Genomic DNA, 49,014 nt, shown 5'->3' with positions numbered 1-49,014 from the left:
GGCGTGACCGTCCTGTTCGTTACCCACGACATCGATGAGTCCGTCTACCTCGGCCAGCGCGTCATCATCCTCTCCTCCTCGCCCACCGTCATCCAGGAAGACATCACCATCGACCTGCCCGACGAACGCGACCAGCTCAACACCCGCGCCCTCCCAAGGTTCACCGAGCTGCGCCACCACGTCTACGAACAAATCCAGCTCGCCAAAGCCGGACACCGCCCCGCCGCGGCCCGGCAGGCCTGAGCGTCTTCGGCCGTACCGGGAAGCTCCAGCAGGGTCCCAGTGGCAGTTGCCCTTCCTGTAGGGGAGGGCAACCGCCGTTTGCGCAGGGGAGGGGCGGTGTCCGGAACCGTTATCGAAACGAAGCCGGGAACCGCTCCGCCCTCCACTTGGGCTGCGCTTACTTTGGTTGGACCGAGGGGAGGCTGGCTATGAGGCGGATGATTCTGTCAGTGGTCACCGGGCTGGCCGCGTTGATGCTGGCGGCCTGCGGTGCTCCCGAGGGAGTAGGTGCTTTCGAGGAAGAGGCGGCACCACGCGACGCCCTGCCGGCATACCTGAAGGCGGCTGAGCTGGACACCGCGAGCTCCCGTTTCCTGGCCGAGTCCGATGGAGTCGCGTTCTATGCGGCGAAACCCGCGGCCGACGGGGCGGCGTCCGCGGCATGCATTGTGATCGACGGGCAGCGCGACGGCTCGTCCTGGGTCGTGGGCTGCGCGGAGAAGGCGCCGGTGGCGACCGGCATCGATGGTGTGCAGGCCATGCTCGTGACGGACGGCTTCGATTCGTCCGAGCTGCAGCAGGACGGCTGGCGGGAGCTGCATCCGAACCTGCTGGTCAAACGTCTGTAGCGTTAGCCCCAGCGGCCGCGGCCGCGATCCAGGAGACCGTCTTCCTCAACATCGTGACACGGCGGACCCCGGCCGGGCCGCCGCTCCTCAGTCGGCGGACTTGAAAGCGATGCGCCTGAGCAGGGCGCGGAGCTGGCCGCGTTCTTCGTGACTGAGCTCGCCGAGCGAGTGCTCTTCGGAAGTGCGCACCAAGGCGAAGGCCTGCTTGTAGAGCCGTCGTCCCTCCGGGGTGGCGGCGATGACCTTGGATCGGCGGTCGCGGGCGTCGGCTTCCCGGGTGACGGCTCCGCGGCGTTCGAGTTCGTCCACGAGGGCCACGATCTGGCTGGGATCCAGGCTGAGGAAGTCGGCCAGTTCGCGCTGCGAGGGGTTGAGGTCGCTGCAAGCCAGCGACAGCACCGAGTAGGAGCGTACCTTGAGGTCCAGCTCTTTGAGGGCGATGTTCGCCCGGCCGGAGCCCACGGAGCGGGCGCGCGCGGTCAGGAACTCGATTTCGTCGGCCAGTTCGGCGGCCATGAGCCGCTCCGGACCCGCGGCCGCCTCTTCCGCTTCCGCCGCCTCGGTTGTGCGGGCGGAGCGGGGCTCTGCCGTCTTCTGTACCGCCATGGTTCCTCGCATCTTGTCCGGGCAGGTCCTGCCGAAAATCTGTTGACTTTATCAATGGTATACGTTGTCATTGATTTTGGAACAGTCGCACGCTGGTTCCGGCGATCGGCCGGCACCTGAGCAAAGGAGCTTTCGTAATGTCACTGGCAGGAAAAGCAGCCATCGTTACCGGCAGCGGCCGCGGGCTTGGCCTGGCCTATGCCCAGGAACTGGCGAAGCAGGGCGCCGCCGTCGTGATTAACGACGTTGACCAGCAGGTCGCGGACGAAGCCGTTGCCAGCATCACCGCCACGGGTGGCCGGGCGGTAGCCGTGGTGGCCCCGGTGGGCCCGACGGAGACTGCGAAGCAGCTGGTGGCTGCCGCCGTCGACAATTTCGGCCGGCTGGACATCCTGGTCACCAATGCGGGCGTGCTGCGCGACAAGTCGCTGCTGAAGATGACGGACGAGGACTTCGACCTGGTCATCAACGTGCACCTGCGCGGCACCTTCACCTGCGTCCGCGAGGCCTACGCCTACTTCAAGGAGAACGGCATCGCCGGCCGCATCATCACCATCGGCTCGCCCACCGGCCAGCGCGGCAACTTCGGCCAGACGAACTATGCCGCCGCCAAGGCCGGGATCGTGGGCATGGTCCGCACCTGGGCGCTGGAGATGAAGAAGGCCGGCGTCACCGCCAACGCCGTCATTCCGGTCGCCGCCACCGCGATGACCAAGACCGTGCCCTTCTTCCAGAAGGCGGTCGAGGCGGATGAGCGCGGAGAGGCCATGCCGGACTTCTTCCGCAAGGAGCTTGGTTTCGGAACGGCCGACGACGTTGCCGGGCTGGTCGCGTACCTCGCCTCCGATGCGGCCGCCAAGGTCACCGGCCAGGCGATCGGCGTCGGCGGCGACCGCTTGCAGCTGTGGTCCCACCCGGAGGCCGTGGCGACCGAGTACCGCGACGGCGGCTGGACCTACGAGGCGCTGGGCGAGCAGTTCGACGAGCTGTTCGGCCGGCAGCTGCAGAGCGTCGGCGAGGAGTTCCCGCCGCTGCCGGCGGAACTGCAGCCGGAGACGGCGGGGAGCAAGTAGTGGCGGTCAAGGCGTACGAGCTCGGCGTCGACGCGGCGGCGCTGGATGCGATCGACATGCACGTGCATGTGGAGATCGACGGCCACGGGCACTGTTCGCTGCCCCCGGCGCTGATGGACGCGTCCAGTGCCTACTTCAAGGCGGAGGAGCGGACGCCGTCCCTGGACAGCATCGCCGAGACCTACCGGGCGCTGAACATGGCCGCCGTCGTGTTCACCGTGGATGCGCGGACCAAGCTTTCGCACAAGCCGAACAGCATCGAGGACATCGTCGAAGGGGCCGCGCGGAACAATGACGTGCTGATCCCGTTCGGCTCCGTGGACCCGCTGACCGGGTCGGAAGCGATTGTGCGGGCCAAGCGGCTGGCGGAGGACTATGGGGTCCGTGGCTTCAAGTTCCACCCGAGCCTCCAGGGCTTCGACCCGAGCCAGGGGGAGTTCTACCCTCTCTGGGAGGCGCTGCAGGAGATCGGCCTGCCGGCGATCTTCCACACCGGCCAGAACGGCATGGGCGCCGGCCTGCCCGGCGGTTACGGGATCAAGCTGGCCTACTCCAACCCGCTGCTGCTGGACGCTGTCGCGGCGGACTTCCCGGGGCTGCAGGTCATCATGGCGCACCCCTCGGTGCCGTGGCAGGACGAGGCCAACTCGATCGCCACGCACAAGTCCAACGTGTGGATCGACCTCTCGGGCTGGTCGCCGAAGTACTTCCCGGAGTCGCTGGTAAGGGCCTCCAACTCCATGCTGCAGGACAAGGTCCTCTTCGGAACGGATTTCCCCCTAATCACGCCGCAGAAGTGGCTGGGTGCCTTTGCCGACCTGCCGCTGAAGGACGAGGTCCGGCCGAAGATCCTCAAGCACAACGCGATGCGCCTGCTGGGACTGGGCACGGGCGGGCAGCCGTGAGCGCCGCCGCCGGCGTGCAGGAGCAGACCGCGCTCTATCCCTCGGACCAGTACGGTTTCTCGTCCCTGCTCAGCGGGGCCGAGCTGTCGGTGCTGAGCCGGCTGCGGGCGGTGCTGGACCAGCAGGTCAAGCCGTTGCTGGCGGACTACTGGGAGCAGGGCGAGTTTCCCTACCAGATCACCAAGCCGCTGTTCGACCTCAGGCTGATGGACCCGGAGGAGCTGACCGCGGGCGGCGCGGTGCCCGGCGGCCTGTACACCGGCTTCCGGAACTTCGAGCTGGCCCGGACCGATGCCTCCGTGGCGACGTTCTACAACGCCCAGTCCGGCCTCTTCCGCACTGCGGTCAACCTCGGCGGCAGCGACGAGCAGGCGGCGCGGCTGGATCCGCTGATCCGCTCCTTCGAGTACAAGGGCGTGTTCGCGCTGACCGAGCCGGAGCATGGCTCCGACATTGCCGGCGGGCTGGCGACCAGCGCGCGGCGCGACGGCGGGGACTGGGTCATCAACGGGCACAAGCGCTGGATCGGCGGAGCTGTCTCGGCCGATGTGCTGGCCGTGTTCGCCCGCGACGAGGCGGACGGGCAGGTCAAGGCGTTCCTGGTGCCCACCGACGTGCCGGGCGTGGAGCTGTCCAAGATCCAGCGCAAGACCGCGCTGCGCATGATGCAGAACTCGGACATCACGCTGACGGACGTCCGCGTGCCGGAATCCGAGCGCCTGCAGCGGATCAATTCCTTCGCCGACGTCGCCGGCCTGCTGCGCAACATGCGGTCGGACGTCGCCTGGATCGCCGCCGGGCTGCAGGCCGGAGCCTACGAGGCCGCCGTGCGGTACGTGACGGGGCGCGAGCAGTTCGGCAAGCCGCTGGCCGGTTTCCAGCTGGTGCAGGAGAAGCTTGCCACGATGCTGGGTAACGTCACGTCCTCGCTCGGCATGGTGGTTCGGCTGACCCAGCAGCAGGAGGCCGGCATCTTCAAGGACGAGAACTCCGCGCTGGCCAAGATGTTCACCTGCGCCCGGATGCGGGAAACCGTCGCCCTGGCGCGCGAGCTGGTAGGAGGCAACGGGATCACGCTGGACACCGACGTCGCGCGTTTCCACGCGGATGCCGAAGCCGTCTACTCCTACGAAGGCACACACGAAATCAACGCCCTGATTGTGGGCCGGGCTATCACCGGCACCGGGGCTTTCCGCTAGACCGGCCAACGCCGGACCCACCCGCAAGCACCACGAGGAGCATCCCATGAGCACCGCCAGCACTACCACCGTCACGTTCGAGGAACTGCCCGGCCTGGTCGGCAAAGACCTCGGCTACACCAGCTACATCGAGATCACGCAGGAGCAGATCAACACCTTTGCCGAGGCGACCAACGACCACCAGTGGATCCACGTCGACCCGGAGCGCGCCAAGGACGGTCCGTTCGGCGCCCCGATTGCCCATGGCTTCCTCAGCTTGTCGCTGATCATTCCGTTCTGGAGCGAGCTGTTCGACGTCGAGGGCGTCAAGACCAAGGTCAACTACGGCCTGGACCGCGTCCGGTTCACCAATCCGGTCAAGGTCGGCGCGAAGGTCCGCATGCACTCCACGATCACCGAGGTCACCGAGGTCAAGGGCGGCGTCCAGATCAAGACCAGCAACACCATCGAGATCGAAGGCGAGGAGCGTCCGGCCGTCGTCGCCGAATTCCTCGCCCGGTTCTACGCCTGACCCCCGGCCGACCACTACGGCCCACCACTTCTAGGAGCAGAGTATGAAGAAGCACTTCGGCAAGATGCTTGCGGTCGCCGCAGTCGCTGCGCTGGCGCTGACGGGCTGCGGCAGCGGTTCGCCGTCCGGCGGCGCGGCTCCGGCCGGCTCCGAAGCCGCCAACGGGGACCTGACCAAGGTTGTTGTCGGCGTCCTGCCGATCGCGCCGTCGGCCGCCGTGCAGTACGGGATCGACAAGGGCATCTTCGAGAAGCACGGCCTGGACATCGAGTTCCAGACCAGCTCCGCGGGCGCGGCCATGCTTCCGGCGGTCTCGACGGGCAGCATCAACATTGGAATCGGCAACCCCCTCTCCACCCTCGTCGCCGTGGACAAGGGCCTGGACATGAAAATCGTCTCGGGCTACTCGAATTCAAAGGCCGAGGGTGACGACATCACCGGTGTCGTCGTCCAGAAGGACTCCGGGATCAATTCGTGGAAGGACCTGGCGGGCAAGACCGTGTCCGTCAACGCGGTGAACACGCAGGGCGACCTGACCATCATGGAGGCCGTCGAGAAGGATGGCGGGGACCCCAAGGCCGTGAAGTTCAGCGAGGTCGCCTTCCCGGATGCGCCGGCGCAGCTGGAGCGGGGCAATATCGACGCCGCGTGGATGGCAGAGCCGTTCGTGGCCAACGCGCTGGCCGACGAGAACAACAAGCTGCTGGGCTACAACTACCAGGAGGTCATCCCCGGGCTGCCGACGATGGTGGCCTTTACCTCCGGCAAGTACGCCCAGGAAAACCCGGAGGCCGTCGCGGACTTCAAGGCCGCACTCGCCGAGACCTTGGACGCGGCCGAGGCCGACCAGAAGGGGCTGAAGAGTACCGTGGCCACCTTCCTCAAGCTCGACGAGGCAAAGGCCCAGGCGATCAACATGGAAGAGTTCTCCGGTGAACTGCGGACCGAGCAGATGACCAAGCTCGGCGAGCTGATGCAGAAGTACGACTTTGTTTCGAAGGCACCGGACGTCAACGCCGTCCTGGTCAAGTAGCGGCCCCCAACCACCTCAAGGAAGAGGCATCACTATGAAGAAGCGGTTTGCCACACTGCTGGCCGGCGGCGCGATCGCAGCGCTCGCCCTGACCGGCTGCGGTTCAGGTTCGCCCTCCGGCTCCTCCGAGCCGGGCGGCAGCGGGGCGGCGGCCAGCGGCGGCCTGCAGAAGGTCACCGTCGGCGTCCTGCCCATCGCCCCCTCCGGCGCCATGCAGTACGGCATCGACGAGGGGATCTTCGAGAAGCACGGGCTGGACGTCGAGCTCCAGACCGGCCAGGGCGGCGCGGCCATGCTGCCCGCCGTCTCCACCGGCACCATGAACTTCGCCGTCGGCAATCCGCTCTCGGTCATGACGGCCGTGGACAAGGGCCTGGACATGAAGATCGTGACCGGCTACAGCAACTCGAAGGCCGAAGGCGAGGACATCAATGCCGTCGTCGTCAAGGCGGATTCCGGCATCGAATCCTTCGCGGACCTTGCGGGCAAGACCACCGCAGTCAACACCCTGAAGACCCAGGGCGACCTGACCATCATGGAGAGCGCGGCGATCGACGGCGGCGACCCGAAGGCGCTGAAGTTCAGCGAGATGCCGTTCCCGGACATGGAAGCGCAGCTCGAGCGCGGCAATGTGGACGCCATCTGGATTCCGGAGCCGTTCCAGGCGAAGGCGCTGGCCAACAAGGACTACAAGCTGCTGGGCTACCCGAACCAGAAGGCGCTGCCGGGCCTGCCGACCATGGTGACCTTCACCAGCGGAAGCTTCGCCAGCGAGAATCCCGGGATCGTGTCAGACTTCAAGGCCGCCGTGACCGAGACGCTCGCGGCCGCGGAGGCGGACCCGGAAGGCGTGCGCGCCGTGCTGCCGGACTTCATGGGAATGGACGAGTCCGTGGCGAAGGGCCTGAAGATGGAAACCTTCGACGCCGACCTGCCCACCGAGGTGCTCGGCGACATGGGCAAGCTGACGGTGAAGTACGGATACGTCGAGAAGGACCCGGACGTGGGCGCGATGACGGTGCAGTAAGCGCCGGGCGGACGGACGATAAGGCGCAGGGCGGTTCCCGGGCTACGGGAGCCGCCCTGCGCCGTCGTGCAGCGGTGGCCGGGCAGCTGTCCGGCCACCGCTAGCCGCCGGCAGGTCCGGCGCCGGGCTCAGTGACCGAATTCGTCCGCGTCGTAGATGTCCGCCACGCCGGTGTCCAGGGCGGACAGCTCCCGGACCTCGGCGTCGTCGAGCGTGAAGTCGAAGACGGCGAGGTTCTCGGCGAGGCGCTCCGGCCGGGCGGACTTGGGGATGGCAACGAAGCCCTGCTGCGTGTGCCAGCGCAGCACGATCTGCGCCGGCGTCCGGTTGTACTTGCCGGCGAGTGCGGTAATGGCCGGCTCCCGCAGCAGCGAGCCGCCGCGGCCCAGCGGGCTCCAGGCCTCGGTGGCGATGCCGTGCCGGCGGTGCAGTTCGACCAGGTCGCCGCGCGTGTGCCGCGGATCCAGCTGGATCTGGTTGACGTCGGGCACCAGCCCGGCGTCGAACAGCCGCTGCAAGTGGGCGGGCTTGAAGTTGGAGGTGCCGATCGCCCTGACCAGCCCCTCCTCCAGCAGTGCGGCCATGCCCTTGAAGGCCTCCACGTAGCGGTCCTGTTCCGGGTTCGGCCAGTGGATCAGCAGCAGGTCCACATACTCGACCCCCAACCGCCCGGCGCTGGCTTCGAAGGCCCGCCGGGCGCCGTCGTAACTGTGCCATTCCTTGTTGAACTTCGTGGTGATGAAGACGTCTTCGCGGGCCAGCCCGCTGCGGCGCACGCCTTCCCCGACGCCGGCCTCGTTCCCGTAGTTCTCGGCCGTGTCGATGAGCCGATAGCCCAAGCCAAGGGCGCGTTCGACGGCGTCGGCGGTCTCCGCGTCGTCCAACGGCCAGGTGCCCAGGCCCAGCAGCGGGATGCTGGCGCCGTTTCGCAGGTCCAGCAGGGGTGCCGTCTGTCCAGTCACTGTTCTCCCAAAGGTTGTCGTGGTGGTCACCAGCCTAGGCCTTGGCGGGGCGGCCGGCACCCAGCTGCCGGAGCCATGGAGGCAAAGCGAAGGCCCGGCGCCGCTGCCCCTTTCGGGAAGCGGCGCCGGGCCCATGGGGTCCGCGCGGGGCGGAGGCGGAATCAGGCGTTGGCCGGCTCCAGGGCGCCAGCCAGCGCGGAAACGACGCCGGCCAGTTCGGTGGCGGTCTCGGCGTGGTCCTTCGGGTGGGTCCCGGCGAAGACCTCGAACCGGCCGCCGACGGTGATGGACACGTCTTCAAGGACCTTCGCGCCGGCCACACCGAGGGCCTTGCGGGTGTTGTCGTTGGCCCACTGGGCGCCGAAGCCGGAGGGGGAGGCGCTGACCACTGCGGCCGGCATGTCCTTCAGGGCGCCGGCGCCGAACGGGCGGGACAGCCAGTCGATGGCGTTGGTCAGCACGGCCGGGGTGGTGCCGTTGTACTCGGGGGTCACGAACAGCACGGCATCGGCCTCGCCGGCCGCTTCGCGCAGGGCTGCCGCGGCAGCCGGTACCTGGCCTTCTACATCGAGGTCCTCGTTGTAGAAGGGGACGGAGGCCAGGCCCTCGTACAGAATCACTTCTGCTCCTTCGGGAGCAACGGCAGCGGCCGCCTCGGCCAGCTTGCGGTTGACGGAGGCGCCGCGGAGGCTGCCGACGAGGGTGAGGACCTTGGTGCTCATGAATCTCCTAAGCCAAGTGGTTGTTACACGGATGGCAACCGGAAGCCCGGAGGATTCATTCCACGTCCGCGGCGTGGGGTTCCTCACCTCGGCCCGTGGCCTCCAACGTTTTGATGAGCGCCGCCAGTTGCGGCCGCAGCTCCGGCAGGGCCGCGCCTGCGGCATGGGCGGCACGGCCGACGGCCAGCTGGGCGGCTGCGGCGGCGCGGCGTCCCTTGTCCGTCAGCACGTATCCGGCGCCCCGTCCGCCGGACTGGGGACGCTCGACATAGCCGCGGGATTCCAGCCCGGAGAGGACCGCCTTAATGTCTTCGCCCGGCGCGCCTGCGAGGAGGGTGAGCTCGGCGGCGCTCAGCGGGCCCGCCGCGAGTTTTTCCAGCAGGGTCAGCGATTGCCGGTTCAGGCCCAGCGGGGCCAGGGCCTTGTCCGCGGTGACTTCCAGGGCGGCGGCGGCAGCGGTGAGGAGGTAGAGCATGGAGCCGGCGCCGTATTCGGCGGGCGGGTTGTGCAGATCCACGGATTCCTTAAAGACGAAAGGATCCGGCTACTGCTTAACCAGAATGAACAAGCATACCCCGTCGGAAGGGGCGGGCGCCTAGGAGTCCGCGGGCCGCTGCCCGGGCTGCTGCTGGCCGCGCTGGGTCTGCGCACGCGACTCGAGCCAGGCCTGGACGTCGCGCAGCCGGATCCGCCGGTGGGTGCCGCGGTACTCGACGGGAATGGTTCCGGCGTCGGTCAGCTTCCGCATGTACGTCAGGGAGATCCCGGCAATTTCGGCCGCCTGGGAGGTGTTGAGCAGCCCCTCGGCGGAGCTGACCATGACGGCGTCCCCGTCGGCCAGGCGGCGCAGGACATCGACGACGGCGTCCCGCGCCTTGGCGGGCAGCTTCACCGTGGTGCCATTGACGAAGACGGTAACGTCATCGCTTTCGCCCAGCGCGCGGGCGAGCCGCCGGGATTCGGGCTCCGGCAGGGCGTCCGTGGTGCGTGGTTTCAGCTGCGCCATAGCACCTACCCTAATCCACCGGGACCCTGGGATCGGGGCCCAGGCCGCGGAGTAAAAGGACGGCTGGACCATGAGGAGGCGGACGGGGCGGCGGTGGCCGACAAGGCCGGCCAGCGGCGCCGATCCGGAGGTGACGTTGGCCGCAGAGTACCGCCCTCGTGTTAGCAGGTCGCGCGCGGGTTAAGTAGGCTCTGTATATGCCCACGATCAGAAACCGCCGCGCAGCAGCGCTGCCGGCGAAGCTCTCCCGTTCCTGGCTCCTGGCTTCGGCTGCCGACGAAGCCAACTTCGCCCCCGCCCTTGCCTCCGAGGCCGACTCCGTCATCTTCGACATGGAAGATGCAGTCCCGGCGGCGGGCAAGGCCGAGGCCCGGGAACGCGTGGTCGAAGCGCTGTCGAACGGCATGACGGCCTGGGTCCGGGTCAATGGCATGGAAACCGACTACTGGGCCGATGACCTGGCCGCGCTGTCCAAGGCGCCGGGCCTGCGCGGCGTGATGCTCGCGATGACGGAGCGTCCCGAGCAGGTCACCCATACGGCCATGCGCCTGCACGCGGGCACGCCGGTGGTCGCCCTGATCGAATCCGCCGTCGGCATCGAGAACGCGACGGCGATCGCCAGCGCCCCCGGAACCTTCCGCCTCGCATTCGGCGTCGGCGACTTCCGCCGCGACACCGGCGCCAGCGACGAGCCGATGGCGCTCGCCTATGCGCGCTCGCGGCTCGTGATCGCCTCCCGCGTGGGTCAGCTCCCCGGCCCGATCGACGGACCGAGCGTCGGAATGCTGGGCGAGGACCTGCTGGAGGCCTGCAAGGTCACGGCATCGATGGGCATGACAGGGAAGCTGTGCCTGCTGCTTGAGGCGGCGGACACCATCAACAAGGGCCTGTCGCCGAGCGAGTCCGAAATCCGCTGGGCGCACGAGCTGCTGAGTGCGCACGCCGCCGGGGCCGTGGTGGGCGACGGCTCCTACCTGCCCCGCCTGGCACGCGCCGAGAAGATCTCCTCGCTCGCGGATTCCTACGGACTCTGGAACGCCTGAGCCGGTTCCGCCCCGCGTGGGCGGGGCCCGGCGTCAGTTCAACGGCCGCGAAAACAGCTGGTGCAGGCTGAGCGGGGCCTCGCCCGTGAGCAGTTCGACGTCGTTGGTGGTCTTAGCGAGCTCGCCGCGCGCGATCGCGGTGTAGGTGCTGACCCAGGCGTCCAGCTGCCAGGCCGGGGCGCCGTAGCGGGCACGCGAGGCGTACGCCTCCTCCACGGTCTCATTGTGGAAGCTCAGCTGCCGGCCCGTGGCCTCGGTCAGGATGGCCGCGGCCTCCGCCAGCGTGAGGGCCTCGGGACCGGTGAGGTTGTAGGTGAACCCGGCGTGCGGGATGGGCTGCTGCAGAATGGCGGCGGCCACGCGTGCCACGTCGGACCGGGCCACGAACGCCGCGCGCCCGTCCTCGGCGGGCCCGCGGATCACGCCGTTCCGGTCCGCGAAGTCCGGCAGGATGTCCGCGTAGAAATTGTTGCGCAGCAGGGTGAACTTGGCTCCGGTCTCCCGCAGCTTCTCCTCGGTGGCGAAATGGTCCCGGGCCAGGGTGAAGGTCGCATCCGGATCCGCGCCGGCGAACGAGGTGTAGACGATGTGCTCGACGCCGGCCTCCATGGCTGCGTCGATGAACGTGAAGTGCTGCTGCAGCCTGTCTTCGGATTCCGCCGCTGACACCATGAAGACCGTCCGGATGCCTTCCAGCGCCCGGCGGCAGGCGCCGGGATCGCTAAAGTCCGCCACCGCCGTCGTAGTTCCCGGAAGTCCGGGCGCGCGGGAGGCATCGCGCAGGACCAGGCGAAGCGGGATCCCCTCGGCTGCGAGCAGTCGCGCCGTTTCGCCGCCGAGCCGGCCGGAGGAACCGGTCACGGCGACGGCGGGAGGGGTGGAATTCTTGTCCGGCATCATGGCTCCAAGCATAGGGCCGCCAGGCCGCGCGTGCTCAGCGCGGGCGGCTGCAGGGCGGCCGCCCGCCGGCCCGGCTGCGCCGGGCAGCCGGGAAATTCATCTTGAGTTTCCCGGCCCTTCTCCGTCCGCGGTTAGCGTTGGTCGGGTGCCAGAGGTATTCGTCGCATTGGGGGACAGCTTCACCGAAGGCGTGGGCGACCGGAACAGCAAGTTTCCGAACGGGGTGCGCGGCTGGGCCGATCGCCTGGCCAAACAGCTGGCCAAGAAGGACCCGGAGCTGCGCTACGCCAACCTGGCCGTGCGAAGCAAGCGGCTGCACCAGATCGTGGCGGACCAGCTGGAGCCGGCCCTGGCCATGAATCCCACGCTGATCACGTTCTACGCCGGCGGCAACGACATCCTGGAGATCCGCAAGGACATGGACGAGCTGCTGGAGCAGTACGAGGCCGCCGTGGCCCGGCTGGCGGCCACCGGCGCCCGGCTGGTGCTCTTCACCGGGTTCGACGTGATGCTGCCCTCCGTGCTGGAGCCGATGCGCCGGCGGAACTGGCAGTACAACGAGGCGGTGCGGACTTTGGCGCGCAAGTACGGGGCGCTGCTGGTGGACCACTGGACTTTCGACGCCTACCAAGACAAGCGGATGTGGGATTCGGACCGGCTGCACATGTCGCCGGCCGGCCACAAGTACATGGCCGCGCAGGTCCTGGAGCTGCTCGGCGTCGAACACACCCTGAAGATCCGGCCGCTCGGGCCGATGGAGCGGTACGGCTGGCGGGAAATGCTGCGCCGCGAGCGGGCCTGGATGCATGAATGGGTCGTGCCGATGTTTGGCCGCAAGCTGCGCGGCGTCACGCTGGGGGACAACCTGCCGCCGCGCTGGCCGGAGCCGGTCAGGGTTTCCGACGGCCTGAAGAAGCTGGCCAAGCGGGCCGGAAGGGCCCAGGTCGGATAGGCCGCAGGGGCCTAGACTTGGGGATCATGAAGACTATGCGCAAGTTCCGCACGCCCATCGTCTGGCTGATCATCGTCGCGATGGTGGCCAGCGTCGGCATGGGATTCATCATGCAGTTCGCCGGGATCTAGGAGCGCCCGCATGACCAGTCCCGGAGGGGCGGCCGGCCCAGTGGTGCCGGCCGCGGCCTTCGCCGAACCGACACGGCGGGTAGGTCCCGGCTGGATCACGGGGGTCATCCTCGTCAATGTCGGCATCAACGCGGCCTTCTTCGGCCCGCTGCAGGTGCTCCTCGCGCAACAGGCCCAGGCCTTCGACGCGGCCAACAAGGAGGCGGTCCTCGCGCTGGCCACCGGTTTTGGAGCCGCCGTTTCGCTGGTCGCCAACCCCATTGCCGGCGCCTTCAGCGACCGTACGACGTCGGCGCTGGGGCGCCGGGTGCCCTGGGTTCTGGGCGGCGCCGTGCTGGCTTTTGCCGCCCTGCTCTTGCTGGCCGGCGCGCCGAGCATCGCCGTCATGGTGGCCGCCTGGTGCCTGGTGCAGGCGGGCTGCAACGGCGCCTACGCCGCGGTGACGGCGGGCATTCCGGACCGGGTCCCGGCGCTGCAGCGCGGCCAGGTCGGCGGGCTGGCTGCGATGGGGCAGACCGTCGGCATCGTCTTCGGTGCGGTGCTGGCCAACCTGGCCGGCGGCTTCGTCCTCGGCTACATCTACTGCGCGGTGTTCCTGCTCCTGAGCGTGGTCCTGTTCCTGGTGAAGGGGCGGGACGTGCCGCTGGATCCGGCGCTGCGTCCGCCGTTTGCCTGGGGCCGGTTCCTGAAGAGCTTCTACATTTCCCCGCGGCGCCACCCTGACTTCGGCTGGGCCTGGCTGACCCGGTTCCTGGTCAACCTGGGCAACAACCTGTTCACGCTCTACCTGTTCTTCTTCCTGCAGGACGCGGTGGGACATCCCGACCCGGCGGCCGGCGTGCTGCTGCTGACCGGCATCTATGCGCTGATGGTGATCGTCACCGCCGTCATCGGAGGTCCCTGGAGCGACCGGATCGGCCGGCGGAAGCCGTTCGTCATCGCCTCCGCCGCCACGATCGCCACGGCGTCGATCCTGGTGGCGCTGTGGCAGACCTGGCCGACGGCGCTGGTAGCCGCCGCCGTCCTGGGCGCCGGCTTCGGCATGTTCCTCGCCGTCGATTTCGCCCTGCTGACGCAGGTGCTGCCCAGCGCCGCCGACCGCGGCAAGGACATGGGCGTCATCAACATCGCCAACTCGTCGCCGCAGGTATTTGCCCCGCTGGTCGCGGCCCCCGTGGTGCTGTACCTCGGCGGCTACACGGCCCTGTTCGTGCTCGCCGCCGTCATCGGACTGCTGGGAGCGGTGTTCGTGGTCAAGATCAAGGGCGTTCGGTAGGGATCCGCCCGGCTCCGGACCCGATGGGGACTCCTGCCCATCGACCGCGTGCGGCCATAGCCCTAGCCTCAGGGGTATGGCCGCATATTCAGTCTCGGTGGAGGGCGTCCGCGGCGTCCTGTTGGAGGTTGCAGCGCAAGGGCAGTTCCTGGTTGACGAGGGCCGGCAGCTGGCGGCCACGGCGGAAAGCGTCCGGGGATCCTTCGGCACGGCCGAGGATGTAGCCGCCGCCTTTGCCGGCTTCTGGTCGCAGCGGGACCAGGTGGCAGACCAGCTCTCGGGAACTATGTATGCCTCGGCCGCGGCGGTGGGGGAAGCCGCGGCCGCCTTCGCTGCCGGTGACGAGGAAATGGCCGCCACGGCCGGGAACGCCCTGCACACCGCCACCGCGGCGACGCCCGGCCCGGTACAGGCCGGCCTGCTCAGGTTCCTCTGAGATGCCGTTCCCGGAGGTCCCGCGGATCACGGCCGGATTCGGCGCGATCCTCGACGGCGCGGCCGACTTGCGCCGGCAGGCTGGCAACGTGGACTCCTTCGCCGACGCTGCGGGAACCCGGTGGCGGGCCATCGGTGCGCACTACCAGGAGCCGTCCACGGAGCTGAAGGTACTGCACGCGCTCAATCTGATGGCGGCGCCGTCGGACGGTTTCCGGGACGCGTTCGGCGCGGCCGCCGCCGCGCTGGAAAACTTCGCCGCCGAGGCGGGGCCGCTCAAGAGGGTGCTCGATGACCTGCGGGAGCGGGTGGCCCGGTTCGACATCGAGTATCCTCCGCCCGACCCCGGGGAAGACGGCGAAGCCCCCGACCGCTCCAGCGTGGTCCGGGCCGGGGCGCAACAGCAGCTGGCGGAGGAGATCAGGCAGGCAGCGCGCCGGTGGAGGGACATCCGGCAGGACTGCGTGCAGGCTTTGACCGCCATCTCCGGCGGTACAGGGGCCGGCTTGCCCCGGCCGGGGATTGCCTCGGCGGCGGCACTGCCGGCGGTGACGCCGTGGGCGCAGTTCGACCGGCACTTCGACGACGCAGTCCACGCGGCCGCCGAGTCGCTCGCCGTGCGTCTGGCCGGCCTCCCGCCGGGCGAACTCCAGGATTGGGCGACCGCCCATCCGGACGCTGTGGCGCTGCTGCAGGGAAACCGGATGCCTCCGCATCCACCGGGTTCCCCGGAGGCCGCGCTGGATGCGGCACTGGCGGCGGGCCGCGGCGGCAAGGAAACCGGCATCCGGGGGATCAGGGACGCTTTCCTGGCGCTTCCCGTGGAACAGCAGACGAAGTTCGTCCTGCTCTATCCGGCTCTTCTCGGCGGGGCCAACGGAATACCGTTTGCGTACCGGGTGCTGGCGAACAGGATCAATATTGTCGCCGAGCAGCAGAAGCGCCAAACCTCCCTCGACCGGCTGACGGAGCAGCTGTCGGCCACCGAGGCTCCGGAACCCAACCCCTGGCTCGGGCGGGCGGCCGGCGACGTCTACCTGCAGCAGCTGCAGGAGTACGAAGAGCTCAAAGACGCCGTCGCCGAGGAGCGTGCCGCCGTCGACGGGTATCAATGGGCGATCGACAACCACCGCCAGGTGGTCCTGGTCAGCGACGAGGGCGACGGCCGGTACGTGGAAATGCGGGGCCAAATGTCCGCCGGAACCACAAGCGTCTTCACGCTCGTGCCGGGCACGGGGGCGAGCCTGGCCACAAACCAGGAGTACGGCGACCGGCTGGACATTCTTTACGACGGCAGCAGGGACACTGTGGGCTTCTACTGGATGGGCGCGGACCTGCCGGACACCATTCCGGACAACGTCACGGACGGTTACTCCCGCCGCGGCGCCGCAGGCCTGTCCGCCTTCGGCCACGCGGCGGAGCTTGAGAGGCCGGCGGCAGCGGTGACCACCACCATTTCCTACAGCGCCGGCGCGTCGCTGCACGGGGCGGCCGAACAGGCAGGCTACGCCACGGACAACGTTGTGTACCTGGCTCCGGCCGGCCCCGGTCCGGATATCCACAGCGCGGAGGACACAGGCAACGCCGAGGCCAACCGCTATTGGATCCAGACCCGGGACGATCCGATCGCCTGGGCGCAGCTGCTGGGCCATTGGACCCACGGCGGCTCGCCCGCCCAGCTGGACGCGGTGCGGCTCGAGTCGGGCTTCGCGGTCAGCAGCGATCCGTCCTCCGGATTGCTCGGCGGGCACACGGACTATTTCATGGAACAGTCCACTGCCGTGGCCAACATGCGGGCCGTCATCAACGGCACGGACGCCGTAGCCTATGTCGAGGATGAACTTGCCGTCGCCGGCAGGGGCGTCGTCAGCTACAGCCCGCTCGAAGCGGACCCGGCAGGATTCGACAACTGGAAGACCGTGCCAACCCGATGAAACGATCATTGTCAGCCTTGGCGGCCCTTGCGCTGCTGCTTGCGGGCTGCGGAACGGAAACTGTGACTGGAGCAGAAAGCCCGGAGCTGGATCGGGCGGGCGAGTCCGCCCGGGCAGTCGTCGCGGCCATCATGGACAGCAGCACATCCGCCGCAGCGGTGCTGAACGACCGGGAGATCAGCTGTCTGAGACCGGAAGACGACAAGCCGCAGACCCGGACGCGGTGGCGCGTGGCCCTGCAGGGAGAACTGGAAAGGAACACGGACCTGGCCGCGCTGGAGGCAGAACTGCGGAGCCACTTCGACGGGGAGGGATGGGAGCCGGCGCAGCCGCCTCCCGCCGAGGGCTTCGGGCGCCCGGCGGGCAGCGTACTGTTTGTCGGCTATGCCGGCCGCGGGCAGTCAGTGCAGGTGGACGTGGTGGAGCGCGACGGACAGTTGCTGCTGGTGGCCGACTCCAGTACGGACTGTTTCGAGCACGGCGAAGACCACCGGATGACGCGTTCGAAGGCCGATCCCGGTTACGGGAAGGGCAGCACCATCTACGACTACCGCAACGAGGAATAGCGCCGCAGCGGCGGAATAATCGTCACGGGGCGGGACGTTACCGCGGCGGAGGGTTCAACCGGTCGATTCTACGCGCAGTAGAATTGACGGGGCTGGCATCCGCGGAAAGGAGGGCGATGGACATCTTCCTTGAACTGCCTCTCGAATGGGCAATACTTGCCCTCTTCTGCGGCGCCATGATCCGCTCCAACGCGACCTACTGGCTGGGCCGCGGCGCCGCCGCCGGGGCCCGCCGCACGTCCCTCGAGAAGCATCTCGACGGCCCCGTGATGAAGCGCGCGGAGCGCCTGATGGACCGGTTCGGGCCCCTCGCCGTGACACTGTGCTTCCTCACCATCGGCCTGCAGACGGCCGTGATTGCCAGCGCCGGCATCGCCCGCATGCACCTGGTCCGTTTCCTGCCCGCCGTTATGGCCGGCAGCATCATTTGGGCCGTGGTTTACGCCACGGTCGGCCTCGCGGCCGTAGCCGCATGGCTGGGCCTGGTGCTCGCCTCGCCGGCCGCCGCCGTCGTTATTGGCATCCTGCTGGCGGGAGCGCTGGCCTTCGTGCTGTGGCGCCGGAAGCGGCGCGAACGTGCCGCCGGCGCGGAAGAGGCCCGCAAGGCCGCTTAGGCTGGGCGTATGGAAGCCCAGGTCATCACCACTGTCATCTGCGGACTGCTCATCGCGGTCGGCATCGCCGGCATCGTCGTCCCGGTCCTGCCCGGCAGCATCACCATCGCCGCCAGCGTGCTGATCTGGGCGCTGGTGCTGCAGAGCACGCTCGGCTGGGTCGTCTTCGGGCTCGGCGCGGTGCTGGTGGCCATCGGGGCGGGGGCCAGCGCCGTGCTGACCGGGAAGCGGCTCAAGGCCCGCAGGATTCCGAACCACTCGATTGTGGTCGGCATCGTCGCGGGGCTGGTGGGCATGTTCGTGATTCCGGTGCTGGGCCTCTTCATCGGGTTCGCCGCGGGTTTGCTGCTCAGTGAGTACGTCCGGCAGCGCGACTTCGGTCTGGCCCTGGCCTCGAGCGGGGTTGCCCTCAAGGCGATGGGAATCGGAATCCTGGTGGAACTCGGCTGCGCGTTTGCCGCCGGCAGCATCTGGACGATCGGGGTCCTGGTGCACTTCTTCGCCTGACGGCGCCCCTTCGCAGGCTTGCCGACTCAGTCCTCCTGGAGCAACCCCGTGGTCCGGTAGGGAATCACCTCGCGGAGGAACATCTGCGTGGAGGTCCGCGTGATGCCGGGGCAGAGCCGGATTTCCTCGCTGACCCGGTAGAGATCGTCGGGGCTCTTCGCCACCACCCGGATGAGCAGGTCCGTGTCGCCGGCCGGGGCATGGCATTCGAGGACCTCGGGGATCCTGCGCAGCGCCTCGACGGCCTTGTTGAGCTTGCTCTGGTCCAGCTCCGCGCTCACCATGGCCATCACGCCTCGTCCCGCGGCTTCGGGGAGGATCCGCGCCGAATGGGGGCGGAGGATGCCCGCCGCCTTGATCCGCTCGAGCCGCGAATGGATCGTCCCGCGCGCCAGCCCGAGTTTCTGCGCCAGCATCATGACCGGAATGCGCGGATCCTCGTCCAGGGCAAGGATGATTCGGCGGTCCGTGGGGTCCAGTTGCTGCAATCTGACCACCTTCTGTCCGATATCCCGCTGCTGTGTTGGTCGGATTGATCAACCAATGAGGCAACTATTGCACGGATTGCTGGCGATATGCTCCGATTGGAGGCAACGCGGGACGAGCCACAAGCTTCCACCCGCCAAGGTGCAGAGAAGCCGGCCTACCCCGCCGAGGATCTGCGGACGGATCCCGCAAGGATCCAACCTGTTGTTCACAGCTGAAGACCCCCGATCCAGCCGGAAGCCTGCCGGATGGAGCGGGGGTCTCGCTACATCCGTTTTTGGCGATTCGGCCACAGCGGTCATATGATCTACGCAGTTACTCGGGGCCTTAGCTCAGTTGGTAGAGCGTTTCGTTCGCAATGAAAAGGTCAGGGGTTCGATTCCCCTAGGCTCCACTCTTCTACGGATTCCGGCCGTCACCCGAGCGCTCCTCCTGCGCTCCTTCCCGCAAAACCGCGTCTTCGGCGATGCCGGCGATGGAACCAGAGCGGCCGTGCGCCTGCACCCGGCCCGGCATCACCTGCGAACCAGGTACCACGGGCGTCCGCGAGGTCGCGCCAGCAAGTGACCGTGGAGGGAGGGCCGGCTAACCCCTGCGGCAAATCCCTTCGACGGAATTTGCTGACTCCTACGGCCGCCGGTTGCGGCCAACATATACTCGGAATATGCCGATCCCACGTGCCAGCCGCGCCCAGCAGTCCGCCGTCGAGCAGTCCGGAGGCGACCTGTGAGCGGCGGTCTCGTTGCCCTGCTCGACGACGTCGCAGCCCTGGCCCGCATCGCTGCCGCCTCGGTTGACGACGTCGCCGCCGGAGCGGCCAAGGCGGGAACCAAGGCCGCCGGCGTAGTGATCGACGACGCCGCCGTCACGCCGCAGTACGTGTCCGGCACCGACCCGTCCCGCGAGCTCCCGATGATCAAGACGATCTTCTGGGGCTCGCTGCGGAACAAGCTCGTGATCATCCTCCCGGCGCTGCTGCTCATCAGCGCCTTCATCCCCTGGATCATTCCGTTCATCCTCATGCTGGGCGGCACCTACCTCTGCTACGAGGGTGCCGAGAAGGTCTGGCACAGGCTCCGCGGCCACCACGGCGGCGAAGAGGCTCCCGCCGTCGAACGCGGCCGGGAGGCGGAGGGCAAGGTCGTCAAGGGCGCAATCACGACCGACTTCATCCTGTCCTGCGAGATCATGGTCATCGCCATGAACGAGGTGGCGGACCAGGCCCTGTGGGTCAGGGCGGTCATCCTGGTCGTCGTGGCGATCGCGATCACTGTGCTCGTGTACGGAGCGGTCGCACTCATCGTCAAGATGGACGATATCGGCCTGCACCTGACAACCAAGGACTCCGAGGGCTCGAAGCGTTTTGGACGGCTGCTCGTCAAGGGCATGCCCGCCGTGCTGGGCGCGATCACCTTTGTCGGGACAATCGCGATGCTTTGGGTCGGCGGCCACATCATGCTCCAAGGGGCGCACGACCTCGGTTGGCATGCGCCGTACGACCTGGTCCACTTCCTCGAGGAACCCTTCGCCGGGATCGCGGTAGTCGGCGGCTTCCTGGCCTGGCTTGTGAACACCCTGTGCTCGGCCGTCCTCGGGCTTGCCTGGGGCCTCGTCGTGATGGTCGTCCTGCATCCGCTGCTGAAGGTGCTGCCCTTCGGCAAGGACAAAGGCGGGCATGAAGAGGGCGACGGGCGCGCCGCCGTTTCCGGTCACCGGCCGGGGGAGAGCGGCGCCGACCCCGCTCCCTAGGCGCCCGCCGCCGCCCGGCAGGGCGAGCCTCGTCGGTGTGCGGGCAACACGGTCATAGGCTGGAGGGCGTGATCCGCCAGATCTCCCCAACACCTAAGGAATATGCAGACTATCCGCCGCCGTGTCCTCTCCCTGACCGCAGCCTTCCTCACAGCCGCGTCCCTGACGGCCTGCACTCCAGGCCACGTCGCCCAAGTGCCGGCGCCGGCCGGAGCGGCCGAGTCCGTGCAGACCGCCGCACCATCGGCCGGTACTGCGCTGGAGCAGCTGGCAACCATCCAGATCAAGGGCCGCGCTCCGAAGACCGGCTACTCGCGTGAGCAGTTCGGCGACGGGTGGCTGGATCCGGACCACAACGGCTGCGATGCCCGGAACGACGTCCTCTCCCGCGACCTTTCCAACGAGACATTCAAAGCCGGCACCAGGGACTGCATCGTCATGACCGGCATCCTTGTCGATCCCTACACCGGCCAGACGATCGACTTCGTCCGCGGCAATAAGACCAGCACCCTGGTCCAGATCGACCACGTCGTCGCGCTCTCCGATGCATGGCAGAAGGGCGCGCAGCAACTCTCCTCCGGCCAACGCGCAGCATTCGCCAACGATCCGCTGAACCTGCGGGCCGCAGATGGTCCCACCAACGGGGCCAAGGGCGACGGCGACGCCGCGACCTGGCTGCCGCCGAACAGGGGATTCCGCTGCGAGTACGTCGCCACGCAGACCGCGGTAAAGGCCAAGTACGGGCTCTGGATGACGCGGGCCGAGCACGATGCCATCGAGAAGGTCCTGACCTCATCCTGCGCGGACCAGCCGGTCCCGGCCGATGACGGGGGCGTGGCCCTCCCCGCCACCGAGTACCAGAACTGTGCCGAGGTGAAGGCCCGCGGGGCGGCTCCCATCCGGGCAGGGGACCCCGGCTGGACCGACAGGTTCGACGGCAACGGCGACGGGGTCGGCTGCGAGGGCTGACGCGGTCGACCGCGAGGGCTGACCGTGCCGGCTGCTTTTCCGGCCGCGGCGGGTGACGGCGGGAGTAGGGTGTTACGCATGAATGACCCGGAGAGGCCCATCCCGGCGTCGATCCACATCGCCATCGACGTGGACATTACCGACCCGGGGGAGCTGCGAAGCTACGCCGTCGTCAAAGCCGAAACACCCGAACATGCCGCCTTGGCCTCGAAGGACCTGTTCGCGGCCCTCGCCGTTGCCATGGATCCGCTGGCCATTGCGGCTGATGTCCCGGGCATTCGGCTGCTGCGGGGCAAGGTCGAACCGGCGGAGGGCCACGGGGTGGCGGATTCAGTTATGCCACATGCGGCCGGGGCAGAGGGCGGCCGGGAGCCGGCGGATACCGGAATCAGCGGCAACGCCGTGGCCACCCTGCTGGAAGCAGCGGACCGGGCCGGCGGGATCCCGCTCGAACGGCTCGGCTACGATGCGGCGGCGCCCGGGGCGGAGCGCGAGCTGTCCCGGCACCGGGCCCGGGTGCTCGCCGGGTTGCTCTGGCATGCGGGCGCCAGCATGATCGACGAGCTGTTCAACGACTTGGACCTGCTCAGGGGCCGGGAGCCGACGGCCCGGGACATCGACGAGACGTACGTCCTGGACAACCTGCCCCCGCAGTACGCACACCACTACGACGCCCGTTTCGCGGCCCGGTTCCTCGCCGTCTGCACCGACCTCACGATGAACCTGGCGGCCGGCTGGAAGGAGCCGTCCTGCGTGGCCCAGGAGCTCGGCCTTCGCTGCCTCCTCGCCGAGGCGGAATTCCTGGCCGAGGATCTGGAGCTTGAGGCCGACCTGCCCCCGGACTGGGTGGCCATGCTCGAACAGTTCTTCCTGCGTTTCGCCGACTCCATGATGCTCTTCGACCCGGCCATGGACGGCTTCGAAAACGATCCGGAGGCCAGCCCCCAAGGTGCCCCCTCCATGAAGTTCGAGGACTGGTTCAAGCCCTTCGGTCCCGACAACCACGTACCGCCGTTCGCGGAACGGGGCTGACCGGTGGCGGCCTTCAACGGCCCGCCGACCCTGTTTTCCGAAATATGACGCCCTTCACGCAACCCGCTTGCGGGAGGCCGGGCTGCACTCTACCCTAGGTTGTGATCCCAGTCACCCATAAGTCAATAATGCTTACAATCTGCGGCGGGAGAGTCCTGCCGGTACGTTCGGCAGGCGCCGTAGGAGCAAACCCTCCCCGGGAATCTCTCAGGCCCACGTACCGCCGCGGCTAGGCAACTCTGGAAAGCAGACAGGCGGCAGCCTGTCTCACCGACGGTGCAAGCGGCTTCTGCGAAAGCAGGGGCGCGCGGAATCTCTCAGGTCCAATACAGAGCGGGGAGGAACCGAATCAACGTGGTGCGCCCGTGCCACTTGAACCTTGGAGTTCCTCATGACTACGCCCCACGCATCCACCACCACAGGTGAGCCGCCGCATCTCGCGCGGCAGCTATCCAACAGGCACATCCAGCTGATCGCCATCGGCGGCGCGATCGGTACCGGCCTGTTCATGGGCTCGGGAAAGACCATTTCGGCAGCCGGGCCCTCCGTGATCTTCGTTTACATGATCATCGGCTTCATGCTGTTCTTCGTCATGCGGGCGATGGGCGAGCTGCTGCTGAGCAACCTCCACTACAAGTCCTTCAGCGATTTCGCTGCTGACCTGCTGGGCCCCTGGGCCGGGTTCTTCACCGGCTGGACCTACTGGTTCTGCTGGGTCGTCACAGGCATTGCGGACGTCATCGCCATTGCCGGCTACGCCGACGAACTGATTCCGGGGATCCAGCTGTGGATCCCGGGCATCTTCACCGTGGCCGTCCTGCTGCTGCTGAACCTGGCCACCGTTCGGGCTTTCGGCGAGACCGAGTTCTGGTTCGCGATGATCAAGATCGTCGCCATCCTGGCGCTGATCGGCACGGGCCTGGTCATGATCTTCACCGGCTTCGAGACCCCCGCCGGTACGGCCTCCTTCAGCAACCTGTGGAGCCACGGCGGCTTCTTCCCGAACGAATTCATGGGCTTCGTGGCCGGCTTCCAGATCGCGGTCTTCGCCTTCGTTGGCATCGAACTGGTGGGAACGACGGCGGCGGAAGCCAAGGATCCGGAGAAGAACCTCCCGAAGGCCATCAACTCCATCCCCATCCGTGTGCTGCTGTTCTACGTAGGTGCCCTGATCATCCTCATGTCGGTCACCCCGTGGACCGAGTTCGAGGCGGGCCGCAGCCCCTTCATCGGGATGTTCTCGCTGGCCGGGCTCGGGATGGCCGCCACGATCATCAACCTCGTGGTGCTGACCTCGGCGATGTCCTCGGCCAACTCCGGCGTCTACTCGACCTCGCGTATGGTCTACGGCCTCGCGCAGGAAGGCGACGCTCCGACCATCTTCGGCAACCTCTCCTCGCGCAAGGTTCCGCAGAACGCCCTGTTCCTGTCCTGCGTCCTGCTGCTCTCCGGCGTCGTCCTCCTCTATGCCGGCAAGGACATCGCCCTCGCGTTCGAAATGGTGACCACGGTCTCGGCGGTCTGCTTCATGTTCGTCTGGTCGATCATCCTGGCCAGCTACCTGGCCTTCCGGAAGCGCCGGGCACGGCTGCACGAAGAATCCAGGTTCAAGATGCCCGGCGGCGTAGTCATGGTCTGGGTGGTGTTCGCGTTCTTCGCCTTCGTCCTCTGGGCGCTGACCACGCAGCCGGACACCCTCACGGCCCTGTTGGTGACCCCGGTCTGGTTCGTCGTCCTCGGCGTCGCCTGGGCAATCCTGCGCCGCCGCCCGACGCACCTGGCCCGCTACGAGGCGTTCCAGGCCGACCTCGAGGCCGAAGCGAAGCTTGAGGCCGAGGCCCGCCGGGCCGCCGCGGCGGACGCCCAGTAACCATCAAAGTTTTGTCCACACGTTTAGCGCTGTTTCTCAAAAGGAGCACCACACTATGACCGACACTATGACCGACGTTCTTTGGTTCACCGAACTTGGGCTGGCCGACCTTGAACAGGTCGGAGGCAAGAACGCCTCGCTCGGGGAATTGATCGGCAACCTGGCCACGGCCGGGGTCCGGGTCCCGGAGGGCTTTGCGACGACGGCGGACGCCTACCGGCGTTTCCTGCAGGAGTCGGGTCTCGAAGCCAGCATCGCAGCAATCCTCGAAGACCTGGACAGCGACAACGTGACGGCCCTGGCCAAGGCTGGCACCGCCATCCGGGACCTGATCCGCCAGGCTCCGTTCCCGGCCGGGTTCGAGGAGGAAGTCCGGGGCGCCTACGCCAAACTGACCGAAGGCCACGGCAACGAGTCGGAGGTTTCCTGGGCGGTGCGTTCCAGCGCCACTGCCGAGGACCTGCCGGATGCCTCCTTCGCGGGCCAGCAGGAGACCTTCCTGAACATCCGCGGCATCGACAACGTGCTGCTGGCCATCAAGGACGTCTTTGCATCGCTCTACAACGACCGCGCCATCGCCTACCGGGTCCACCACGGTTTCACGCACTCCGAGGTCGCGCTCTCGGCCGGGATCCAGCGCATGGTCCGCTCGGACATCGGCGCCTCCGGTGTCATGTTCACCATGGACACCGAATCCGGCTTCACCGACGCCGTCTTCATCACGTCCTCCTACGGCCTCGGCGAGGCCGTAGTCCAGGGCGCGGTCAACCCGGACGAGTTCTACGTGCATAAGCCCACCCTCGCGGCGGGCCGGCCGGCGATCCTCAAGCGCGGACTGGGCGAGAAGGCCCTGCAGATGACGTACACCGAATCGCAGGAACTCGGCCGGACCGTCGATTTCGTGCCGGTGACCCGGGAGCAGCGCGGCCGCTTCAGCCTCACCGACGCTGAGGTCGAGCAGCTGGCCCGGCACGCGATGGCCATCGAAGCCCACTACGGCCGGCCCATGGACATCGAATGGGGCAAGGACGGCGTGGACGGGGAACTCTACATCCTGCAGGCCCGCCCCGAGACGGTCGAGTCGCGGAAGGCCAGCGGAACCCTCTCCCGCTTCGTCCTCAATGAACGCTCCAAGGTCCTGGCCGAGGGCCGCGCCATCGGCCAGCGCATCGGTGCAGGCCAGGTGCGCGTGCTGACCTCGATCGACCAGATGGCATCCTTCGAGCCCGGCGACGTCCTGGTGGCGAACATGACCGACCCCGACTGGGAACCGATCATGAAGAAGGCCGCGGCCATCATCACCGACCGCGGCGGCCGCACCTGCCACGCCGCGATCATCGCCCGCGAGCTGGGCATCCCTGCAGTGGTCGGCACCGGGAACGCGTCCCGTGTGATGGCCGACGGCACCCCCGTGACGGTCTCCTGCGCGGAGGGCGAGGCCGGCCTGGTCTACCAGGGCCTGCTCGACTACACGCTGCACGAGACCTCGCTGGACACGATGCCGCCGGCACCGGTGAAGATCATGATGAACGTCGGCACTCCGGAGCAGGCCTTCAGCTTCGCCCGGCTGCCGCACAACGGGGTGGGCTTGGCCCGCCTGGAGTTCATCATCAACCGCCAGATCGGCATCCACCCCAACGCGCTGCTGGCTTTGGACGGCGAGCTTGAGCGCCCCGCCGCGCTCTCGGACTACACGGTCCAGCAGATCCGCGAGCGGATCGCCGCCTACGACGGGCCGCGCGACTTCTACGTGAAGCGGCTCGCCGAGGGCATCTCCACCATCGCTGCAGCCTTCGCCCCGGAGCCGGTGATCATCCGGCTCTCCGACTTCAAGTCCAACGAGTACGCGAACCTGCTCGGCGGTCCGGCCTTCGAGCCGACCGAGGAAAACCCGATGATCGGCTACCGGGGCGCCTCCCGGTACCTCTCCGAGTCCTTCCGCCAGGCCTTCGAGCTCGAGTGCGAGGCCCTGAAGTTCGCGCGCAACGAGATGGGTCTGACCAACATCAAGCTGATGGTCCCGTTCGTGCGCACCCTGGAGGAGGCCCGCGGCGTCACCGAACTGCTGGCCGCCAACGGTCTGCGGCGCGGCGAGGACGGCCTCGAGATCGTCATGATGTGCGAACTGCCGGCCAACGCGCTGCTCGCCGACGAGTTCCTGGACTACTTCGACGGCTTCTCCATCGGCTCGAACGACCTGACCCAGCTCACCCTCGGACTTGACCGGGACTCGGCGCTGGTTGCGGGTGCGTTCGACGAGCGTAATCCGGCGGTCCGGAAGCTACTGGAGATGGCCATTGCCGCCTGCCGTGCCCGCGGCAAGTATGTGGGCATCTGCGGCCAGGGCCCGAGCGACCACCCCGACCTGGCGGAATGGTTGCTGGAGCAGGGCATCGAGTCGATCTCGCTCAACCCCGACGCAGTGACGGAGACCTGGCTGCGCCTGGCCCGCACCGGCGACAAGTCCGCGGTCTGAGTGTCCGAGGCAACGCATGAGGAAGCCACGGGGGCCGCGCATGGCGCCGCCCCCGTGGTCTTCTTCCTTTCGGACAGCACCGGAATCACCGCGGAGACCCTGGGCAACACGCTGCTGACCCAGTTTCCGGGCCACACGTTCGAACGCCGCACCATACCGTTCATCACCACCGCCGTGGAGGCCTGCCGCGTCATCGAGGTAATCGACGGCATCGCGGCCACGGGTCCGCGCCCGATCGTCTTTTCGACCGCCGTCAACCGGGAGATCCGCGAGATCCTGTCGCAGAGCAAGGGGCACTTCCTGGACCTGTTCGGCACGCACATTGGCCGGGTGGAGGACGCGCTGCATTCCCCGGCCAGCGGGGAGCCGGGCAAGGCCCACGGCGTCGGCGACGCCATCCGCTACCAGTCGCGCATGACCGCCGTCGAGTATGCCATAGAGCACGACGACGGTCAGTCCATCCGCGCCCTGGAACGCGCGGAGCTGATCCTGATCGCCCCGTCCCGCTGCGGCAAGACTCCGACGACGATGTACCTGGCCCTGCAGCACGGCATCCTGGCCGCCAACTTTCCGCTGGTCGAAGAGGACTTCGCCCAGCAGACGCTGCCGGAGCCGCTGCGGCCGTTCGTCCGCAAGTGCTTCGGCCTGACCTCGCTGCCCGTCCGGCTCAGCCAGATCCGGACGGAACGGCGTCCCGACAGCGGCTACGCCTCGCTGGCCCAGTGCAGCTACGAGCTGCGCAACGCCGAGGAGATGTACCGGTTCAACCAGATCCCGTACGTGAACTCCGCCTCGATGTCGGTCGAGGAAATCTCCGCCACGATCCTCCAGCGGATGCAGCTGCATCATTGAGCTTCCGCACGGCGGCCAGGCAGCGTTTGCGCTGGCCGGAGCCGGGACGTGAGGCAGCCCACCATGGCGGATTTGGCCTCTTCGACCCATAAGGGTGCTTTCTATGGGAAGAATGGTGGGAATAGAGAGAACGGAGGAAGCACAATGCGCGGAAGCAACCTTATTTGGACAATCGTCGGCATCCTGGTCGCCATTGCCCTGATCATTTGGATCGCCTCGGCAATCTAGAAGCGTTTTCGATAGATTGAAGGAGCCCCGGCCAGCTGTGGCCGGGGCTCCTTTGTGCGTGCGCCCGCAGCGTCGCCGGGAAGAAGCGCGGGCGCAGTAAGGGCGGTTGTTCTAGGTGGATATTCTTGCCGGTATCAGCATCGGCGGGTTGCAGACCCTCATTTGGTCTCTGGCTCTCGGGACGGCGCTGTTGCTGCGCTTTTGGTATCCCCGCAAACTGCATTGGACCGCCCTCGGGGCGGCGGGTGTTTTTGTGGCGGCCAGCGTCGGGGCCGGCATTTATGTGCTGGCCAATCCCATCGACCCGCGCTGGCCCGCCGGAGCGCCCCTGTCGGCGCCGTCCCTGTCGGCCACGCCGCTGGTCGGGGACTATTTGAAGCGGTTGGATTCACTGATGGCCAATGTTGTCGGAGGGGTGAATGATCTTCGCGGCTTCCAGCAGGCGGTGCCCGTGGCCCTCGACTTTTTCACGATGGCCGGCTGGGGCTGCCTGGCGGCAGTCCCGCTGGGAATCTACGCGCTGTGGGCCAGCTACCGTGAACAAAGGTGCCGCAGGATGGAATTCGCCCGGTACAAGAGCGCCGTAGAGGAGCTTCAGCAACAGCTTCGCGACGTCCAAAGATTCGTGAACTACCCCGACCGGTGAGTGGTCACGATGGTGGATAAGCGCCGGTGCCGGAACCCGCCGTGAGCCGCAGTGGCTCCGACGGGCGCCGGCACCGTGCCGGTTCGTGCGGGCCGGAAGCTACTCGGTCACCTGGAAACTCAGGCTCTCGGTGAACTCGCGCCCGTGGACGTCGGTCGAAATGACCTTGGCGGTGTGCTCGCCGACGCTCAGGTCGGAGGGCAGCTCGAGCCGCCACAGGTGCATCATCCGGTCGGCAAGGCTGCCTCCGTTGACCAACTGTTCCTGCACGGCGACCGGGTCCGACCACTCGGCCCCGACGAGCTGGCCTTCGCCCTGCATCTTCTGGGTGCGCTCGGCCTCGACGGCCTCGCCGCCGTCAATCTGCACCTTGACCGTGGAGCCGGTGCTGCCCATCCAGAAGTTGGTGGTCAGCCAGGTGCCGCCGGCCAGGTCGGACTTCGAGACCGCCGTCGGGTCGGTGAACTCGGGCGCAGAGCCCTTCTTGGCGAGGTTCGCGGCATACCAGTCGCGGTAGCGCGGGGTGTTCAGGCCCAGGGCCATCTGCAGGGAGTCGTCTTCGCCGCGGACCGTGAAGCGCTCCTGGAACGTATTGTTCTTGATGTCCAGGGTGAGGACGCCGGGCAGGCCGCCGTCGCGCTGGACCGCCAGCGGATAAGTGCCGTCCGCGCGTCCGGAGTACCAGTCGCCGGAGATGGCGCCGGCAGTGATGTGCGGGAAGGGCAGTCCCTTGACGCCGAAGAGCTTGTCCCAGCCCTCAAGGGAATCGCCGGCGCGCATGTTCTCGATGCTGTGGGTGTGTCCTCCGACTGCCACGGCTTCGCGGCCCTCGAGGATTTCGTAGATCTCGGCGACCTGGTCCACCTGGTGCTTGGCGCTGCCTTGGTCCGCATAGTCCAGCAGCGGGATGTGGGCGGCCAGCACGATCAGCTTGTTGTCCGGCACCTTTGCGATGTCGTTGCGCAGCCACTCGAGCTGCTGCTCGTCCAGCGCGCCGTTGTAGTCGCCCTTGGCCGCCGGCTGCTTGGTCGGGTACTCCACGGTGTTCAGCGCGACGACGTGCGCCTTGCCGGCGTCGTACGAGTAGTAGTCGGGGCCGAGGTTCGCCTTGAACGTATCGAAGGCATGCTCGCCGCTCGTGGCATCGAAGTCGAGGTCGTGGTTGCCCGGCAGGAAGCGCGCGGGGCCGTTCAGCATGCCGGCGAGCTCGCGGGTCTGCGGGTACAGCGAGAGGTCGTCGCCGACAACGTCGCCGATGAAGAGGGCGCCGCAGCCGGCGTAGTCGTCGCGGGCAGCCAGATCGGCGAAGGCGCCGTTCTTCGCGAAGCCAACCTCTTCCTGGTCGTAGGTCTGGATGTCGCCGCCGATGAGGCAGTGCTGCTCGGGGGACTGGGTCAGTGCACTCTTGGCCAGCGGAAAGTTCACAGCATCGGGCAGCGCGCCGGTCGGCTCGAGCCCGCCGAACTTCAGCTCCGGCGATCCTTCGGGCAGGTGGTGGTAGAAGAACTGGGCGACGTTGTCCTCGTCGACGGGTACCTGGTAGCCGCGGGGCTGCGTCACGAAAACGGTCATGTTATCGAACGCGGGCAGTTCGTAGCGGCCCTGGCCATCCGTGGTGGCAACGTCGCGGCCGTTGGAGACGGTCGCTCCCGGGACACCCGGCTCGTTGGCATCCTGCTTGGAGTTCCTGTTCTTGTCGTCGAAGACGGCGCCGTCGATGGCCTGCTGGTCATCGTCGGGACCCTCGACGACCTCGACGCTGCCCCGGAAGGCAGCGGCGGAGGAACCTGTTTTTGACGGATCCTGGGCGGGAGCCGCAGTCGCGGCGGGGGAGAGCAGGCTTCCGGCGACGGTAAGTGCCAGGGTGCCGGCGGCCAGGCCGAGCGGGGCGGCGGATCGTTTGGGGGAATTGGGGCGCACGAAGAACCTCCGGAGCGGGTGATAAGAGGCGGGCCGGACTGGCCAGCCTCTGGCACCGTTTCAGCGCAGGGTAAGCACTTAACCAAGCGCAAGCCACGGGGATGGGAAGCACGCTTTACGAATCGCGTCCGACGGCGTTCGCGCGCCCGCCGGTGTGCGCGGTCCTTTGTGCGGGTGCGAGAATCCTGAGTAAGGATTGGACGAGAGAAGCGAGGGACACCATGGCGACTTTGAAGGAAAGGCTTCAGGCCGACGTCGTTGCCCACATGAAGGCGGGCAATAAGACTGCCCTGACCACAGTGCGCAATGTGCTGGGCGAAATCGGCACCAAGGAGAAGTCGGGCAAGACACCGGTCGAACTGGATGACGCCCAGACGACGGCCGTGCTGCAGAAGGAAGCGGCGAAGCGGCGTGACACGGCCCGCATCTACACGGAGGCCGGCGAGGCCGAGCGCGCGGCGGCCGAGATTGCGGAGGCGGAAGTAATCGAGGCCTACCTGCCGGAACCGCTGTCCGAGGCCGACGTCGAAGCCATCGTGGACGAAGTCATCGCCGGACTGAAGGCGGATGGGACGGAGCCGTCGATGCGCCAGATGGGCGCCGTGATGAAGCCCGTGACGGCGAAGGTCGCCGGCCGCTTCGACGGCAAGGCTGTCAGCGAGATCGTCCGCAAGCGCCTCGCCTAACAGGCGCCGCCCATAGCGAAGCCCCGCGGTTCTTCCGCGGGGCTTCGCTGCTCCCGGCCGGAGGGCCCGCTAGGGAGTCCGGTCGCTGGCCGTTTCCTCTTCGCCAGCCGTGGCCTTGTCCAGGAACGCCTGCACCGTGGTGTCATCCGCTGCGGTCCAGGACTCGACGCGGATTTCATCATCCGTATCGCGTTTTTCCGGCTTGCCGGCCGCTTCCTTCCGGAAGCGCCAGCCGAAATCCTTGTTCGAGGCATAGCACATGGCGAACCTCCTTCACCTCGTCCCTTAATCGTCCTCCTTTCCGGCGGCAACCGACAGCCTTCCGCGACGAGGCAGTTGTCCTGGCGGCGGCCGGTGAAGGGCGGCCGGCCGGGAAGGACGGTGTCAGTCGGGGCACGGTGAAAGGCCGACGGCGGAGGGCCGGTTGCCGCGGCGGGCGCCGGCCGCCGAACGGGCGGCGAGCGCGGCGAGCCGCGCCCGCCACTGGGCGCTGCGCCGGGCCGGGCGCACACCGGCCTCTTTGCGGCGTCGGAGGCGTTCGGCTTCGGCCAGCCTGAGGCGCAGTTCGGCGTTGTGCATGTCCAGCCAGTATTCCGCGGGTTGGAGGCTCATGGCTCCTTCTTTCGGGTCGGGTCTGCGTGGCGTTGACACTGATATCAACGCCGGTCCGGTCCCGTTCCATGGCCGCGGTTCCTGCCAGCAATCGTCAAGATTCCGCCAGCCTGTCCGATGCAAGGCTTTTCCAAGTGCGGCCAGCGACAGTAGATGCAGCCAGAGACCCGGATTCCCGCGACTCGCCCCGGTTGCCGGGATTTCCGCTGGCTGACGAGGAGGGAGGACCGGCGGACCCGGTCCTCCCTCCTTCCCTGTCTGCCCCGACTGCCCCGACTGCGCCGATTCGGTGCACAGTGGGTCCGTGCCGGCCGTCCTGCTCGGGACGGATCAGCGGTCGCAGCGGACGCGCTCGCGGTCGCTCCGGTCCCAATCGTCCTTCTTGCTGTAGCTCACGGCCTGGTAGGTCTCGCTGCAGGCCAGGCCCCAGCCGCGGATCGTGAAGGCGTCGTCGCCCCCGGGGCTGACGCGCTGGTGGTCGACGACCCGGTCGCGGCCGCTGACCTTGACGATCCAGACGTCGACGACGTTGTCCTTGTAGTTGTTCCCTTGGACGACGTAGCTGCCGTTGCTGTTGACAGACAAGGTCAGTCGCTGGGCGGCGGCCGGGGAGAACCCGGCTGCAGCGGCCGGGGCCGTAACCCCCGGGCCCGCGATTAAGCCGAGCACTACTCCTGCCATGAGCAGCAGCAGCCGCCACGTGGGTGACTTTCTCATCGCGATGGCTTCCTCGTGGTGCCGGGAGCCGGCGGCACGTGGGCCCATCGCCCGCGGTGCCGCTTCCCGAACGGCACGAGCCCCCGGCCCTTCATCAAGCGTGCCGCCCTCATAGTGCAGGACCCTCCCGCCGTACGTTTGGGCGGTCCTTTTGGGAACCCTCACGGGTTCCCAACGAGTGGATTGAATGCTCGCCCCCGAGCCTTTCCCCGCCACCGGCCGTTCCGGTGGTGTAGCCACAGTAAAGCCGCACTTTGAGGGCCAACAACACCCAAACTGGGGCTTGACAATCTGGATGTGCGCGGCCCCGTCCCCAACTACTGGTCCGCGTTCGGGATGCCGTCTTCGTGGCGGGCCAGGGTGAGTGTTTCACCGCGGGCGCCGTCCATCCAGATGCTCTGGCAGGCCGCGGCCATCTTGTCCAGTCCCTCGACTACGGAGGCGAAGACGTTTCCGGGAACCCAGCCCTGGTCCCCGTTCAGGAGCAGGTTGTTCCGCCCGTAGAAGAGGGCCAGGTCGATGATGGCCTCCGGGGTGCTGACCGTGTCATCCGCTCCATAGCCATGCGAGGGGGTGTTGAGGATGTCTGCGTTGAAGGTGAAGTAGCAGAGGTCGCCGGGGATGGGCGTCACGGTGGTGTTTTCCGGGCCCGGCTCCGCCGCGGCGAAGGCCGGCACCAGCTGGTAGATCTCGTTGCGGGCGTACTTGCCGTGGAAGACCTGCCCGGACAGCGGCAAGGCGTCCCATACCGCCGCGGCCGTCCGGGGCGCCTCGGCGTCGAGCAGCCGGGCGATGCAGGCGACCCCGCGCTTTTCGAGCGATACCTTCAGGAAACGGTCCATGGATCCTCCAGCGCCGAAATAGTTGATGCGAGCCTAGCGGCTCATCCCCTAGGATTGTCAACAATCAACGATCTTGGGCGGTGGTGGATATGCTGGAAGACCTGTCCTCGATGGTGCCTCCCGGGCCGGTTGTGCTCAGCAAGATCGGCGTCGTTGCCCCGTACGATATGGCGCTCGACCACGAAATGGGGCGGTGGGCGGAGGGCCAGGCGGACCTCTACTTCGCGCGGTCGCCGTTCGAACCCTCCCCGGTCGACCTTGCCCAGGCCGAGCAGCTCGCCCGCCCGGAGATGGTTATCGAGACATCCCGCAGGGTCGGCGCTGTTGCCCCGGACTGCTACGTTTACGCCTGCACCTCCGCGTCCTTCGTCCACGGGGTGGCGGGGGAGCGGGAACTGGTCTCCGCGTTCCGGGCCGCCGGGCTGCCCCATTTGGTCACGGCCTCGGGGGCGATCCTCGCGGCGCTGACCGCGCTCAAGGTCCGGCGGGTGGCGATCGCCGCTCCCTACACTTCCGCCGTCACCCAGCGTTTCGCGGACTTCCTCGAGGAGGGCGGCTTGGAGGTCCGCCGTGCCTCGATGCTTGGCCTGGCCGGGGAAATCTGGAAGGTTCCGTACGCCCGCACGGCGGAACTGATCGCCTCGGCGGACTGCGCCGAGGCCGAGGCCGTCGTTGCCGCCTGCACCAACCTGCCGACCTACCACCTGATCGCCCCGCTCGAAGAGTACCTGGGCAAGCCGCTCGTCACCGCCAACCAGGCTGCCATGTGGGCCGCGCTGGACTACCTCGGACTGGAGCCGGCGGGGCCCGGGCAGCGGCTGCTCGCGGTGCGGGCGGACGGGTCGAAGCGATGAACCGGGTGGCCGCCCCGGTTATCGGGCTGCTCTACCCCGGGGTCGGTGCGGAGGATGACTTCCCCGACCTCGAGCGGCGGCTGGCGGGCCGGCTGCGGCTGCCGTTGGTCACCACGGCCGGCGGCGACGTGCAGCACACCGTTGACACCCTGCGTCGGGTGGGCAGCGCCGGCAACCTGCTCGACGGCGTCCGGCAGCTGGCCGCGTTCGGGCCGGACTCCGTCATGTGGGCGTGCACCTCCGGTTCCTTCGTTTTCGGTTTCGCCGGCGCCCGCCGGCAGGCCGCCGATCTCGCGGCGGCGGCGGGACGCCCGGCGTCGTCCACCTCCCTCGCTTTTGTCCACGCCGTCCGGCGGCTGGGACTGGGGGCGGTAGCCGTGGCGGCCAGCTACCCCGAAGACCTGGCCCGGCACTTCCGGACATTCCTCGCGGAGGCGGGGATCGCCGTCGTCAATCTGGACAGCAGCGGCATTCCGACAGCGGGCGAGGCCGGACGCATGGGATTGCGGGAGATCGCGCGGATGGCGGCCGCCGCGGACCGGCCGGACGCCGAAGCCGTGCTGGTGCCGGATACCGCGGTGCACTCGCTGGCGTGGCTGGATGAGTTGGAGGAGGCTGTGGGCAAGACCGTGCTCACCGCCAATCAGGTAACGGTGTGGGAGGGGCTGCGGATCGCCGGAAGACTGGACGGACCGGGCCGCATCGAGGGTCTGGGCCGGCTGTTCCGGACCGCGGACACTGCCCCCGCAAGAGGAGGAGACCCGGCATGACTGCTGCAACGACGTCGTTAGCGGACCTGTCCGCCGCCGAACTGCTGGCCCGCTACCGGGCGAAGTCCGTTTCACCCGTCGAGGCGGCCGAGGCTGCGCTGGCCCGGATCCGCACGCTCAACGACAAGGTCAACGCCTTCTGCCTTACCGCCGAGGACGAGGCGCTCGCAGCCGCGCGGGAATCGGAGGCGCGCTGGCTGAAGGGCGAGCCCGCCGGCGCTCTGGACGGTGTGCCGGCCTCGATCAAGGACCTGCTGCTGACCCGGGGCTGGCCGACGCTGCGCGGCTCGACCCTGATCGATCCGGACCAGGCGTGGACCGAGGACGCCCCGGCGGTGGCCGCGCTGCGCCGGGCCGGCGCCGTGTTCCTGGGCAAGACCACCACGCCGGAGTTCGGCTGGAAGGGCGTGACGGACAGCCCGCTGACCGGCAATACCGGCAACCCCTGGGATCCGTCGAAGACGTCCGGCGGCTCCTCGGGCGGTTCCGCGGCGGCGGTGGCGCTGGGCATGGGTTCGCTGTCCGTGGGGACCGACGGCGGCGGTTCCGTCCGCATCCCGGCCTCCTTCTGCGGGATCGTGGGGTTGAAGCCCACCTACGGGACCATCCCGCTGTATCCGCCGACGCCGTACGGCACGCTGGCGCATGCCGGGCCCATGACGCGCACGGTCGAGGACAATGCGCTGATGCTGGATGTGCTGGCCGGCTTCGACAGCCGGGACTGGTCGGCGCTGGCCCCTCCGCGCGGTTCATTCCTGGACGGGCTGCGCGAGGGCGTGGCCGGGCTGCGGATCGCCTACAGCGCGGACCTCGGCTATGCGCACGTCGAACCGGAGGTCGCCGCCTCGGTGGAGGCCGCCGTCGGGCTCCTTCGCGGTCTCGGCGCGAACGTGGAGCAGGTGGACCTGCGGCTGCGGGACCCGCTGGGGGAGTACCACACGCTCTGGTTCGCCGGCGCGGGCAAGGTGATCCGGGGCTACCCGGAGGAGCGGTGGGGCGAGCTGGACCCGGCGCTGCTGGAGGTCTGCCGCCAGGGCCAGGCCGTCACCACTGACGAGTACCTGGACGCGAACGCGGTGCGGGCGGCGCTCGGCCGGCAGATGGGCGCCTTCCACGAAGAGTACGACCTGCTGGCGACGCCGACCATGCCGCTCCCGGCGTTCGACGTCGGCTGCGAAGTCCCGCCGGGGTCGGGCCTGAAGCGCTGGGCCGAGTGGTCCCCGTTCACCTACCCGTTCAACATGACCCAGCAGCCCGCGGTGTCGGTGCCCTGCGGCCTGACCTCTTCCGGCCTGCCGGTCGGCCTGCAGCTGGTCGGGGCGCGGCACGCGGATGCGCTGGTGCTGCGGGCGGCGTACGCCTACGAGCAGGCGCGGGGGCCGTGGCCGCAGCCGCCGGTGCTGGCCGGCGGCTAGTCCCGTCAGGGGAGGCTGCGCGCCAGGCGGCTCATGCCGGCTGGCCGGGGTCGATGCCCTTCCGTTCCTTCAACTGCCGCAGTCCGTCCTCGGCCTCCATCCGGGTCTCCAGTTCCTCGAAGGCTTGGCGCACCTGCGGTGAATCCGGATCGGACCACGACAGCTCCTCGTAGGCGGCGGCGCGGGCCTGCAGGGTGCGGGCCTCCTGCTCGGCCTGGCGGGCGGCTTCCCTCGCGTCGGCGGCCTGCCGGCCGGAGGAATTGACCGCCTCCTGCATGCCGAGGGCAGCCTGCGCCGCACTGTGCGTGGCCTTCAGCGACTGGTAGTGCAGCCGGGAATCCTCGATCCGATGCTCAAGGCGCAGCAGGGTCTGTTCCAGCCCGCGGACCTGGTCATCGAGCTGCCGGCGCTGGGCGGTGAGCGTCTCCATCCGTTTGCGCACGGCGATGCTCCGCTGCAAAGCCTGCCGCGCGCCGTCGTCGTTGCCTGCCGCGACCGCCTGCTCCGCGGCCCGGTCCAGGGCGGCCACTTCGGCGGCGGCCTGGTCGGCGAGCAGCTCGACACGGCGCCGGTTGGCCGCCACATCCGCGGCGCTGCGGCGGGCCTGGTCCAGCAGGTCCAGCTGGTTGGCGTAGGTTTCATCCAGCGTCCGCATCGGATCCGCCGGCGGCTGGCGGGCAGTGCGGTTGGCTTGGACGATGCGCTTCAGGCGCCGTCGGATCGACATGCTTCTCCTCGCGGCGGGTTAGTGGCGCTGCCGGGATCTATAGGACTGGTTCCAGGTCTGCAACGCCTCCAGCTCCATCGCCAGATGCGAACCAACCTGCTGCAGCCGCGCAGTGCTGACCGTGTGTCCCGTTTCCAGCACGGACTGCCGCAGCTGCGCGCCCAGGCCGCACAGCTGGTCGACTTCCTTCTGAAGGCCCGGGATGAGGACCTTCCGCAACTGGGGATCCGGCTCGCGTTCGGCCAGGTGAAGCTGGGCATCAAGGGCCTGCTCGGCCCGGGAGAGGTTCAGCGCGACCGCCGGCAGCTCGCCAACGGGACGGCCCTGGCCCGAGGCCGCGGCGAGCGAGCGCTCCGTCGCCTCGGACGAACGCTGCAGCTGCATCCTCATCCTCGCGAGTTGCCGCTTGGACGCGTCTCCGGTGGCGACCCGCATCATCAGCTGTCCCTTGCGCATGCTCTGCCGCATCTTCCGGGAACGCCGGATCCGGCGGACCACCAGCCAGCACGCCAACGTGAACGCCAGCCCCAGGACCAGGACGAAAGTGCCGGCGATCAGCAGGATCTGCGGCACGACCTCGGAGATAAAATCAGCGGCGCTGGCATTAACGGACATTTCAGGCATAAGACTAGTCTGCATCCCCACCTCACCTTCCCGCCAGACAACGAACGGCGGGGCGGCTAGGGTTCCCTGAGCCCTCGGAACGAGGAAAGCCGGCTCCTCCGAAGAGGAACCGGCTTCCGAAAGCTCAGTCAGCGACGCGTGGCCGCCCCGCCGCCCTTAGAGGGGGCGGATGTTCGCGGCCTGCAGGCCCTTGGGGCCCTGCGTGGTCTCGAACTGGACCTTCTGCTCTTCGCGGAGTTCGCGGTAGCCATTGGATTCAATCGCGCTGTAGTGGGCGAAAACGTCGGCCGATCCGTCATCGGGAGCGATGAAGCCGAAGCCCTTTTCGGAATTGAACCACTTCACGGTTCCAGTTGCCATTTTGTACTCCTTGGAGTTTGTGCAAGCCCCGTCTTTCGGAGCCTCCTGCAGCGGTGTTCTTTTGCCGCCGTTCAGAGAAGCACAAGTCCTCCGGGTGGAGGAGCCTGTTGCTCAAAATCAAATGCGCAACACAACAACTACGCGTCCAACTCTACATCATGGTCCCGCAGGCCCCGGACCAAGACCGCCACGGGCGCCGTCCTTGCCGGAGTCTGAAATTGCCGGCCCGCGAGTTCGCCTCCCATTCAGCCGGCGTGCAGGTTGCCGGGCTAGACTGGCCAGCATCTGCCGGGCAATCGCCCTTTTCCGCGGCTGGGAAGTCGACCCCAATCCCCTGAAGGCCGCATGACGATCACCGCATCTGCCCCCAGTGCCCGCCCAGCTGTCCGCCCCGCGCGCGGCACCGCCGGGTCGAGCAGCTACTCCAGCCTCATCAAGACCATCCGCGAAGCGGGCCTGCTCCGGCGCCGGAGGTCCTTCTATATCACCTTGTTCATCGCCCTCTGCCTGGGCCTCGCCGGAGCGGCCACCGGCTTCGTGCTCCTGGGCGACAGCTGGTTCCAGCTGATTATTGCCGGGGTCCTGGGCGTCCTGTTCACGCAGCTGGCGTTCATTGCGCACGAGGCCTCGCACCGCCAGGTATTCGAATCGGGCCCGGCCAACGACCGTGCCGGCCGGGTGCTGGCGAACCTGTTCGTGGGCGTCAGCTACCAGTGGTGGACCAACAAGCACAACCGGCACCACGCCAATCCCAACACCCTGGGCAAGGACCCGGACATCGAGCAGGACACGATCTCTTTCCTGCCGGAGCAGGCGAAGGCGCGCAAGGGCTTCATGGCCTGGCTGACGCGCCGGCAGGGTTACCTGTTCTTTCCGCTGCTGACCCTCGAGGGCCTGAACCTGCACGCAACCTCTATCCGCTACCTCTTCACCAAGGAAGCCGTCAAGGGCCGCAAGCGGGAGCTGTCAATGGTTTTCGGCCGGCTCGCCGCCTATGTCGCGGTGGTCTTCTACATGCTGCCGCTGGGGATGGCCTTCGCCTTCGTCGGCGTCCAGCTCGCGGTGTTCGGCGTATACATGGGGGCGTCGTTTGCTCCCAACCACAAGGGCATGCCGCTGATCCCCGAGGGTTCGAGGATCGACTTCCTCAGCCGCCAGGTCCTGACCAGCCGCAACATCACCGGCCGGACCCGGTTCGGCAACCGGGCGATCAATGCCTTCATGGGCGGTCTCAACTACCAGGTCGAGCACCACCTTTTCCCGAGCATGCCGCGCCCCAACCTGGCCCGCGCCAGCGAGATCGTGCGGGGATACTGCGCCACCCACAAGATCCCGTACACCGAGGCGACCCTGCCGCAGTCCTACGGCATCGTCATCAACTACCTCAATAAGGTCGGGCTCTCCGCCCGTGACCCCTTCGACTGCCCGATGGTCACCCAGTACCGCCCGCGCTGACCTCATGCCTTGCAACGGCGGCCCGGGAATGACTGAATGGGCAACGTGGTAGATGTCCTGACAGAGATCGTGATCCGCCGTCCGCTCGCGCAAGTAGCCGGCTTTGCCGCCGATCCGGACCGCGCGCCTTCCTGGTACGCCAACATCCGCGAGGTCGACTGGCGCACCCCGAAGCCGCTGGCCGTGGGATCGGAGGTCGCGTTTGTCGCTCGTTTCCTCGGCAGGCGGCTGGCGTACACCTACCGGGTCGAGGAATGGGTGCCGCGGAGCCGGTTGGTGATGCGGACCGCGCAGGGCCCCTTCCCGATGGAGACCACTTATCGCTGGGAGGAACTGGGGCCCGCGGAAACGCGGATGTCCCTTCGGAACGCCGGGAAGCCCACCGGCTTCCCGAAGCTGGCCGGTCCGTTCATGGCCGCGGCGATGCGCCGCGAAAACCGAAAGGACCTACGTCGGCTCAAGGAGCTACTGGAAGCCGGGCCGCAGGTCTGACGGCCGGGCAGCCCTCCCGGGCGGGGCCGGTCCGCATGCCTAGAGCTGGGTGAACGCCGCCGTCGCCGGATCCGCACCGACCCGGTTGCCGGCCTCCAGCGCGGACACGGCCGCCACGTCCTCGGCTGTCAGCGTGATCCCGGCCGCGGCGAGGTTCTCCGCCATGCGGGCCTGGTTGACGGTCTTCGGAATCACGATGGTGTCCTGCGCCAGGTGCCAGGCGAGGATGATCTGCGCGGGGGTGGCGCCGCGCTGTTCCGCCAGCGACGTGATCACGGGATGGTCCAGGTCCACGCCCTGGCCGAGCGGGCTGTAGGCCTCCACTGCCATGCCAAGGGCGCGGCTCTTTTCCACCGCGGCGGCCTGCTGCAGGCTGGGGTGGATTTCCAGCTGGTTCACGGCCGGGGTGGTGCGGGCGTCCGCGAGCAGGGCCTCAAGGTGCTGCGGCAGGAAGTTCGATACCCCGATCGCCCGGGCGCCGCCGTCGGACTGGATCTTTTCCAGTTCCTTCCACGCCTCCACGTACCGCCCCTGCGACGGGACCGGCCAGTGGATCAGGTACAGGTCGACGTAGTCCAGCCTGAGCTGGGCCAGGCTGGCGTCGAAGGCGCTGCGGGCCATGTGCTGCTCGCCGTTGCGCAGCTTGGTGGTGATGAACAGTTCCTCGCGGGGCAGCCCGCTGACCCGGATGGCCGCGCCCACGCCGGCCTCGTTGCGGTAGGCGGCAGCGGTGTCGATGTGCCGGTATCCGGCCTCCAGCGCCGCCTCGACCGCCTGCTGGGTTTCGCCGGGAAGGACCTGGAAGACGCCGAAGCCGAGCTGGGGAATGCTGACACCGTTGTTAAGTACGACGTCGGGGACCTGGGCCATGCGGGTTCCTTACTTCTTGGGGACCAGGACGCCGAAGACGCGGACCTCGGCCAGGTGCTGGCCGTCCTGGTCTTCGATGGTCACGTCGACGATGTTGTTGCGGCCGTAGCGGGTGCGTTCCACCCCGCTGGCGATGAGCCGGGAGCCGGCGCCGCCCGGGGCGATGTAGGTGATCTCGGCCTGCCGGGAGACCGAGGGGTGGCCGAGGGATTCGCAGACGAAGGCGAATACCGTGTCGCCGAGGGTGAAGAGGTAGCCGCCGTGGAGAATGCCGTGTCCGTTGAGCATGCTGTCCTGGACGTCCATGGCCATGGTGACCCGGCCGGCTTCGGCGGAGACCACCTCTATGCCCAGGTGCTGGGAGGCCTTGTCGAAGGAGTAGCGATGGCGGATTAGGTCCTCGACGCTGGCGAATCCCTCTTCGGTGGCGGGCATGGTCACGGTTCCTCCAGGCTGTGGCGCGGGTCTCGTCCTACCGTAGCAAGCATGGACCGGAGGCACCCGCCGGGTCCGTCACATCCGCGCAAGGCCGCCAACCGTCCTCAATCATCGCTGGAGATGATCCGGCGCCGGGCACTGAGCAGGTCCACGCCCGGCCGGTAGGCGATGTGGTTCTCCGCGGCGTCCAGCACTTCGACGACGTGCGCGCGGTCCGGGGCGACCAGGCCGATTCCCAGCTCCGCCCGGCGGTAGAGGTCGTGCTGGCCAACCTCCGCGATGGAGACGTCGTACCGCTTGCGGACCTCGGCGATGATCGGCCTGATCACAGACCGCTTCTCCTTCAGGGAGTGGACGTCCCCCAGCAGGAGGTCGAACTCTATCCAGCCAATCCACATAGGTTCATCCTGCCTCCGGCGCGGTCTCGGCGGAAGGCCTGCTCCCGCCGTCGTGCCCGCCGCAGGGGTGCCGGAGCCGCCCCCTGCGCGCTACATTTGAGACGTTTGGAATATCAATGGCTGGTCAATATGTATTTCCGGCAGGGCTTCGCGGCGGCCTAATCTGGGACGACGAATCGGAGCCCGGTGGAAGGAGCGTGTCCAATGGAATTACGGCATCTGCGCTACTTCGTCGCGGTGGCGGAGGAACGCCACTTCGGCCGGGCTGCCGACCGGCTCCGCATGGCCCAGCCGCCGCTGTCCCAGCAGATCAAGCAGCTGGAGGAACAGCTGGGCACCCTCCTGCTGGCGCGCACCACCCGGAAGGTGGAGCTGACCGCCGCGGGGGAGCTGTTGCTCGAACGCGGCCGCAGGATCCTCGAGGAGCTTGAATCGCTGGAATCCGACGTTGCCCAGGTCGGCAGCGGCGTGAAGGGCATCCTGCGGATCGGCTTCACGGGCTCCGCCACCTACCGGCTGATGCCGCGGGTGGTCCGCGAGGCTAAGGAGCAGCTGCCGGGGCTGCAGCTGAAGGTCCGCGGCGAGATGCTCACTCCGCAGCTGATCTCGGGGCTGGAAGAACACGCGCTGGATGTGGGCGTGCTGCGGCCCCCGGCGGACTCGGACCGGCTGGAACTGCGCCCCCTGGAGCGGGACGAACTCATCGCCGCGCTGCCGCACGATCATCCGCTCGCCGCCGAGGAAAGGCTGTCGCTGCAGCAGCTGGCGGGGGAGCAGTTCATCTCCTACCCCCGCGATTCCGTGGTCTACCGGATCTTCATGGAGGCCTGCCGCAAGGCCGGTTTCGCGCCCTCGGTCGTGCAGGAGGCGCGCGAGACCTCCACGCTGCTGTCCTTCGTGGCGGCGGGCACGGGGGTAGCGCTGATTCCGGCGGCGACCCGGACCTTCTCGCTGGCCGGCACGGTGTTCCGGCCGCTGGCTGATCCGCCGGCGGTTGAACTTGCCGTCGCGTGGCGGGCCGGCGACCAGCGGCCGATGCTGGCGCGCTTTATCGAACTTATGCAGGAAATCTCCCAACCTATGAAGGACCAGACGTCGTGAAAATCGAACGCATCGAGGCCATCCCTTACTCCATTCCGTACAACAAGCCGCTGAAGTTCGCCAGCGGGCAGGTCACGGAGGCGGACCATGTACTGATCCGCGTGCACACGGACGAGGGCATCGTCGGCAGCGCGGACACCCCGCCGCGCCCCTATACCTACGGCGAGACGCAGGATTCGATCGTCGCGGTGATCAACAAGATCTTCGCGCCCGGCATCATCGGGCTGGACCCGCTGGACCGGGAAAAGATCCACCAGGTGCTCGGCCGCACCATCCACAACCAGACGGCCAAGGGCGGACTGGACATCGCCCTCTGGGACATCTTCGGCCAGGCCGCGGGGATGCCGGTCAGCCAGATGCTCGGCGGCTACACCGACTCGATGCAGGTCAGCCACATGCTTGGCTTCCAGCCGGCGCAGAAGCTGCTGGACGAGGCGCTGCGCTTCCGCAGCGACTACGGCATCAACACGTTCAAGCTGAAGGTCGGCCGGCGGCCGCTGGCGCTCGACATCGAGGCGTGCCATGTGCTTCGCGAGGGGCTCGGCGCGGACACCGATATCTACCTGGATGCCAACCGCGGGTGGACCGCCAACGAGGCGCTCGAGGTGCTGCGCCGGACCGAGGGGCTCGGACTGTCCCTGCTCGAGGAACCGTGCGACGCCAAGGAGACCATGAGCCGGAAGCGGCTGGTGGACAAGTCGCCCATCCCGATCGTCGGGGATGAAAGCGTGCCGACGGCGGGTGACGTCTCCCGCGAACTGCTCGCCGGGGGCTGCAACGCGATCTGCATCAAGACCGCCCGCAGCGGCTTCACCGAAGCCACCCGGATCCTCGGACTCTGCACCGGGCTCGGCGTGGACGTGACGATGGGCAACCAGATCGACACGCAGATCGGCACCATCGCCACCGTCACGTTCGGCGCCGCCCACGAGGCGTCTTCCCGGCGTGCCGGGGAGCTGTCCAACTTCCTCGACATGAGCGACGACCTGCTGGCCGAGCCGATCGTGATCAAGGACGGCGCGATCGGCGTCCGGCAGGTGCCGGGCGTGGGCGCAGCCATCGACGAAACCAAGCTGGCGCATTACCGCCAGGACACCAAGTAGAACAAGAACAAACACAACGGATAAACGGATAGAGGGAAGCACATGCTGTTTTTGGTTCGGATGGACGTAAACCTCCCGGTAGACATGCCCGCCGAGGAGGCCGCGTCGATCAAGGCGACGGAGAAGGCCTACTCGCAGGAGCTGCAGAAGGACGGGCGCTGGGCTGACATCTGGCGGGTAGTGGGTGAGTACGCCAACTACTCGGTGTTCGACGTCGCAAGCAATGACGAGCTGCACGAGCTGCTCTCCGGCCTGCCGCTCTTCCCGTACATGGACATCGACGTGATCCCGCTGGCGAAGCACCCGTCCTCGATCAAGTAGCACCGCAAGATCGGCGGCCCTGCCCGGCCGGAGGCTCCGTCCCTAGGCCTGATCCTCCGGCCGGTAGCGGGCGGCCAACTCTGTGCGGGACCGGATCTGGAGTTTCGCATAGATCCGGGTGAGGTGGTACTCCACGGTCTTGACGGAGACGATCAGCTCCTGGGCTGCTTCCCGGTTGCTCTTCCCCCGCGCGACGAGCCGGGCGACGGCCTCCTCCTGGGCCGTGAGCGAGGTTCCCGTCGGGTCGTCCCGGCGCTGCACGTCCACGCCGCTCGCCACGAGTTCGCGTTCGCAGCGCGCCACGTAGACCTGCGCGTTCAGCTGGACGAAGGCCTGCCGGGCCGCCGCCAGCTGTTCCGCGGATTCCCGGCGTTTGCCTGCCCGCCGCAGGCTCTGCCCGTAGGAGTACTGCACGCGCGCCCGGTAGTAGGGCGCGGACAGCCCCTCCAGCTGCCCCAGGCCGCTCTGGTAGGAGCGGCGCATGGCGTCCAGATCGCCCTTGGCGGCGTGGATGCGCCCGCGGACCGACCTCAGCTGCGACAGCGAGGTGCGGTGCCGGCGCTCCGCTGCGAGGCTCTCGTAGGGCGCCAGGAAAGCGGACGCTTCATCGACTCGGTCCAGCACCACCAGGGCGTTGGCATAGGTGTCCTGCCAGATCCAGAAGAACGGTTCGGCCAGCTGGGCCGAACGGGTCTGCGCCAGCGGAGCCAGCACCCGGACCACGCCCTGGTAGTCGGCGGCGGCCTCCAGCAGCTGGGCGTGGGCCAGCAGGGCGGGATTGACCATGCTCTCGTAATTCTCCGCCAAGGCGGCTCCCAGCAGCAGGTGTTCCCGCGCCTGCGCCGGGTTGCCGCGCAGGGCGTGGATCTGCACGCCGGTCCAATGGATCAGCGGCCGCAGCAGGTCCAGCTGGGCCCGTTCCAACTGGGCCGACGCCGCACCCACGACGGCGAGGGCGGCATCCCAGTCGCCGAGGGTGAAGTGCGTCCGGGCGAGCCAGGCGCTGGCCCACAGCGAGATGCGCAGCGAACCGGAGCGGTACTCGCTGGGCACGGCGGCTTCCAGCTGCATCCGTGCGGTTTCCGGGTCGTCCAAGGCCAGCCTGGTCCAGCCGCTGCCCAGCAGGACCCGCTGGCTGTGCGCGCCCGGCGGGGCGTCGGCCAGCACGGCCTCGTAGTGCCTGCGCGCGGCATCCGGCTGGCCCGAGGCTGCCAGGCCCAGGCCGATGATGGCCTTGGTCTCGATGGCGGTGGGGCTTCCGGGTTCGGCGAGCTCCACCGCACGCGTGGCCCATTCGACGATGTCGGCACCCTGCCACCGGGCCAGCGCGTGGATGACCTGGCGCTGGGCGATCCTGGCACCCGTGGCGCGGTCCCCGGACGGCCTGCGCCGCCACGCATTGTCCAGATGGAACCGGGCCTCGGCCTCGCGTCCCCGGCAGGCGGCGAGGTAGCCCAGCACGCCGTCCCGTTCGGCCGATGCCGGCATGCTTTCCAGCGCCGGCAGCAGGCGGATGGCCTTGACCAGGCGGCCGGCCCCAACCAAGGCGTCTACCGCCCGGACCAGGCGGCCCTGCCGGTTGCGGGCCTGGGTGCTGAGCCGGCTGGCCTCCAGCAGGGCGTCCGCGGCGGCAGCCCACGCCCCGTTGGCCGCCTGGCCGGCGGCGAACTCGTCGAGCCGGTCCGCCAGCGCGTCGTCCGCGTCCGGGGCGGACCGCGCCAGATGCCAAAGCTGCAGGGCCTCGTCCGGGAGGACTCGGGAAGCCCGCCGGTGCAGGGCGGCCCGCCGCTCCCCGGAGAGCGTGTCGTAAACGGCGGCGCGGAACAGCGGGAGCCGGAAATCCAGGAGATGCGCGCTGTCGGTGAACTCCGTGCGCAGCAGGCCCGTCGCTACGCCGGCGTCCATGACGGCCAGCGGGCGGGAGACTTCGGCGATCGCGGCGATGTCGAAGAGATCGCCGGACTGTCCGATGATGGCCGTCGCTTCAATCAGCGCCCGCGCGTCGGCGGACGCCGCCTCGAGCTGGCGCGCCACCTGTGCGGCGGTCGACGAGGGCGCCGGCAGCCGGTTCATGCCCACACTGGCGAAGGCGGGCGGCAGTTCGGGTACCAGTTCGCGGACGTAGCCCGGCTTGCCTCCCGTGTGGCGGCGCAGCTGCTGGGCCGCGGGGCCGGCGAGGGTGCGGCCGGTCAGCAGCTCGTGCAACTCCCGGATTTCCGCGGGGGACAGCGGCTCCAGCGCCAGTTTGGAGATCGAGTGGCCGGACAGGTGGCGCGCGGTGGCGGGGTCCAGGGCAGCGCTGCTGTCCAGTGTCAGCAGCAGGAGCAGCGAGCCGGCGGATGGGTCCTCCGCGAGCTGGAGCAGTTCGTGCACGGATTCGGCATCGACCCATTGGATGTCCTCAAGGACGACGGCGACGGGCCCTTGCGCCTGGAGGGAGGCTACCAGCCGGGCCGGGTCTGCTCCGGCCGCGATCCGTCCCAGCCCGGCCCGCGGCTCGGGGCGTACCCATTCCAGGCCGCCGGAGCGCAGGACCTGCAGCTCCGGGTGTTCGGCGAGGAACCGGTCGAGGACGGCGCTCTTGCCGGTTCCGCTGCGCCCGGTGATGACCGCGGTCCTGGAGCGGGACAGTTTAACGTCCTGCAGGAGCTCCCCGAGAATGGAGAGCTCCTGCTGGCGCCCGACGAACAGGCTGTGGTGATTCCGATGGACCATAGACTACGAGACTAGCCCGATGTGCCCCGCGGCACAGTTTCAGCCCAAGTCGCCCCCGGCCACGGGCAGGACGGTGCCGGTGATGTAGGAGGCTTCATCCGAGGCCAGGAAGACGATGGCTGCGGCCTGCTCATCCAGGGTGCCGTAGCGTTTCAGCAGCGACGAATTCACCGTCTGGTCGACGATCTGCTGGTACCAGGCCTTCTCCTGCTCCTGCTCCGGTTCCGGCCCGCGCTTCACCTTCCGCACCGGCGCCTCGGTGCCGCCGGGCGCGGTGGCGACGACGCGGATGCCGTGCGGCGCGGCCTCCAGGGCCAGCGACTGCGTGAGCGCGTTCACCCCGCCCTTCGCGGCCGCGTAGGGGACCCGGTTGACGCCGCGGGTGGCGACCGAGGAGACGTTCACGATCACCCCTGCGCCCTGTGCGACCAGCTGCGGCAGCGCTGCGCGGCACGTCCACAGGGTCGGGAACAGGGAGCGCTGGATTTCCTGCTGGATCTCCTCGGCGGCATAGTGCTCATACGGCTTGGCCCAGATGGTGCCGCCGACGTTGTTGATCAATACGTCGATCCGGCCATTCGCCGCCACCGCCTCGGCCACCGCCGCTTCCGCGCCGGCGAACTGCTCCAGGTCTGCCGTCACGCTGGTGGCCTTGGCGCCGGCCGCGACCAGTTCCGCGGCGACCTCGTGGACGAGCTCGGAGCGGTCAACCAGCACGACGGCGGCGCCCTCCGCGCTGATCCGGCGGGCCACCGCCAGGCCGATGCCTTGCGCGGCGCCGGTCACCACCGCGGCCTTGCCGTCGAACCGCCCGGGGAAGACCTTTTGGGACCGTTCCGCCGGGGCGGATGCGGAGCCGGTGCTCACGCGGAGGCCCCGACGAGGTCGCCGGTAGCGGGAGCGGCGGCCAGGGCGAACTTCTCGGAGTAGAAGTTCGCGGGCGTGATGCCCTCGGACTTCAGGAAGCCGCGCACTGCTTCGACCATGGGAGGCGGGCCGCAGAGGTAGACGTCGACGTCGCCGTCGTTAACGTGCGTGGGCTCGATCAGGGCGGTGACGTAGCCCTTGTTCGGGGCCTCGCTCTCCGGATCGGCGACGCAGTAGTCCCAGGTGAAGCCCTCGATGGTGTCCGCGTAGTGGCGCAGCTTGTCCAGCTCCACCAGGTCCTCATCCGTGGTCACGCCCAGGATGAGGTGCACGGGCTGGCCGGGCGCCGTCGTCGTCATGGTTTCGAGCATCGCGAGCAGGGGCGCCAGGCCGGTGCCGCCGCCGAGCAGGAGCGCCGGCCGCTTGGGCTCGCGGAGGAAGAAGGAACCCATCGGTCCGGTCAGGGCCAGGGTGTCCCCGACTCCCGCCCGGTCGCTGAGGTAGGTGGACATGGCCCCGCCCGGCGTGATCTTGACCAGGAAGGAGATTTCCTCAACGTCAGGGCCGTTGCTAAAGGAGTAGGACCGCTCCACGTCAGTGCCCGGGACCTGGATGTTCACGTACTGGCCGGGCAGGTAGGAGAGCGCCGCGCGGTCCTCGACCGCCATGCTGAAGCCGATGGTGGTCGACGAGTAGCGCCGGATCTCCGTGATGGTGCCGCGGTGGGTGCTGGCGCCGGTCTTGGCCATGTCGGAGGTGGTGGGGATCTGCAGCACCAGGTCGCTCTTGGGCGTCATCTGGCACGGCAGGGCGTAGCCGGCCTCGGCCTCGTCGTCGGTGAGGGCCTCGTCGATGTAGTCGCCGCCATCGTAGGTGCCGGATTCGCAGAGGGACTTGCAGGTGCCGCAGGCGCCGTCGCGGCAGTCCAGCGGGATGTTGATGCGCGCCTTGTAGGAGGCGTCGGCGACCGTCTCGTTCGGTCCGCACTTGATGAACCGGGTGACGCCGTCTTCGAAGCTCAATGCAACCTTGTAGGTCATGAGGATTTTCCTTTCAGGCCAGGGGATCAGATGTGGTAGATGTCCACGACGTGGTGGATGTAGTCGTTTTTGAGGACGACTTTTTTCTTGAGGATCACGGGCTGGATGCCGGAGGTGTCGATGGTG

The 49,014-nt window shown here is 68.2% G+C and carries 52 protein-coding genes, 1 tRNA gene, 1 pseudogene and 1 riboswitch; of the genes and pseudogenes, 33 read left to right on the top strand and 21 right to left on the bottom strand.

Annotation, left to right across the window (positions count from 1 at the left end; genetic code table 11):
• Positions 1–243: pseudogene (locus tag AHIS1636_RS19025) on the top strand (ABC transporter ATP-binding protein); the annotation flags it as partial.
• Between the two features lie 188 nt (positions 244–431).
• Positions 432–851, top strand: coding sequence for a hypothetical protein (locus tag AHIS1636_RS19020; RefSeq protein ID WP_264797431.1), 420 nt, complete (start codon positions 432–434; stop codon positions 849–851).
• A gap of 87 nt (positions 852–938) precedes the next feature.
• On the opposite strand, the gene AHIS1636_RS19015 is transcribed toward AHIS1636_RS19020, so the two are convergent.
• Complete coding sequence (locus AHIS1636_RS19015) at positions 939–1,367, bottom strand: MarR family winged helix-turn-helix transcriptional regulator (RefSeq protein ID WP_373875886.1); 429 nt, start codon at positions 1,365–1,367, stop codon at positions 939–941.
• A 227-nt stretch (positions 1,368–1,594) separates the two neighbouring features.
• Between AHIS1636_RS19015 and AHIS1636_RS19010 the strand changes: the two genes are divergently transcribed.
• Genes AHIS1636_RS19010 through AHIS1636_RS18985 form a run of 6 tightly spaced genes read left to right on the top strand, consistent with a single transcriptional unit; the run spans position 1,595 to position 7,205 of the window.
• Entirely contained in the window at positions 1,595–2,530 is a 936-nt protein-coding gene (locus tag AHIS1636_RS19010; RefSeq protein ID WP_264797429.1) for an SDR family NAD(P)-dependent oxidoreductase, read from the top strand.
• A gap of 56 nt (positions 2,531–2,586) precedes the next feature.
• A complete protein-coding gene (locus AHIS1636_RS19005; protein WP_264797434.1) occupies positions 2,587–3,435 on the top strand; it encodes an amidohydrolase family protein in 849 nt (282 codons plus the stop codon).
• Positions 3,432–4,634: an acyl-CoA dehydrogenase family protein gene (locus AHIS1636_RS19000; RefSeq protein WP_264797428.1), complete on the top strand. Its 1,203-nt coding sequence runs from the start codon at positions 3,432–3,434 to the stop codon at positions 4,632–4,634. Before AHIS1636_RS19005 ends, AHIS1636_RS19000 begins: the two co-directional genes overlap by 4 nt.
• Positions 4,635–4,680: 46 nt before the next feature.
• Positions 4,681–5,145, top strand: coding sequence for a MaoC family dehydratase (locus AHIS1636_RS18995; protein ID WP_264797427.1), 465 nt, complete (start codon positions 4,681–4,683; stop codon positions 5,143–5,145).
• A 43-nt stretch (positions 5,146–5,188) separates the two neighbouring features.
• Positions 5,189–6,178, top strand: a complete 990-nt coding sequence (locus tag AHIS1636_RS18990; protein WP_264797426.1) for an ABC transporter substrate-binding protein — start codon at positions 5,189–5,191, stop codon at positions 6,176–6,178.
• 34 nt (positions 6,179–6,212) lie between these two features.
• Complete coding sequence (locus AHIS1636_RS18985; protein ID WP_264797425.1) at positions 6,213–7,205, top strand: ABC transporter substrate-binding protein; 993 nt, start codon at positions 6,213–6,215, stop codon at positions 7,203–7,205.
• 128 nt (positions 7,206–7,333) lie between these two features.
• Here the strand turns inward: AHIS1636_RS18985 and AHIS1636_RS18980 are convergent, their stop codons facing one another.
• From AHIS1636_RS18980 to AHIS1636_RS18965, 4 genes are all read right to left on the bottom strand, one after another.
• Positions 7,334–8,167 (bottom strand): aldo/keto reductase, encoded by an 834-nt coding sequence (locus AHIS1636_RS18980; RefSeq protein ID WP_264797423.1) that lies wholly within the window; start codon positions 8,165–8,167, stop codon positions 7,334–7,336.
• 161 nt (positions 8,168–8,328) lie between these two features.
• Entirely contained in the window at positions 8,329–8,889 is a 561-nt protein-coding gene (locus tag AHIS1636_RS18975; protein WP_264797422.1) for an NAD(P)H-dependent oxidoreductase, read from the bottom strand.
• Positions 8,890–8,944: 55 nt separating this feature from the next.
• The gene (locus tag AHIS1636_RS18970) at positions 8,945–9,406 is read right to left on the bottom strand and encodes a winged helix DNA-binding protein (RefSeq protein WP_264797421.1); all 462 of its coding nucleotides are present in this window, start codon (positions 9,404–9,406) and stop codon (positions 8,945–8,947) included.
• Between the two features lie 78 nt (positions 9,407–9,484).
• Positions 9,485–9,895 carry a helix-turn-helix domain-containing protein gene (locus AHIS1636_RS18965; protein WP_264797420.1) on the bottom strand — a complete coding sequence of 137 codons (411 nt, stop codon included), beginning with the start codon at positions 9,893–9,895 and terminating at the stop codon, positions 9,485–9,487.
• 197 nt (positions 9,896–10,092) lie between these two features.
• On the opposite strand from AHIS1636_RS18965, the gene AHIS1636_RS18960 reads away from it, so the two are divergent.
• On the top strand, positions 10,093–10,938 hold the full coding sequence (locus AHIS1636_RS18960; RefSeq protein ID WP_264797419.1) for an HpcH/HpaI aldolase/citrate lyase family protein: 846 nt from the start codon (positions 10,093–10,095) through the stop codon (positions 10,936–10,938).
• Positions 10,939–10,971: 33 nt separating this feature from the next.
• On the opposite strand, the gene AHIS1636_RS18955 is transcribed toward AHIS1636_RS18960, so the two are convergent.
• Complete coding sequence (locus tag AHIS1636_RS18955; RefSeq protein ID WP_264797418.1) at positions 10,972–11,838, bottom strand: SDR family oxidoreductase; 867 nt, start codon at positions 11,836–11,838, stop codon at positions 10,972–10,974.
• Positions 11,839–11,983: 145 nt separating this feature from the next.
• Here AHIS1636_RS18955 and AHIS1636_RS18950 point away from each other — a divergent pair, with 145 nt between their 5' ends.
• The 7 genes from AHIS1636_RS18950 (at position 11,984) to AHIS1636_RS18920 (ending at position 18,253) form a co-directional block, all read left to right on the top strand.
• A complete protein-coding gene (locus AHIS1636_RS18950; protein ID WP_264797417.1) occupies positions 11,984–12,790 on the top strand; it encodes an SGNH/GDSL hydrolase family protein in 807 nt (268 codons plus the stop codon).
• 141 nt (positions 12,791–12,931) lie between these two features.
• Complete coding sequence (locus tag AHIS1636_RS18945) at positions 12,932–14,197, top strand: MFS transporter (RefSeq protein ID WP_264797416.1); 1,266 nt, start codon at positions 12,932–12,934, stop codon at positions 14,195–14,197.
• A 76-nt stretch (positions 14,198–14,273) separates the two neighbouring features.
• The gene (locus tag AHIS1636_RS18940; protein WP_264797415.1) at positions 14,274–14,633 is read left to right on the top strand and encodes a DUF6507 family protein; all 360 of its coding nucleotides are present in this window, start codon (positions 14,274–14,276) and stop codon (positions 14,631–14,633) included.
• Between the two features lies 1 nt (position 14,634).
• Complete coding sequence (locus AHIS1636_RS18935) at positions 14,635–16,566, top strand: hypothetical protein (RefSeq protein WP_264797414.1); 1,932 nt, start codon at positions 14,635–14,637, stop codon at positions 16,564–16,566.
• A gap of 62 nt (positions 16,567–16,628) precedes the next feature.
• Positions 16,629–17,132 carry a hypothetical protein gene (locus AHIS1636_RS18930; protein WP_264797413.1) on the top strand — a complete coding sequence of 168 codons (504 nt, stop codon included), beginning with the start codon at positions 16,629–16,631 and terminating at the stop codon, positions 17,130–17,132.
• Between the two features lie 116 nt (positions 17,133–17,248).
• Complete coding sequence (locus AHIS1636_RS18925) at positions 17,249–17,746, top strand: DedA family protein (protein WP_264797412.1); 498 nt, start codon at positions 17,249–17,251, stop codon at positions 17,744–17,746.
• Between the two features lie 9 nt (positions 17,747–17,755).
• A complete protein-coding gene (locus tag AHIS1636_RS18920) occupies positions 17,756–18,253 on the top strand; it encodes a DUF456 domain-containing protein (RefSeq protein ID WP_264797411.1) in 498 nt (165 codons plus the stop codon).
• A gap of 26 nt (positions 18,254–18,279) precedes the next feature.
• On the opposite strand, the gene AHIS1636_RS18915 is transcribed toward AHIS1636_RS18920, so the two are convergent.
• Positions 18,280–18,750, bottom strand: coding sequence for an Lrp/AsnC family transcriptional regulator (locus tag AHIS1636_RS18915; RefSeq protein WP_264797410.1), 471 nt, complete (start codon positions 18,748–18,750; stop codon positions 18,280–18,282).
• A gap of 310 nt (positions 18,751–19,060) precedes the next feature.
• On the opposite strand from AHIS1636_RS18915, the gene AHIS1636_RS18910 reads away from it, so the two are divergent.
• The 8 genes from AHIS1636_RS18910 to AHIS1636_RS18875 all read left to right on the top strand — a co-directional run bounded on the left by AHIS1636_RS18910 (position 19,061) and on the right by AHIS1636_RS18875 (position 28,561).
• Positions 19,061–19,133, top strand: a tRNA-Ala gene (locus AHIS1636_RS18910).
• A 332-nt stretch (positions 19,134–19,465) separates the two neighbouring features.
• Entirely contained in the window at positions 19,466–20,488 is a 1,023-nt protein-coding gene (locus AHIS1636_RS18905; RefSeq protein WP_264797409.1) for a DUF808 domain-containing protein, read from the top strand.
• A gap of 102 nt (positions 20,489–20,590) precedes the next feature.
• Positions 20,591–21,457: a GmrSD restriction endonuclease domain-containing protein gene (locus tag AHIS1636_RS18900; RefSeq protein WP_264797408.1), complete on the top strand. Its 867-nt coding sequence runs from the start codon at positions 20,591–20,593 to the stop codon at positions 21,455–21,457.
• Between the two features lie 78 nt (positions 21,458–21,535).
• The gene (locus AHIS1636_RS18895) at positions 21,536–22,489 is read left to right on the top strand and encodes a hypothetical protein (RefSeq protein WP_264797407.1); all 954 of its coding nucleotides are present in this window, start codon (positions 21,536–21,538) and stop codon (positions 22,487–22,489) included.
• A 135-nt stretch (positions 22,490–22,624) separates the two neighbouring features.
• Positions 22,625–22,722: riboswitch (glycine riboswitch) on the top strand.
• Between the two features lie 158 nt (positions 22,723–22,880).
• Positions 22,881–24,359, top strand: a complete 1,479-nt coding sequence (cycA, locus tag AHIS1636_RS18890) for a D-serine/D-alanine/glycine transporter (RefSeq protein WP_264797406.1) — start codon at positions 22,881–22,883, stop codon at positions 24,357–24,359.
• Positions 24,360–24,426: 67 nt separating this feature from the next.
• Complete coding sequence (gene ppsA / locus AHIS1636_RS18885; protein ID WP_264797433.1) at positions 24,427–26,835, top strand: phosphoenolpyruvate synthase; 2,409 nt, start codon at positions 24,427–24,429, stop codon at positions 26,833–26,835.
• Positions 26,836–27,687 (top strand): pyruvate, water dikinase regulatory protein, encoded by an 852-nt coding sequence (locus tag AHIS1636_RS18880; protein WP_264797405.1) that lies wholly within the window; start codon positions 26,836–26,838, stop codon positions 27,685–27,687.
• Between the two features lie 343 nt (positions 27,688–28,030).
• Positions 28,031–28,561 (top strand): hypothetical protein, encoded by a 531-nt coding sequence (locus AHIS1636_RS18875; RefSeq protein WP_264797404.1) that lies wholly within the window; start codon positions 28,031–28,033, stop codon positions 28,559–28,561.
• 99 nt (positions 28,562–28,660) lie between these two features.
• On the opposite strand, the gene AHIS1636_RS18870 is transcribed toward AHIS1636_RS18875, so the two are convergent.
• Positions 28,661–30,481: a calcineurin-like phosphoesterase C-terminal domain-containing protein gene (locus AHIS1636_RS18870; RefSeq protein ID WP_264797403.1), complete on the bottom strand. Its 1,821-nt coding sequence runs from the start codon at positions 30,479–30,481 to the stop codon at positions 28,661–28,663.
• A 221-nt stretch (positions 30,482–30,702) separates the two neighbouring features.
• Between AHIS1636_RS18870 and AHIS1636_RS18865 the strand changes: the two genes are divergently transcribed.
• On the top strand, positions 30,703–31,167 hold the full coding sequence (locus AHIS1636_RS18865; RefSeq protein WP_264797402.1) for a GatB/YqeY domain-containing protein: 465 nt from the start codon (positions 30,703–30,705) through the stop codon (positions 31,165–31,167).
• Positions 31,168–31,236: 69 nt separating this feature from the next.
• Here AHIS1636_RS18865 and AHIS1636_RS18860 read toward each other — a convergent pair whose 3' ends face one another.
• The 4 genes from AHIS1636_RS18860 to AHIS1636_RS18845 form a co-directional block, all read right to left on the bottom strand.
• Positions 31,237–31,428 carry a hypothetical protein gene (locus AHIS1636_RS18860; RefSeq protein ID WP_264797401.1) on the bottom strand — a complete coding sequence of 64 codons (192 nt, stop codon included), beginning with the start codon at positions 31,426–31,428 and terminating at the stop codon, positions 31,237–31,239.
• 123 nt (positions 31,429–31,551) lie between these two features.
• Positions 31,552–31,779 carry a hypothetical protein gene (locus AHIS1636_RS18855; RefSeq protein ID WP_264797400.1) on the bottom strand — a complete coding sequence of 76 codons (228 nt, stop codon included), beginning with the start codon at positions 31,777–31,779 and terminating at the stop codon, positions 31,552–31,554.
• A 330-nt stretch (positions 31,780–32,109) separates the two neighbouring features.
• Entirely contained in the window at positions 32,110–32,496 is a 387-nt protein-coding gene (locus AHIS1636_RS18850) for a hypothetical protein (RefSeq protein ID WP_264797399.1), read from the bottom strand.
• 317 nt (positions 32,497–32,813) lie between these two features.
• On the bottom strand, positions 32,814–33,338 hold the full coding sequence (locus AHIS1636_RS18845; RefSeq protein WP_264797398.1) for a DUF3830 family protein: 525 nt from the start codon (positions 33,336–33,338) through the stop codon (positions 32,814–32,816).
• An 89-nt stretch (positions 33,339–33,427) separates the two neighbouring features.
• On the opposite strand from AHIS1636_RS18845, the gene AHIS1636_RS18840 reads away from it, so the two are divergent.
• The 3 genes from AHIS1636_RS18840 to AHIS1636_RS18830 are packed head-to-tail and all read left to right on the top strand — an operon-like array spanning position 33,428 to position 36,377.
• On the top strand, positions 33,428–34,192 hold the full coding sequence (locus AHIS1636_RS18840; protein WP_264797432.1) for a maleate cis-trans isomerase family protein: 765 nt from the start codon (positions 33,428–33,430) through the stop codon (positions 34,190–34,192).
• Positions 34,189–34,962: a maleate cis-trans isomerase family protein gene (locus AHIS1636_RS18835; RefSeq protein WP_264797397.1), complete on the top strand. Its 774-nt coding sequence runs from the start codon at positions 34,189–34,191 to the stop codon at positions 34,960–34,962. The genes AHIS1636_RS18840 and AHIS1636_RS18835 overlap by 4 nt, the downstream gene beginning before the upstream one ends.
• Positions 34,959–36,377, top strand: coding sequence for an amidase (locus tag AHIS1636_RS18830; protein ID WP_264797396.1), 1,419 nt, complete (start codon positions 34,959–34,961; stop codon positions 36,375–36,377). Before AHIS1636_RS18835 ends, AHIS1636_RS18830 begins: the two co-directional genes overlap by 4 nt.
• 31 nt (positions 36,378–36,408) lie before the next feature.
• On the opposite strand, the gene AHIS1636_RS18825 is transcribed toward AHIS1636_RS18830, so the two are convergent.
• The 3 genes from AHIS1636_RS18825 to AHIS1636_RS18815 all read right to left on the bottom strand — a co-directional run bounded on the left by AHIS1636_RS18825 (position 36,409) and on the right by AHIS1636_RS18815 (position 38,088).
• Complete coding sequence (locus tag AHIS1636_RS18825; RefSeq protein WP_264797395.1) at positions 36,409–37,104, bottom strand: PspA/IM30 family protein; 696 nt, start codon at positions 37,102–37,104, stop codon at positions 36,409–36,411.
• A gap of 18 nt (positions 37,105–37,122) precedes the next feature.
• Entirely contained in the window at positions 37,123–37,728 is a 606-nt protein-coding gene (locus AHIS1636_RS18820) for a hypothetical protein (protein ID WP_264797394.1), read from the bottom strand.
• Between the two features lie 156 nt (positions 37,729–37,884).
• The gene (locus tag AHIS1636_RS18815) at positions 37,885–38,088 is read right to left on the bottom strand and encodes a cold-shock protein (protein ID WP_264797393.1); all 204 of its coding nucleotides are present in this window, start codon (positions 38,086–38,088) and stop codon (positions 37,885–37,887) included.
• 345 nt (positions 38,089–38,433) lie between these two features.
• On the opposite strand from AHIS1636_RS18815, the gene AHIS1636_RS18810 reads away from it, so the two are divergent.
• On the top strand, positions 38,434–39,543 hold the full coding sequence (locus AHIS1636_RS18810) for a fatty acid desaturase family protein (protein ID WP_264797392.1): 1,110 nt from the start codon (positions 38,434–38,436) through the stop codon (positions 39,541–39,543).
• 36 nt (positions 39,544–39,579) lie between these two features.
• Positions 39,580–40,035 (top strand): SRPBCC family protein, encoded by a 456-nt coding sequence (locus tag AHIS1636_RS18805; protein WP_264797391.1) that lies wholly within the window; start codon positions 39,580–39,582, stop codon positions 40,033–40,035.
• 39 nt (positions 40,036–40,074) lie between these two features.
• Here the strand turns inward: AHIS1636_RS18805 and AHIS1636_RS18800 are convergent, their stop codons facing one another.
• From AHIS1636_RS18800 to AHIS1636_RS18790, 3 genes are all read right to left on the bottom strand, one after another.
• Positions 40,075–40,905 carry an aldo/keto reductase gene (locus AHIS1636_RS18800; RefSeq protein ID WP_264797390.1) on the bottom strand — a complete coding sequence of 277 codons (831 nt, stop codon included), beginning with the start codon at positions 40,903–40,905 and terminating at the stop codon, positions 40,075–40,077.
• Between the two features lie 9 nt (positions 40,906–40,914).
• The gene (locus AHIS1636_RS18795; protein WP_262106761.1) at positions 40,915–41,340 is read right to left on the bottom strand and encodes a hotdog fold thioesterase; all 426 of its coding nucleotides are present in this window, start codon (positions 41,338–41,340) and stop codon (positions 40,915–40,917) included.
• Between the two features lie 107 nt (positions 41,341–41,447).
• Positions 41,448–41,741: a DUF503 domain-containing protein gene (locus tag AHIS1636_RS18790; protein ID WP_264797389.1), complete on the bottom strand. Its 294-nt coding sequence runs from the start codon at positions 41,739–41,741 to the stop codon at positions 41,448–41,450.
• Positions 41,742–41,945: 204 nt separating this feature from the next.
• On the opposite strand from AHIS1636_RS18790, the gene AHIS1636_RS18785 reads away from it, so the two are divergent.
• Genes AHIS1636_RS18785 through catC form a run of 3 tightly spaced genes read left to right on the top strand, consistent with a single transcriptional unit; the run spans position 41,946 to position 44,266 of the window.
• Positions 41,946–42,842, top strand: a complete 897-nt coding sequence (locus tag AHIS1636_RS18785; protein ID WP_264797388.1) for a LysR substrate-binding domain-containing protein — start codon at positions 41,946–41,948, stop codon at positions 42,840–42,842.
• Entirely contained in the window at positions 42,839–43,945 is a 1,107-nt protein-coding gene (locus tag AHIS1636_RS18780; RefSeq protein WP_264797387.1) for an enolase C-terminal domain-like protein, read from the top strand. Before AHIS1636_RS18785 ends, AHIS1636_RS18780 begins: the two co-directional genes overlap by 4 nt.
• A 42-nt stretch (positions 43,946–43,987) precedes the next feature.
• Complete coding sequence (gene catC, locus AHIS1636_RS18775) at positions 43,988–44,266, top strand: muconolactone Delta-isomerase (RefSeq protein ID WP_264797386.1); 279 nt, start codon at positions 43,988–43,990, stop codon at positions 44,264–44,266.
• A gap of 42 nt (positions 44,267–44,308) precedes the next feature.
• On the opposite strand, the gene AHIS1636_RS18770 is transcribed toward catC, so the two are convergent.
• Genes AHIS1636_RS18770 through benC form a run of 3 tightly spaced genes read right to left on the bottom strand, consistent with a single transcriptional unit; the run spans position 44,309 to position 48,888 of the window.
• Entirely contained in the window at positions 44,309–46,981 is a 2,673-nt protein-coding gene (locus AHIS1636_RS18770; protein ID WP_264797384.1) for a helix-turn-helix transcriptional regulator, read from the bottom strand.
• Positions 46,982–47,020: 39 nt separating this feature from the next.
• Positions 47,021–47,848, bottom strand: a complete 828-nt coding sequence (locus tag AHIS1636_RS18765; RefSeq protein ID WP_264797383.1) for a 1,6-dihydroxycyclohexa-2,4-diene-1-carboxylate dehydrogenase — start codon at positions 47,846–47,848, stop codon at positions 47,021–47,023.
• A complete protein-coding gene (gene benC, locus AHIS1636_RS18760; RefSeq protein WP_264797382.1) occupies positions 47,845–48,888 on the bottom strand; it encodes a benzoate 1,2-dioxygenase electron transfer component BenC in 1,044 nt (347 codons plus the stop codon). Before benC ends, AHIS1636_RS18765 begins: the two co-directional genes overlap by 4 nt.
• Between the last annotated feature and the right edge of the window lie 126 nt (positions 48,889–49,014).

This window comes from Arthrobacter mangrovi, assembly GCF_026011795.1.
In the GTDB taxonomy this organism is placed as follows: domain Bacteria; phylum Actinomycetota; class Actinomycetes; order Actinomycetales; family Micrococcaceae; genus Crystallibacter; species Crystallibacter mangrovi.
Note: the sequence above shows the minus strand (reverse complement) of the source record. Positions and strands in the feature narration are given on the sequence as shown.

Bases quoted from the DNA above. Each gene is read 5' to 3' on its own strand.
- AHIS1636_RS19020 (WP_264797431.1), top strand. From the start codon at position 432: ATGAGGCGGATGATTCTGTCAGTGGTCACCGGGCTGGCCGCGTTGATG.
- AHIS1636_RS19015 (WP_373875886.1), bottom strand. From the start codon at position 1,367: ATGGCCGCCGAACTGGCCGACGAAATCGAGTTCCTGACCGCGCGCGCC.
- AHIS1636_RS19010 (WP_264797429.1), top strand. From the start codon at position 1,595: ATGTCACTGGCAGGAAAAGCAGCCATCGTTACCGGCAGCGGCCGCGGG.
- AHIS1636_RS19005 (WP_264797434.1), top strand. From the start codon at position 2,587: ATGCACGTGCATGTGGAGATCGACGGCCACGGGCACTGTTCGCTGCCC.
- AHIS1636_RS18995 (WP_264797427.1), top strand. From the start codon at position 4,681: ATGAGCACCGCCAGCACTACCACCGTCACGTTCGAGGAACTGCCCGGC.
- AHIS1636_RS18990 (WP_264797426.1), top strand. From the start codon at position 5,189: ATGAAGAAGCACTTCGGCAAGATGCTTGCGGTCGCCGCAGTCGCTGCG.
- AHIS1636_RS18985 (WP_264797425.1), top strand. From the start codon at position 6,213: ATGAAGAAGCGGTTTGCCACACTGCTGGCCGGCGGCGCGATCGCAGCG.
- AHIS1636_RS18975 (WP_264797422.1), bottom strand. From the start codon at position 8,889: ATGAGCACCAAGGTCCTCACCCTCGTCGGCAGCCTCCGCGGCGCCTCC.
- AHIS1636_RS18965 (WP_264797420.1), bottom strand. From the start codon at position 9,895: ATGGCGCAGCTGAAACCACGCACCACGGACGCCCTGCCGGAGCCCGAA.
- AHIS1636_RS18960 (WP_264797419.1), top strand. From the start codon at position 10,093: ATGCCCACGATCAGAAACCGCCGCGCAGCAGCGCTGCCGGCGAAGCTC.
- AHIS1636_RS18955 (WP_264797418.1), bottom strand. From the start codon at position 11,838: ATGATGCCGGACAAGAATTCCACCCCTCCCGCCGTCGCCGTGACCGGT.
- AHIS1636_RS18945 (WP_264797416.1), top strand. From the start codon at position 12,932: ATGACCAGTCCCGGAGGGGCGGCCGGCCCAGTGGTGCCGGCCGCGGCC.
- AHIS1636_RS18940 (WP_264797415.1), top strand. From the start codon at position 14,274: ATGGCCGCATATTCAGTCTCGGTGGAGGGCGTCCGCGGCGTCCTGTTG.
- AHIS1636_RS18935 (WP_264797414.1), top strand. From the start codon at position 14,635: ATGCCGTTCCCGGAGGTCCCGCGGATCACGGCCGGATTCGGCGCGATC.
- AHIS1636_RS18925 (WP_264797412.1), top strand. From the start codon at position 17,249: ATGGACATCTTCCTTGAACTGCCTCTCGAATGGGCAATACTTGCCCTC.
- AHIS1636_RS18920 (WP_264797411.1), top strand. From the start codon at position 17,756: ATGGAAGCCCAGGTCATCACCACTGTCATCTGCGGACTGCTCATCGCG.
- AHIS1636_RS18900 (WP_264797408.1), top strand. From the start codon at position 20,591: ATGCAGACTATCCGCCGCCGTGTCCTCTCCCTGACCGCAGCCTTCCTC.
- AHIS1636_RS18895 (WP_264797407.1), top strand. From the start codon at position 21,536: ATGAATGACCCGGAGAGGCCCATCCCGGCGTCGATCCACATCGCCATC.
- cycA (WP_264797406.1), top strand. From the start codon at position 22,881: ATGACTACGCCCCACGCATCCACCACCACAGGTGAGCCGCCGCATCTC.
- ppsA (WP_264797433.1), top strand. From the start codon at position 24,427: ATGACCGACGTTCTTTGGTTCACCGAACTTGGGCTGGCCGACCTTGAA.
- AHIS1636_RS18865 (WP_264797402.1), top strand. From the start codon at position 30,703: ATGGCGACTTTGAAGGAAAGGCTTCAGGCCGACGTCGTTGCCCACATG.
- AHIS1636_RS18860 (WP_264797401.1), bottom strand. From the start codon at position 31,428: ATGTGCTATGCCTCGAACAAGGATTTCGGCTGGCGCTTCCGGAAGGAA.
- AHIS1636_RS18855 (WP_264797400.1), bottom strand. From the start codon at position 31,779: ATGAGCCTCCAACCCGCGGAATACTGGCTGGACATGCACAACGCCGAA.
- AHIS1636_RS18850 (WP_264797399.1), bottom strand. From the start codon at position 32,496: ATGAGAAAGTCACCCACGTGGCGGCTGCTGCTGCTCATGGCAGGAGTA.
- AHIS1636_RS18845 (WP_264797398.1), bottom strand. From the start codon at position 33,338: ATGGACCGTTTCCTGAAGGTATCGCTCGAAAAGCGCGGGGTCGCCTGC.
- AHIS1636_RS18840 (WP_264797432.1), top strand. From the start codon at position 33,428: ATGCTGGAAGACCTGTCCTCGATGGTGCCTCCCGGGCCGGTTGTGCTC.
- AHIS1636_RS18835 (WP_264797397.1), top strand. From the start codon at position 34,189: ATGAACCGGGTGGCCGCCCCGGTTATCGGGCTGCTCTACCCCGGGGTC.
- AHIS1636_RS18830 (WP_264797396.1), top strand. From the start codon at position 34,959: ATGACTGCTGCAACGACGTCGTTAGCGGACCTGTCCGCCGCCGAACTG.
- AHIS1636_RS18825 (WP_264797395.1), bottom strand. From the start codon at position 37,104: ATGTCGATCCGACGGCGCCTGAAGCGCATCGTCCAAGCCAACCGCACT.
- AHIS1636_RS18820 (WP_264797394.1), bottom strand. From the start codon at position 37,728: ATGCCTGAAATGTCCGTTAATGCCAGCGCCGCTGATTTTATCTCCGAG.
- AHIS1636_RS18815 (WP_264797393.1), bottom strand. From the start codon at position 38,088: ATGGCAACTGGAACCGTGAAGTGGTTCAATTCCGAAAAGGGCTTCGGC.
- AHIS1636_RS18810 (WP_264797392.1), top strand. From the start codon at position 38,434: ATGACGATCACCGCATCTGCCCCCAGTGCCCGCCCAGCTGTCCGCCCC.
- AHIS1636_RS18805 (WP_264797391.1), top strand. From the start codon at position 39,580: ATGGGCAACGTGGTAGATGTCCTGACAGAGATCGTGATCCGCCGTCCG.
- AHIS1636_RS18800 (WP_264797390.1), bottom strand. From the start codon at position 40,905: ATGGCCCAGGTCCCCGACGTCGTACTTAACAACGGTGTCAGCATTCCC.
- AHIS1636_RS18795 (WP_262106761.1), bottom strand. From the start codon at position 41,340: ATGCCCGCCACCGAAGAGGGATTCGCCAGCGTCGAGGACCTAATCCGC.
- AHIS1636_RS18790 (WP_264797389.1), bottom strand. From the start codon at position 41,741: ATGTGGATTGGCTGGATAGAGTTCGACCTCCTGCTGGGGGACGTCCAC.
- AHIS1636_RS18785 (WP_264797388.1), top strand. From the start codon at position 41,946: ATGGAATTACGGCATCTGCGCTACTTCGTCGCGGTGGCGGAGGAACGC.
- catC (WP_264797386.1), top strand. From the start codon at position 43,988: ATGCTGTTTTTGGTTCGGATGGACGTAAACCTCCCGGTAGACATGCCC.
- AHIS1636_RS18770 (WP_264797384.1), bottom strand. From the start codon at position 46,981: ATGGTCCATCGGAATCACCACAGCCTGTTCGTCGGGCGCCAGCAGGAG.
- benC (WP_264797382.1), bottom strand. From the start codon at position 48,888: ATGACCTACAAGGTTGCATTGAGCTTCGAAGACGGCGTCACCCGGTTC.